Annotated in this window: 31 protein-coding genes (1 of these 31 running past the window's edge); 20 read left to right on the top strand and 11 right to left on the bottom strand. The window is 38.0% G+C overall.

All coding sequences use genetic code 11. The annotated features are described in order from the left end of the window. Both NU887_RS15840 and NU887_RS15835 read left to right on the top strand, forming a co-directional pair. Nucleotides 1–358, top strand: partial view of an efflux RND transporter permease subunit gene (locus NU887_RS15840; protein WP_258424357.1) — the end only. 2,744 nt of this gene lie to the left of the window's left edge; only the last 358 of its 3,102 coding nucleotides appear in the window; its start codon lies beyond the left edge, outside the window; the stop codon is at nucleotides 356–358. A 134-nt stretch (nucleotides 359–492) separates the two neighbouring features. After that, nucleotides 493–1,686 (top strand): DUF4221 family protein, encoded by a 1,194-nt coding sequence (locus NU887_RS15835; protein ID WP_258424356.1) that lies wholly within the window; start codon nucleotides 493–495, stop codon nucleotides 1,684–1,686. A gap of 92 nt (nucleotides 1,687–1,778) precedes the next feature. Here the strand turns inward: NU887_RS15835 and NU887_RS15830 are convergent, their stop codons facing one another. From NU887_RS15830 to NU887_RS15820, 3 genes are all read right to left on the bottom strand, one after another. Beyond that, on the bottom strand, nucleotides 1,779–2,471 hold the full coding sequence (locus tag NU887_RS15830) for a hypothetical protein (protein WP_258424355.1): 693 nt from the start codon (nucleotides 2,469–2,471) through the stop codon (nucleotides 1,779–1,781). A 56-nt stretch (nucleotides 2,472–2,527) separates the two neighbouring features. Next, nucleotides 2,528–3,142 (bottom strand): Uma2 family endonuclease, encoded by a 615-nt coding sequence (locus tag NU887_RS15825; RefSeq protein WP_258424354.1) that lies wholly within the window; start codon nucleotides 3,140–3,142, stop codon nucleotides 2,528–2,530. Between the two features lie 220 nt (nucleotides 3,143–3,362). Next, nucleotides 3,363–5,369 carry an alpha-ketoacid dehydrogenase subunit alpha/beta gene (locus NU887_RS15820; protein WP_258424353.1) on the bottom strand — a complete coding sequence of 669 codons (2,007 nt, stop codon included), beginning with the start codon at nucleotides 5,367–5,369 and terminating at the stop codon, nucleotides 3,363–3,365. Nucleotides 5,370–5,506: 137 nt separating this feature from the next. On the opposite strand from NU887_RS15820, the gene NU887_RS15815 reads away from it, so the two are divergent. Further along, on the top strand, nucleotides 5,507–6,052 hold the full coding sequence (locus NU887_RS15815; protein ID WP_258424352.1) for an AraC family transcriptional regulator: 546 nt from the start codon (nucleotides 5,507–5,509) through the stop codon (nucleotides 6,050–6,052). Nucleotides 6,053–6,444: 392 nt separating this feature from the next. On the opposite strand, the gene NU887_RS15810 is transcribed toward NU887_RS15815, so the two are convergent. Continuing rightward, nucleotides 6,445–6,729 (bottom strand): hypothetical protein, encoded by a 285-nt coding sequence (locus tag NU887_RS15810; RefSeq protein ID WP_258424351.1) that lies wholly within the window; start codon nucleotides 6,727–6,729, stop codon nucleotides 6,445–6,447. 322 nt (nucleotides 6,730–7,051) lie between these two features. Between NU887_RS15810 and rimO the strand changes: the two genes are divergently transcribed. The 7 genes from rimO to NU887_RS15775 all read left to right on the top strand — a co-directional run bounded on the left by rimO (nucleotide 7,052) and on the right by NU887_RS15775 (nucleotide 15,504). Further along, entirely contained in the window at nucleotides 7,052–8,362 is a 1,311-nt protein-coding gene (rimO, locus tag NU887_RS15805; protein WP_258424350.1) for a 30S ribosomal protein S12 methylthiotransferase RimO, read from the top strand. A gap of 165 nt (nucleotides 8,363–8,527) precedes the next feature. Then, complete coding sequence (locus NU887_RS15800; RefSeq protein WP_258424349.1) at nucleotides 8,528–9,400, top strand: glycerophosphodiester phosphodiesterase; 873 nt, start codon at nucleotides 8,528–8,530, stop codon at nucleotides 9,398–9,400. A 185-nt stretch (nucleotides 9,401–9,585) separates the two neighbouring features. Continuing rightward, complete coding sequence (locus tag NU887_RS15795; protein ID WP_258424348.1) at nucleotides 9,586–10,341, top strand: DUF547 domain-containing protein; 756 nt, start codon at nucleotides 9,586–9,588, stop codon at nucleotides 10,339–10,341. Beyond that, entirely contained in the window at nucleotides 10,295–11,719 is a 1,425-nt protein-coding gene (locus tag NU887_RS15790; protein WP_258424347.1) for an NAD(P)/FAD-dependent oxidoreductase, read from the top strand. The genes NU887_RS15795 and NU887_RS15790 overlap by 47 nt, the downstream gene beginning before the upstream one ends. Then, nucleotides 11,716–13,260: a 4Fe-4S binding protein gene (locus NU887_RS15785; RefSeq protein ID WP_258424346.1), complete on the top strand. Its 1,545-nt coding sequence runs from the start codon at nucleotides 11,716–11,718 to the stop codon at nucleotides 13,258–13,260. The genes NU887_RS15790 and NU887_RS15785 overlap by 4 nt, the downstream gene beginning before the upstream one ends. Beyond that, nucleotides 13,260–14,726: a cellulose synthase family protein gene (locus NU887_RS15780; RefSeq protein ID WP_258424345.1), complete on the top strand. Its 1,467-nt coding sequence runs from the start codon at nucleotides 13,260–13,262 to the stop codon at nucleotides 14,724–14,726. Before NU887_RS15785 ends, NU887_RS15780 begins: the two co-directional genes overlap by 1 nt. 55 nt (nucleotides 14,727–14,781) lie before the next feature. After that, nucleotides 14,782–15,504, top strand: a complete 723-nt coding sequence (locus NU887_RS15775; protein WP_258424344.1) for a glycosyltransferase family 2 protein — start codon at nucleotides 14,782–14,784, stop codon at nucleotides 15,502–15,504. Nucleotides 15,505–15,533: 29 nt separating this feature from the next. Here NU887_RS15775 and NU887_RS15770 read toward each other — a convergent pair whose 3' ends face one another. Further along, entirely contained in the window at nucleotides 15,534–16,853 is a 1,320-nt protein-coding gene (locus tag NU887_RS15770) for a glycoside hydrolase family 2 TIM barrel-domain containing protein (protein WP_258424343.1), read from the bottom strand. Between the two features lie 384 nt (nucleotides 16,854–17,237). On the opposite strand from NU887_RS15770, the gene NU887_RS15765 reads away from it, so the two are divergent. The 10 genes from NU887_RS15765 (at nucleotide 17,238) to NU887_RS15720 (ending at nucleotide 43,170) form a co-directional block, all read left to right on the top strand. Next, nucleotides 17,238–20,897, top strand: a complete 3,660-nt coding sequence (locus NU887_RS15765) for a glycosyltransferase (protein ID WP_258424342.1) — start codon at nucleotides 17,238–17,240, stop codon at nucleotides 20,895–20,897. A gap of 1,193 nt (nucleotides 20,898–22,090) precedes the next feature. Further along, entirely contained in the window at nucleotides 22,091–27,478 is a 5,388-nt protein-coding gene (locus NU887_RS15760) for a polyketide synthase (protein ID WP_258424341.1), read from the top strand. 162 nt (nucleotides 27,479–27,640) lie between these two features. Beyond that, nucleotides 27,641–31,642: a non-ribosomal peptide synthetase gene (locus NU887_RS15755; protein ID WP_258424340.1), complete on the top strand. Its 4,002-nt coding sequence runs from the start codon at nucleotides 27,641–27,643 to the stop codon at nucleotides 31,640–31,642. 939 nt (nucleotides 31,643–32,581) lie between these two features. Then, the gene (locus tag NU887_RS15750) at nucleotides 32,582–33,325 is read left to right on the top strand and encodes a polysaccharide biosynthesis/export family protein (RefSeq protein WP_258424339.1); all 744 of its coding nucleotides are present in this window, start codon (nucleotides 32,582–32,584) and stop codon (nucleotides 33,323–33,325) included. A gap of 29 nt (nucleotides 33,326–33,354) precedes the next feature. Continuing rightward, nucleotides 33,355–35,727 (top strand): GumC family protein, encoded by a 2,373-nt coding sequence (locus NU887_RS15745; RefSeq protein ID WP_258424338.1) that lies wholly within the window; start codon nucleotides 33,355–33,357, stop codon nucleotides 35,725–35,727. Between the two features lie 176 nt (nucleotides 35,728–35,903). Then, entirely contained in the window at nucleotides 35,904–37,184 is a 1,281-nt protein-coding gene (locus NU887_RS15740) for a hypothetical protein (protein ID WP_258424337.1), read from the top strand. A 196-nt stretch (nucleotides 37,185–37,380) separates the two neighbouring features. Next, nucleotides 37,381–39,201, top strand: coding sequence for an ABC transporter ATP-binding protein (locus NU887_RS15735; RefSeq protein WP_258424336.1), 1,821 nt, complete (start codon nucleotides 37,381–37,383; stop codon nucleotides 39,199–39,201). Nucleotides 39,202–39,431: 230 nt separating this feature from the next. Next, nucleotides 39,432–40,544 carry a glycosyltransferase family 4 protein gene (locus NU887_RS15730; protein WP_258424335.1) on the top strand — a complete coding sequence of 371 codons (1,113 nt, stop codon included), beginning with the start codon at nucleotides 39,432–39,434 and terminating at the stop codon, nucleotides 40,542–40,544. Nucleotides 40,545–40,872: 328 nt separating this feature from the next. Continuing rightward, nucleotides 40,873–41,988 carry a glycosyltransferase family 4 protein gene (locus NU887_RS15725; protein WP_258424334.1) on the top strand — a complete coding sequence of 372 codons (1,116 nt, stop codon included), beginning with the start codon at nucleotides 40,873–40,875 and terminating at the stop codon, nucleotides 41,986–41,988. Nucleotides 41,989–42,063: 75 nt separating this feature from the next. Continuing rightward, nucleotides 42,064–43,170, top strand: a complete 1,107-nt coding sequence (locus NU887_RS15720; RefSeq protein ID WP_258424333.1) for a glycosyltransferase — start codon at nucleotides 42,064–42,066, stop codon at nucleotides 43,168–43,170. 28 nt (nucleotides 43,171–43,198) lie between these two features. On the opposite strand, the gene NU887_RS15715 is transcribed toward NU887_RS15720, so the two are convergent. The 6 genes from NU887_RS15715 to NU887_RS15690 form a co-directional block, all read right to left on the bottom strand. Beyond that, nucleotides 43,199–44,308 carry a glycosyltransferase gene (locus tag NU887_RS15715; protein ID WP_258424332.1) on the bottom strand — a complete coding sequence of 370 codons (1,110 nt, stop codon included), beginning with the start codon at nucleotides 44,306–44,308 and terminating at the stop codon, nucleotides 43,199–43,201. 448 nt (nucleotides 44,309–44,756) lie between these two features. Beyond that, a complete protein-coding gene (locus NU887_RS15710) occupies nucleotides 44,757–45,656 on the bottom strand; it encodes a hypothetical protein (protein WP_258424331.1) in 900 nt (299 codons plus the stop codon). A 41-nt stretch (nucleotides 45,657–45,697) separates the two neighbouring features. Further along, nucleotides 45,698–46,624 carry an IS1595 family transposase gene (locus NU887_RS15705; RefSeq protein WP_258424330.1) on the bottom strand — a complete coding sequence of 309 codons (927 nt, stop codon included), beginning with the start codon at nucleotides 46,622–46,624 and terminating at the stop codon, nucleotides 45,698–45,700. 1,250 nt (nucleotides 46,625–47,874) lie between these two features. Then, nucleotides 47,875–54,630: a fibronectin type III domain-containing protein gene (locus NU887_RS15700; protein WP_258424329.1), complete on the bottom strand. Its 6,756-nt coding sequence runs from the start codon at nucleotides 54,628–54,630 to the stop codon at nucleotides 47,875–47,877. 624 nt (nucleotides 54,631–55,254) lie between these two features. After that, nucleotides 55,255–56,733 (bottom strand): pectate lyase family protein, encoded by a 1,479-nt coding sequence (locus NU887_RS15695; protein ID WP_258424328.1) that lies wholly within the window; start codon nucleotides 56,731–56,733, stop codon nucleotides 55,255–55,257. Nucleotides 56,734–57,061: 328 nt separating this feature from the next. Further along, on the bottom strand, nucleotides 57,062–57,671 hold a 610-nt coding region (locus NU887_RS15690; RefSeq protein ID WP_258424327.1), incomplete at its 5' end, for a LamG-like jellyroll fold domain-containing protein.

The following is a 57,671-nucleotide window of genomic DNA, read 5'->3' as shown; positions in this document are numbered from 1 at the left end:
TATTGGACTGTTTTTGATTTTCTCGCTTTTTGATTTTTACTTCGATCAGGGAGGTTATGCAGCTTTTGTGATGCTCGGTGGCTTGGCGGTCAATGCGGCGATATTTATCGTCAATGACCTGAACAACCGGAATACAGGGCTTTACAACAGGAATGTGCTTAAGGCTGTAGCTGGAAAAGCTGTTCCCATCATGCTGACCATTCTTTCCACCTGCTTTGGCTTGATCCCATTTATCATGGAGGGGCAAAATGAAGTTTTCTGGTTCTCCCTCGCCATCGGTACCATCGGAGGATTGGTGTTCAGTATAATAGGGGTATTTGTGGCTTTGCCGGTGTTTTTGTGGAGGAAGAAAGGTTAACATTTCTCGCAAAGACGCAGAGTCGCAAAGAGTTTTTTGTAAACTTTGAATAGGTTCTGTCATATAAATGTACCCTTCCGGCACTAAGAAATATTGATACTCATTTTGTACAAATCCATAATCCCTTCCTTTTTATGAATCTCAAACCCAATTCTATTTTATTCATTTTTTCACTTCTCGTCTTTTCTTATTGCTCCTCAAAGGATGAAACTGTGGCAGATAATCCTCTCGAGCAGCTGGAATTGGAAGTGGTGGATTCTCTGATGGTGGATGAACTTGTTCCGCTCCGTCTTCAGGATTATTCACCCGAGGCGGGAATGTATATCCTGTTTGATTCCAAATCCCAAAACCCGTTTTTGGTAAATGAAAAGGGTGAAATTCTGAATAAGTTTGACCTGAAAGGAGAAGGCCCAAACGGTACCGGTGGTAATGGTGCTTTTGGCTATAAATTCCTTGACAAAGACAGGTTTGTGGCGCAAGGGGCATTTACGGGTTATTTTATCTATGACCTACAAGGGAATCAGATCCAAAAAGTCGCTAACAATGCGACTGAACTTTGGCGTATCAGCATCTATTCCAACCGGACGACTTTTCATCCCTATGTCGAAAACGGTCAGGACATGATGATAGGGGAGGAACAGAATTTTTTCTCCAATGAAGAGTCTGATTACAAGACCTTGGGTATGGATTATTATTCAAAAATCAGCAGCATCTACCGCTACAACCTTGGGACTGAAGAAAATGAAATCCTGGAATCTTTCCCTGAGTCGTGGGAACCAAGACTGAACAAACGGTTTGTAGGACCTGACCTTCCCTTTGTGGCGCTGCATGATTCCAAAAAGAAATATGCTTTGCTGCCTTTGGTCGGCAATCAGGTGTTCATTTATGAATTTCAGGAGGGCAAACCTGTCTTGACGGCTGATATCAAACTTTCCCACCCTCTAAGACCAGAATCAGCACCACTCTTTGACGTAGAGGCAGAAAATCCCGACTCTGAATATCCAAAATTCACCAATGTCTTATTTGCCGGTGATTACCTGATTGTTTCTTTTAGTACCAAAGTCCCACTATCTGTTATGACCGAACTCCGTGCCAAGTCGGAAGAATATTACCAATTGCCGGAGTTCAAGGAAGCGATGAAAAAGTATATGAAATACTACCATATTGTGGTCAAAGACGGAAAGCAGATCGGGATCATTGATGAGTTACCTGTTCATGGGGGATTGGAATTTTTGGATGGAAAAGGAATCCTCTATGTCAACGACAACGCCAATCCGGAGGAAGAACGGGATTACAATATTTTCTACAAAGTAAAAATCAAGGAATAAAAAAACCGGCAGCTTCCTGTCGGTTTTTTAGGATATAGATAAAGTTGGTTTAGATTCTATTTTAACGAAACAAATCCTGTGCCATTGTATTTTCAATTGCCAATCGTAAAAATAAATCCGATACCGGGTTGGATCATGGTAATGGCTGACCGCTGCGGCGTATAGACAAACTCCCCCTCGCCCTGATCGGGAAGGTATTCTGTATCCTGTTTTCTGAGAAAATCCACCGGCCCACTGTCGTGGTACAGGACTTTGAATTCGAAATGCCCCATTTCCCTGTTTTTGAAGGGGACTTTGAGTCCACCTCCAAACCTGTAACCCAATACCCAATCACTGAAATCCATTCCTTCCTCTATCGGTTCTTCAAACTGAAACTCTCGGATTTTATATCGGGTATAGAAATAATTGGCGCCGACCTGGGCTTCCAAAAATGGGATGATCCGCTTTTCACTTTCAAAATTATACCTGAAGATCCCCATAAAAGTCATCAGGTTATTGTTTCGTCTCAGTCTCAGTTCGTCGGTAAATCCCGGATAGAGGTCGGTTCTTTTTTCGAGTTCTGTGCCATGTTTTCCGTATCCAAGTCCAAATCCCACCTCAATGGGCTTCATGGGAAACCGGTAATAAAAAGATATGGTATATTCAGGAAAAACAGATCCATCCATTATTTCCCTTAAATCACCCACAGGTACACCAAGATTAGCCTGAAAACCTGTTGAGAAATATTGGGCATGGGAAACAGATGCAGAAAAAAGGAAGATAGCAAGAAAGATTATCCGAGTCATACGAGTGTTTTTGGAATTAATACGGAAAGAACCTAATGCAGTTTTAGAATTTTGTTTCAATCCAAGTCTTGGAAAACCTCTTCCAAATCCAAACTGAATCCTTCAATACACGAAGAACTGACAATATCTCCGGGTGAAAAAAGTCTGGAGGGAACGTATTTTCCTGTAGTCAGCGTATAAATCAACAGCGTCTGTTCGGTGGGTTGGATCACCCAATATTCCTTCACTCCGCTTTCTTCATAGACTTCATATTTGTACTTGAGTTCTTTCCGATTGGAACCCGGAGAAAGAATCTCGATAATCAAGTCCGGCGCACCGATACAGCCTGCATCATCCAATTTGCTGCGGTCGCAGACCACGCAGATATCGGGCTGCACGACGGTAAAGATATCTTCGTTTCTTATGGACTTGACAGGAAGCCTTACATCAAAGGGAGCAGTATATACTTCACAGGGTTTGCCTTGAAGGAATTGATAAAGAGCACTTGAAATCTTAAGAGAGACTTTTTGGTGAATTCTTCTAGGAGCAGCTGCTGCGGCAGGTTTAAAAACTTTTCCTTTGATGATTTCCACCATTTCATCCTTTTGCCAAGTCAGGTAATCCGCATAGGAATACTTGCCATATTCTGTAGAGGGTTCGCTGACTTTGTTTTCGGTTTCTTCGGTTTTCATAATTCTAATTTAATAAATAAATCGCTGAAATTGATTTTGAAGAATTCCTTAACAACTACAAGAATGACGCAACGCCAATCGTAATTCCCTTATCCGAACATTGGAAAAATATTAAAGAAAAAGGATGACATCACGACACCACACCTTTAAACTTTATAACCCTTTAACCTTATAACCTTTCAATTTTCCAATCTTCCAATTTTGAAATTTTCCAATCCCCTCAATACTCCATCAGCTTCCTCAATTTCTCTTTAAACCTCCCCACCGGTAGAAAATTCTTTTCCAGACTTGGCGCAAAAGGAACAGGTGTATCCAAGCTTCCTTCCCGCATGACAGGGGCGTCAAGGAATTCAAAGCAGTTTTCTGAAATCCAAGCCACTATCTCCGAACCTATTCCTCCTGTGAGGCAATCTTCCTGTAGGAAAATTACTTTCCCTGTTTTCTTGACGGTTTTTTCCACTGCCTCTTTGTCCCAAGGGAGTAAAGTCCGCAAATCCAGGATATCTGCCGAAAAACCCAATTCTTTCACTGCTGTTTTTGCCCAATGAACGCCCATGCCGTAGGTGATGATACTGAGTGTTTCTCCTTCCTCTACCAAGTTGGCTTTGCCAACTTCGACGGTATAATAGTCATCGGGAATGGATTCAGAGATGGAGCGGTAAAGTGCCTTATGCTCAAAGTACATGTATGGATTTGGGTCTTCAAAAGCCGCATTCAATAATCCCTTGGCATCGTATGGATTGGAAGGATAGACGATTTTCAGTCCGGGAGTGTGGAAAAACCAAGCCTCGTTGGATTGGGAATGGAATGGTCCCGCAGCGACTCCAGCACCTGTCGGCATGCGGACGATAACATCGGCATTTTGTCCCCATCGGTAATGGATTTTAGCCAAGTTGTTGACGATTTGGTTGAATCCCACAGACACAAAATCCGCAAACTGCATTTCCACCATTGACTTATAACCTTTGATGGATAAACCCAAGGCAGCACCGATGATGGCACTTTCGCAGAGCGGGGTATTGCGTACACGGTCGGCGCCGAATCTGTCTTTGAAACCATCCGTAATCTTAAATGCCCCGCCATAAGTTCCGATGTCCTGACCCATGAGGATGAGGTTTGGGTACTTTTCCATGGATTGGCGGAGGCCGTCGGCGATGGCATCCAAGAAGCGTTTTTCGGTTTTCTGATCTGATTTTGGAGTGATTACTTCTTGCTGAAATGGGGCGTAGATATCCGCCAATTCCTCTGTAGTATCTGCGCTAACTGCTTCTTCGGCAAATGCAATATCCAATCCTTTATTGATCGCAGCTTTGATTTTTTTATTGATTTTTTCTTTGGCTTCAGGATTCAATACTCCTGATTCCTCCAAATACCTCTCGTAATTGTCCACCGGGTCTTTGAGCGCCCATGTTTCCATGAGTTCCTTGGGAACGTACTTAGTACCCGACGCTTCCTCATGTCCACGCATCCGGAAGGTAATTGCTTCCAAAAGGATCGGTCTTGGGTTTTGCCTGATATCTTCTGCCAATTTTTTGACAGTATCATAGACTGCCAAAACATTGTTTCCATCCACCCGAACAGCCTCCATACCGTATCCCGGGCCTTTTTCAGTAAAATATTTGAAAGCAAACTGCTCTTCACTTGGGGTGGAAAGTCCGTACCCGTTGTGCTCGACGACAAAGATTACCGGGAGTTTCCATACTGCAGCCACATTGAGCCCTTCGTGAAAATCACCTTCTGAACTTGCCCCATCTCCTGTAAAAACCAAGCTGACCTTGTTTTCCTTTGAAAGTTTATGTGCCAAACCGATGCCGTCAGCAATGGCCATCTGTGGACCGAGGTGGGAAATCATCCCGACGATATGGTGTTCGTTGGTACCAAAGTGAAAGGAACGGTCTCGGCCTTTGGTATAGCCCGATTTTTTACCCTGAAACTGTGCAAAAAGCTTTTCCAAAGGAAGATTTCTACCGGTAAATATCCCAAGATTTCGGTGCATCGGAAGGATATATTCATCTTCCTGCAGGGCATTGACTGCGCCGATGGAGATGGCTTCTTGTCCCCAACCGCTAAACCACTTGGAGATTTTTCCCTGACGGAGGAGGATGAGCATTTTTTCTTCAATCCTTCTCGGCATCAACAGGGATTCATATAGATCCAATAAAGTCTTGTCAGAATACTCTTTTCTATCAAAAATCATTGCTTGCGCTTCGGTGCTTGGATTGGGCATAGGGTTTATATTTTGATGCCAAATTAGTTGAATTTAGCTTTCTCCCCAAGGTTTGGTCAGAACTTATCTTGTACCAAAATGGGTTATGTTTACTTAAATCCAAATCTTTCATTCAATAAGCAAAGGAGGAAATATTTATGGTAGATATCATGATCAAAAATATGGTTTGTCCACGCTGTATCATGGCTGTTGAAAATGTCCTGAACCAACAAAAAATTGGGTTTGAAAAGGTAGAACTTGGGAAAGTAAGACTAAATGCTGAAATGGATAAAGCTACTTTTGAAGTCTTTGAAACCGAAATTGAAAAACTCGGCTTTGAAATCTTGAAAGACAGAGATGTGCAGCGCATCGAAAAGATCAAAAATCTGTTTACCCTATTGTTTCAAAAGGAGGAAATCCCCTCAGGCTTGAATATTTCAACCTATATCAATTCCCATATCCCGGAAGATTACAGCATGCTGAGTCACCTTTTTAGCAGCATGGAGGGAATTACGATTGAAAAATATTTCATCAGCCTCAAAATCGAAAAAGTGAAAGAATGGCTTTTTTATGAGGAACTGACCCTTAGTGAAATGGCATACAAACTGGATTACAGTTCGGTGCAGCACCTTTCTTCCCAATTCAAAAAAATCACTGGCATGACGCCGAGTGAGTATAGGAAATTGAGGAAAAGGGAGATTTAAGACACAAGACATAAGATCCAAGACATTGGAATTGAAAAGTGCTAAAAGAAATAATGTTAGAGTGAATTCGATTTTGAGAATTCTTCTAAAACGCAACTGGAATCAACTTTGTAACCTTAAAACTTTGTAACCTTTAAACCCTTCATTTTTCAAACTTCCAATTTTGAAATTTTGAAATTTTTCAATCCCCCTAAAAACAGCAAAGGCGTCGATTCACATCGACGCCTAAAAGTAATGCAAGGTTAATGAAAAAATTTTCGTTTGCTGTACGACTTCAAAAGTAGAAATAAACCTTTCCCCAAAAGGAAATCAGTCGTTAAGGATACTTTAATTTAAATCGTATTTTACCTTTGAAACTTAATAATTTCATAACCTTCTAATGGACTTTTTGATCAGGAACCTGCCCAAGGAGATCCGAAAATACCAACGGCAAGTTCAGCCCAAACTAGGAAGAAGATGAACAGTATTGCACCGCTGATGAGTATTCTTTCTTGAATCCGTCTGAACCTTCTCAAGACAAATTCGATAGACAATCCTGTGATGAGAAGTAAAATCCCCATAATGGTGAAATCAAAAAAGTCCCAATCTACCTCATCGGTAAATTGCATGGCGACCAAGGGGATGAGTAATAGGAAGATAATCGATGATAGGATCAATGTTAATCTGGTGTTTTTCATGGGTGCTTGAGTTATATGTGAAATTCATTGAATTAAAAGTACTTTGAAATACAAAGTAATCTGAAATTCAATAAATCACCAAATATTCTGACAATAATTTTATACCTATCGCTCCTCTAATTTTCTGATCACTGAATTTTTCAATCTTTGAATTTTCAAATTTTCCAATTTTCCCCCCAACCTTGCAACCTTAAAACCTTCTAACCTTTTAATTTTTCAATCTTCCAATTTTCCAATCTGTATCCTAACATTGAAACCTTCTAGCTTTAAAACCTTGAAATTTTTCAATTTCCCCTACCTTTGTGCCCAAAGAAGGAAAAGCGTGAAAGCGAGAACATTAAAAAAAGACAAAGTCAATATCATCACCATGGGATGCTCCAAGAATCTGGTTGATTCCGAGGTGCTTTTGACACAATTGAGAGGAAACGGGATCAATGCATTCCACGAATCCGAAAATCAGGACAACAACATCGTCATCATCAATACCTGTGGCTTTATAGACAATGCCAAGCAGGAATCCATTGATACGATTCTACAATATGTGGATGCCAAAGAAAAGGGATTGGTGGACAAAGTTTATGTGACCGGTTGCCTCTCTCAGCGGTACAAAGACGACCTCGAAAAGGAAATCCCGCAGGTGGATGCCTATTTTGGGACGAGAGATCTTCCTGCTTTGCTCAAAAAATTCAAAGCCGATTACAAACATGAACTTGTAGGGGAGAGGTTGCTGACCCACAATGCCCATTATGCTTACATGAAAATTTCCGAAGGCTGCGACAGGCCCTGTTCATTTTGTGCCATCCCGCTGATGCGTGGAGGCCATATTTCAAGACCTATCGAGGAATTGGTGAAGGAAGCCCAACACAAAGCTGCTAACGGAACCAAAGAGCTTTTGCTGATTGCACAGGATTCAACCTATTACGGTTTGGATTTATACAAAAAGAGAAACCTTGCAGACCTGCTCAGAAACCTTTCTGATGTGGAAGGAATCGAATGGATCAGGCTGCATTACGCCTATCCGACAGGTTTTCCGATGGATGTAATCGAAGTGATGAAGGAGCGATCCAATATCTGTAATTACCTTGACATCCCGCTTCAGCATGGTTCTACCTCGGTTTTGAAGACCATGAGACGGGGCACAACCAGGGAAAAGCAGGAGGAATTGATTCATTCTATCCGAGATATCATCCCGGAAATTGCGATCAGGACAACCCTGATAGCCGGGCATCCGGGAGAGGGCGAAGCCGAGTTTCAGGAGATGGTGGATTTTGTCGAAAGGATGAAATTTGAGCGTTTGGGCGTATTTACCTATTCCCATGAAGAAAATACCCACGCCCACACGATGGAGGATATCATTCCTCAGGAAGTGAAGCAGGCAAGGGCAAACCACCTGATGGAGATACAGGAGCAGATTTCCTTTGACCTCAATCAGGCCAAAATAGACAAAGAATATAAAGTGTTGGTGGACAAAAAAGAAAACGGATACTTTGTCGGGAGGACAGAATTTGACTCCATCGAGGTAGACAATGAAGTCCTGATCGATGCCTCCAAGCATTATTGCAGGGTTGGGGATTTTGTCAACGTCCGTGTCAGCGACGCCACTGAATTTGATTTGTATGGGGATGTGATCTAAAGTTTTGAGTAAACTGTTTTTACCACAAAAGGCACAGAAGAAATCAATCTTTTGTGCCTTTTGTGGTTATTTGGATTCATTTCAATCCGTTTATTAATGAAACATTAATCCCAAAATCCTCATCAAATTTAAAATCCGTAGTAAATTGGTTGAAAATTAAATCCAATGAAAACCATCTTTTCCACACTCTTTTTTTTCCTTTTGATAATGTCTGCCTCCGCCCAATTTACCTATGACCTCCAAGGCCACCGCGGCGCAAGGGGATTGATGCCAGAAAACACCATTCCGGCTATGATCAAAGCTTTGGATCTGGGAGCGACCACTTTGGAATTGGACTTGGCAGTAACCAAAGACGGGATTGTAATTGTCTCCCATGAACCTTATATGAACCCTGTGATCTGCCTGACGCCCGAGGGAAATGAAATTGCTGCAGGAGATAAATCTCACAATATCTATCAGATGGACTTTTCTGAGGTAGTGAAATACGACTGTGGTAGCAAATTCCATTCGGGATTCCCAAAGCAGGTTAAGTTTCATGTCAGCAAACCCAAACTCCTGGATCTGATTGATGTTGTCGAAAAATATGTGGCAGATATGGGATTACCCAAGCCAAATTACAATATCGAGATCAAAAGCAGTCCTGATGGTGACGGTACTTACCATCCTGCGCCAAAGGAATTCTCTGATATGGTACATAAAGTACTCGAAGGAAAACTTGATTGGAACAGAGTCAATATCCAATCCTTTGATTTCCGGGTTTTGCAATACATGCATCAGGCTTATCCCAAGGTGACTTTGGCCATGTTAGTCGAAACGGCAGCCAAACCCACCGAACAGCTTGCTGAGTTGGGATTTCAGCCTCAGATTTATTCTCCTTATTTTATTGCTTTGAACAAAGAGACGGTAGACCAACTCCATCAAAAAGGAATGAAAATCATTCCTTGGACCGTCAACACCACCGATCAGATGGAGCGGTTATTGGAAATGGGAGTGGATGGAATCATTACCGATTATCCAAATCTTGCCCCAAAAAGGTAAAAAAGAAAATTACCCTGAATTCAATTTTTTCTGTTGTCTTACTCCCGACAAATGTTGTTTGTAACCGGGTGTAAATTTGACTTTGTTCTCATTTAACTTTTTTTAAATGAGGAATGGCTAAGCTAAAATCATTTCTGTTCCGTATATCTCCGGGATTGGATAATTTGTAACCTGATTCAGATAAAATGAAAATTCTCTTTATAATCGGTCTTTTTCTCTTCGGCCTTTCCTGTGGTTCTTCAGAACTCGGTCAAGCCAATTCCAAAGCACCATCCCATCAGGCATTTGATGAGTTGCTCAAAAAGCATGTCAGCAAAGATGGGATTGTCAATTACAAGGGATTTATACAAGATAAAGCCAAGCTTGACAAATACCTTGATCTCCTGAGCAACAATGCCCCGGACAGGGGGAAATGGTCAAAGGAAGAACAATTGACCTATTGGATCAATGCTTACAATGCCTTTACGGTAAAGCTCATCGTCGATAATTATCCTGTTAAAAGCATTCAGGACTTACACCCCACAGTAAAAATTCCTTTGGTCAATACCGTTTGGCATATCAAATTTTTCAAAATAGGAGGGAAGGAAGCTTCTTTGGATGAGATAGAGCACAAAATCCTGAGGAAGGAATTCGAAGAGCCAAGGATCCATTTTGCAATCAACTGTGCATCTTTCTCGTGTCCTCCTTTGTTGAATGAAGCTTTTTTTCCTGAGAAAATTGACCAACAGCTAGATAAGGTGGCAAGAACATTTGTCAATGATACCAAAAGGAATAAAATTACAGCCGATAAGGTTGAGATTTCATCAATTTTTTCATGGTTCAAAGGTGACTTTACAAAAAAAGGAAGCCTAATTGATTACCTTAACCAATATTCCACCATCAAAATCAAACCAAATGCCAAGGTCTCACACCTTGACTACGATTGGTCCCTCAATGAGTAAAGCAAACAGAAATATTGTCATCATCGGAAACGGAATCTCCGGTGTCACCTGTGCCCGGCATATCCGAAAAAAAGATGACTCCGCCCAAATCACCATCATTTCAGGGGAAACGGATCATTTTTTTTCCCGAACCGCGCTCATGTACATCTACATGGGCCACATGAAATATGAGCATACAAAACCTTACGAAGATTGGTTTTGGGAAAAAAACAGGATCAACCTGAAAAGAGCTTGGGTAGAAAAAATCGATTTTGAGGAGAAGGCGCTGATTTTTTCAAATAAAGAATCCATGACTTTCGATGTGTTGGTTTTGGCTACAGGCTCCAAGCCAAATAAATTCGGTTGGCCGGGCCAAGACCTGAAAGGCGTGCAGGGGATGTATTCGTATCAGGACTTGGAACTCATGGAATCCAATTCCAAGGATATCAGCAAGGCGGTAATTGTGGGCGGAGGATTAATCGGGATTGAGATGGCCGAAATGCTCAACAGCAGAAAGATTCCGGTGACATTTCTGGTGAGGGAAAAGAATTTTTGGGACAATATCCTCCCCTTGGAAGAATCCAAAATGATCAACCGCCATATTTTGGAGCACCATATTGACCTGCGACTGGAAACGGAATTGGGGGAAATTATTGGAGATGAATCCGGGAAAGTGAAGGCAATCAAAACCAAAGCAGGAGAAAAAATTGATTGTCAGTTTGTAGGATTGACTGTTGGAGTCAGTCCCAATATTGAATTCCTTCGAACCAAACCATTGGAGAGTTCTGAAAATAATAAAACAATACAAACCAACAGAGGCATCATCGTGGACATGTTTTTCAAAACCAATATACCCGACGTCTATGCCATTGGTGACTGTGCTGAATTCCAGGAAGCACCCGCTACAGACAGGAAAAATATCGAACAGGTTTGGTACACAGGAAGAATGCACGGAGAAACACTTGCATTCAACCTGACTTCAGACAAGCCTGTTCCTTACCAACCGGGTGTTTGGTTCAATTCCGCCAAATTTTTTGACATTGAATACCAAACCTATGGTTTTGTACCTCCAGTTTGGCCTGAGGAATATGAAAGTCTGTATTGGGAAGATGCCGGTGGGAAAATTGCGATCAGGTTTTTGTATGGCAAATCAGATATGAAAATCAAAGGAGTCAATGCTTTTGGCTGGAGATTGCGGCATGATTATTTTGACAAGGCCATCTCCGAAGGTTGGATGTTCGAGAAGGTTTTAACCCACCTGAATAAAGCAAGCTTCAATCCGGAGTTCTTCAAATCTCATCACAAGGCCGTCTTGGACCATTATAACAAGCAAAAGGGGAATTCTTTGAAAGTCCACAAAATATCTTTTTTTCAAAAATTAATCGGTTCAAGAACATGAAAACCATTCAAAAAATAGGACTTGTAATTTTTGCCTTTGGACTGCTGTTATTCACTCTCCTACCTTTTTTCGGTTCTTATCAGTTGGAAAAAGAAACTGTTGAGGTCAACGTCAAAGAAATCCATACGGAAGAGATGGTGGAAGTGCTTTCACCGATGTTTGGAAAAACCTATTCTTCAAATTTTGCTTTTATCAGTGATTTTAAAAGTTATTTCAATGCGTATAATGACGGTTTAAAAGCAAATCAGGAATGGGATAAAGTGATTTGGGATAATTATGCTTTTGCATTGACCAAGGCTTCGTCAACAGGACCTGTTTCAGAAAATCCATTTTTGTTTTTGGGGATCACCGTTTTGATTGGTGTATTTGGGGCCTTGCTTTACATTCTTCCCCTTTACCGAGGTCAGACAGAAGGCATTAAAAATGATGGGATTTTCTTTTCTTCCATGAACTCAAGAGGACTTCTTGGAATGATTACAGGTGCATGGCTGATCCTTTTTTATATCGTCCTTTATTGGTTTCCTGAATACATCACCAACCTCGTCCTGATGGTCGATCCGATCAGCATGGCCCTTTCCGGCAATCCGGCAAGTCAGTGGTTTTTATATGGCTTCATCTATACTTTGGCCATCATCGTGATGGGCATCAGGATGTTTAGAAAATACCGGGGCAATGCCTATCAGACTATAAGAACAACATCAGTCATGTTTTTTCAATTGGCATTTGCTTTTTTACTGCCAGAAATTTTGGTGTTGATGAACATGCCTTGGCATGACTTTAAAAATATTTGGCCTTTGGATTATTCTTTTTTCTACGAATACAGAATAGATGGAATGATCAGTTCAGGCGCTTTGGGAATGTTCATGTTGATTTGGGGGATCATTCTGATTGTGGTTGGGGTTCCATTATTTACTTATTTTTATGGCAAAAGGTGGTATTGTTCTTGGGTTTGTGGCTGTGGGGGATTGGCTGAGACTTTGGGTGACCCTTACCGTCAGCTATCCGACAAAACTGTCAAGGCATGGAAAATTGAGCGCTATCTCATCCACGGGGTTTTGGGTTTTGCAGTGATTTCGACGGCACTGACAATCATTAATTATTTTACCGGATTTGCCCTTTTGGGACAGGCAACAGATCAACTGCACAGTATTTATGGCTTCGCAATTGGTTCTGCTTTTGCAGGAGTCATCGGAACTGGATTTTATCCCTTGATGGGTAACAGGGTTTGGTGTAGATTTGGGTGCCCATTGGCAGCATACCTTGGATTGGTGCAGCGCTTCAAATCAAGGTTTCGCATCACTACCAATGGCGGTCAGTGTATCTCCTGCGGCAATTGCTCCACTTATTGCGAAATGGGCATTGACGTCAGATGGTATGCGCAAAGGGGGCAGAACATTGTCCGTTCATCCTGCGTCGGTTGTGGCGTGTGTTCTGCAGTCTGTCCAAGGGGAGTTTTAAAACTTGAAAATGGCGATGAGGATGGCAGAATCAACGAAATGCCCATCATTATCGGCAACAAATCCATCACTGTAAAAGCTTAATGATTTTCATTTATTTCTTTTTGGGAATGTATATTCTGGCAATGCTGTTCATTCTATTTTACAGTTTTGCGCAGGCACATTTGCTGTATCATTTTTTTCAATTCAAAAAGAATCCCAATATATCATTGGAACCCGCAGCCAAAGATTTACCTAAAGTGACCGTGCAGCTTCCTATCTATAATGAAATGTATGTAGTAGAAAGGTTGATTGATTCAGTTTCCAAATTTCGTTATCCTTCCAACAAAATAGAGATCCAGATATTGGACGACAGTACCGACGAAACTTCCCAGATCATCAGGCGCAAGTTGAAAGAATTTCCTGATGTAAATTTCAAATATATCCATCGGATAGACCGAAAAGGATTTAAAGCAGGTGCTTTGAGAGAGGGAATGGAAGTGGCTGAGGGTGAATTTATAGCGATTTTTGATGCCGATTTTGTTCCGGATCCAGATTTTCTGATGAAGACCATCGGGCATTTTAAGGACGACAAAGTAGGCATGGTACAGACGAGATGGACGCATTTGAATGAAGAATATTCTGTTTTGACCCGCTTGCAGGCATTTGCTTTGGATGCACATTTTATGGTGGAACAGATGGGGAGAAACGGGCAGCATGCTTTTATCAATTTCAATGGAACAGGAGGGATCTGGAGGAAAAGATGTATCCTCGATGCCGGCAATTGGCACGATGATACACTGACAGAAGACCTTGACTTGAGTTACCGGGCTCAGCAAAAAGGATGGAAGTTTATCTACCGACCTGATATCAAATCCCCTTCAGAACTTCCGCCTGTGATGTCGGCGATCAAATCACAACAATTCAGATGGACAAAAGGTGGGGCCGAATGCGCCGTGAAGCACCTTGGGAATGTGCTTTCTAAAAAGCTTCCATTCAAAACCAAACTTCATGCAACTGCCCATTTGCTCAATGCAGTGATTTTCATCGCAGTTTTATTGGTAAGCCTTAGCAGCATTCCGATTTGGTGGGCTTTCAATCAGGGATATATTCCGGATAGTTATTTTCAGGGAGCAGCTGTGTTTTTTGTGGGATTTGTGATCATAGCCTTGGTTTATTTCTTTGCCAATTTGAGTTTGGTGGATTATTCATGGAAAGGAATCGGGAGATTTCTTTGGGAGTTGCCCCTGTTTCTAGCGGTATCGATGGGACTTGCTTTGCACAATGCACAGGCTGTTTGGGAAGGATTGACAGGAAAACGCTCTCCTTTCATCCGCACTCCAAAATACAATCTGGAGAAAAGTCAAAAATCCTGGACCAAGAATATTTACAATCAGATCAAAATTCCTTTCACAACCTACATCGAAGGGCTTTTAGCTGTAATTTTCTTGATAATGGTAATATTATCGATTCGCTTCCAAACCTACGAGATGTTGGTTTTTCACCTGATGCTGACTTTTGGCTATTCTGTGGTTTTCATTGAGTCACTGAAAAGTTATAGGCTAAAATAATCCCGAATTTCAAAATGCCGGTCAGAATTTCCCTTCCAATTTCACCCAAAAATCAATGTCTTTAAATTCAACCCTAAAAGCGCAACATAAACCATTCCCGATTATTGACGTGTTGATTCCGGCCTATAATGAAGAAAATTCGATCGGAAAAGTCATCCAAGACATTCCCAAGTCAGTAAGGAATATCTTAGTCGTAAACAACAATTCTAAGGACAATACCCGCCAAGTGGCAGAGGAAGCAGGGGCGATTGTTTTGAATGAGCCCGTAATGGGTTATGGAAAAGCATGTTTGACGGGGATGTCCTATTTGGCGAATTTGGATGTGGAGCCTGAAATCCTGGTTTTTTTGGATGGCGATTACAGTGATTATCCCGAACAGATGCTTGCTATCATTGATCCTATTTTAAAGCAAGATTATGATATGGTGATAGGTTCAAGGGCTAGGGGAAATAGAGAAAGTGGCTCGATGACTTTGCCGCAGGTATTCGGTAATTGGTTGGCCACTAGTTTGATGAGGGTTATTTACAAAACAGACTATTCCGATTTGGGTCCGTTCAGGGCCATAAAATGGGATAAGTTGAAGGATTTGGGGATGGTAGATCAGAACTACGGTTGGACCATCGAAATGCAGATCAAAGCTGCCAAAGCAGGATTGAAAACGACCGAAGTTCCAGTAGATTACCGCAAGAGAATCGGAGTGTCAAAAGTAAGCGGAACCATCAAAGGGGTATTTGGAGCTGCGTATAAGATTTTGTGGACGATATGGAGGTATTGGTAATGGATTCAAGTATACCTTTGATAAAGCGATCACTTTATCAGGACATAGAATGGGATATTATAAGATGCTACATTTCCTTGGCCATCATATGCAAATACAAAAATTCTATATGGGCCTTCTTCTTTAGGCGCTAGAAATTTTATTTTATTTCCTTCATATTTCTGAATCAAAAACTCCATGTTATAATGACTCAAATTGAAATCAGTTTTATTAATTCTATCAATAAAATAATTTTCCTGAGGTCTAATTTCCCATTTATACGTTAACGAGTCTCCTTCGAGATCATGCGTATGGGCAATTGCATTGTATTCCTGAAAGCTTTCCAAGTAGACGTTGTCATTGACCAAACCTTGTTTGGTTTCTAGAAATAAGTTTTCTACTCTTGGAGCTGAATTTTTAACCTTTTCCCCTGACCACGCATACTTCAGGAAATTAACGGATTCAGTTTCAGCACCATCTTCAGAAAACAAGCTAAACCATGTGTGTGTGGCTTCATGCTTTGATCCCCAATAAAAAGCATAGCTACCGATAAATAAGCTTGTATCCTTTTCCATTATATCCCAATATTTTTCCATTAATTCCCGCTTTTCAGAATTTCTCAATTCTTTTGGAGCTCCCCATTCCGTGTCTTTGACAGACCAGTGACCTATGGAGCCCCATTCTGACAGCATATAAGCCTTGTCCCAACCCCCTTTCCCGTAGATATTATGATGCATCCTATCTAAAGAATTGAATGCATTGTATCCCATAATATCTAAATGTGGCATAAGAAAATTGTTTGGTTTTAAAGAAACATTGGCAGCAGTCATCGTGGGGTGATTGGGATCTACCTCCTTGACCATTTTGGCAACCTTATTAATAATATATAAGACTATAATTTTTTTCCCTCCTCCATATTCCTTTACTTCATTTCCAACTCCCCACATCAATAATGCAGGATGATCCTTATATTTTTCAATAAAAGGCTTTAGTTCTTCTATTTTTTGATTCACTTCCCAAAATTTCCAGTAACTAAAATCATTCCCCCAAGCCGGTCGACCAATTTCTAAACCTAGGGTAACTGTCAATCCCAATTTATGGGCAGCATCCAAAATGCTATCGGCATTATTCAAACTCCAAGTTCTAATTGAATTTCCACCATATAAAGCTACTTTATCTAAGTGTTCTGTTCCTGCAGCTCCTTTGATAAAATAAGGTTGTCCATTCCGAAATAGTTGGGCTCTTCCATCTTGATACCTTACCTCAACTGTTGGCTGATGATTTTCTGGTTTATGGTAATTGCAAGAAAAAAGAAAATTCATATTTGCAAGAAAAAAAGCTATTTTTGCAATCTTTAAAAACAAATGCATATTTTAAACTTTAGGTTATACTCCAAATTTAAATAATTTTTCTTCCTTTTTTTCTATATATTAATTTTAAATAACAAAATTTGTATTTAAAAAATATAATAAAGTATTTTAAATAAAAAAACTCCTCTTTTTTAATATATGGATAAAAAATTATTGCTAGGTAAACTAATTCTAATACTTGGTATTTTATCGCTAATCATATTTTTATATGGATTTTTTATAGAAGTTGAAGTGGGCCATAAAGTTTTATATTACCTTCTTACTCTTTCTTTATTTTTCAAATTATTAAAAGTGGGATTTGAATGGTACCATTTTGCAGGATTGCCGCAACCTCGAAATACATCTGAAAAACCTAAATTACCTTCAAAGCAATATACTGTTGATATGCTCACCACTTTCTATCCAGGTGAGCCGTATGATATGTTGGAGAATACCTTAAGAGCTTTGGTGGCAGTAAAATATCCCCATACCACCTATCTTTGTGATGAAGGAAATGATGCTTTTGTAAAAAAACTCTGTAGCGAATTGGGGGTAATACACGTCACCCGTGAAACCCATGAAAATGCCAAGGCGGGGAACATCAACAATGCTCTGAAACAAGCTACTGGAGAAATTTGCGTAATTTTAGATCCGGACCATGCCCCTTATCCCGATTTTTTAGATTATGTCCTGCACCATTTCGATAACCCTGAAATAGGTTTTGTTCAGGTAGTTCAATCCTATGGTAACCAAAAAGAGTCTTTTATCGCCCAAGGCGCAGCTGAACAAACCTACATGTTTTATGGGCCTTATATGCAAGCCATGGGAGAATATGGGACCGCTCAAGCAATTGGGGCCAATTGTACTTTTAGAAGGAAAGCACTTGATTCTATCGGAGGACATGCGCCTGGGCTGACTGAAGACATGCACACCTCAATGTTGCTGCATGCAAAAGGTTGGAAGTCTGTATATGAACCTGTGATTTTGTCGCGAGGACAGGTTCCAAGCAGTATTTCAGCATATTACAAACAACAAATAAAGTGGAGTAGGGGAACATTCGATTTATGGTTCAACCTTTATCCAAAGCTTTTTTCGAAATTCACTTGGAGACAAAAGTTACATTATGGACTACTGCCTGTTTATTATTTGTTTGGACTAATTGGAATAATCGATTTTGTAGTTCCGGTATATTCCTTGTTTACAGGGGAATACCCTTGGTTAATGGACCCTAAGGTGTTCTTTGTTTTTTTCACACCTTTTTTTCTCATGAATTTAACCTACAGGTTTTATGCCCATGGTTGGCTCAATCACCAGGAGGAACAAGGGATACATTTAATGGGAGGGGTTTTAAGGGTTGGAACTTGGTGGATATTTATCATTGGCTTTGTTTATACCTTATTAAATATAAAAGTCCCTTACATTCCTACTCCAAAGGAACATACCACCAAAAGAGAGTTTTTACTGGGGTTACCTAACCTCGTCGTGGCGGCGGTTTCGATTTTGGCTGTTGCCTACGGATTGTCCACAGATTGGCAACCCTACAGCATATTGATGGCACTATTTGCGTCAATCAATGCAGGGGTTTTATTAATTGCCTTTGCTATAGGACAATCTACTTGGGTGTACCAGTCAAAAAGTTCTGTGAATAAGTTCAGAGAAGCATTTACAATTCAAAAAAAGAACCTATCATATTTAAAATTGAGCAGGGTGGCGTTTCATATCGTCTTGATAATCATGTTATTGGCTACTTCTTATTTTATTTTATCCACACTGAATTTTGGAAGTGATGATTTTCTCGAAAAGAAAATAAAATCACCAATAGAAAAAGAATTTGGGGGCTTCTATTCTGGAATTTACGATCCACATTTTGACACCCGGTCCGATATTTCTTTGATCAGTGATTTTGAAACCAATTCAGGTCAAAAATGGGCTATAATTTCTTCCTACCTAGCTTGGGGAGATGGCCCACTTCCAAAAGAAAAATGGCAGAAAATCATATCTCATGGTGCTATTCCTATGGTTACCTGGGAACCTTGGTCTAATCTATTTGAAGAATATGCAGAAATTGAGGACTTAAAAAACAACCGTAAGATCTTTAAGTATATCCTAGAAGGTTATTTTGATAAGTACATAGAAGAGATGGCAATGACCTTAAGAGACCTCAATTCGCCGGTTTTTTTAAGATTTGCACATGAAATGGAAAACCCCATGTATTCATGGTCAAGGTCAGGTGAAAATACTCATGAAGAATTTGTGGAAGCATGGAAGTATGTCCATTATCGGTTTGAAAGAGTGGGGGCTCATAACGTTTCATGGGTATGGAGTCCCTGGTCAGTGGAGGGTTTTGAGTTCTATTTTCCCTACGGGAATGACAGTTCCATCAATCAATATGTCGATTGGATAGGATTGACAGCTCTAAATTATGGAATGGCATCAAAGGAAAAATCTTCTAAATCTTTTGAAGAAATCTACCTGCCTTTCAAAAAAGAAATAAAAGAAAAAGGTTTGGAGCTTCCGGTAATGCTCGCGGAATTTGGCTCGACTTCCTACGGAGGAAATGGAAGAGAATGGGTGAACGAATCATTAAGAATAATCCAAGACAAACACAAGGAAGTCAAGTCCATTGTCCTTTTTTACAGTGATTTAGATAAAAATTGGATTACTTCTTGGCGTCCGGCAGATAAAGCGGAATATATCGAATGGACGTATGATTTAAGTGGATTTGGTGAATCCTTGGAATTCTTTGATTTATTTAAAGAAAGGAATTATTGGGTTGAGTCAAATAATGATTCAATTGCAGATTTTTCCTCAAAAATGTTAAAAATGGAGAATGGCAATCACAGGCTATTGGTCGATGGGAAGCCATTCTATATAAAAGGAATTGGCTACAATACAGGTCACGATTGGGAAGAAGGTTTTAATCCATTGTCAAGAAAACAATTGGAAACCGACTTCAAATTGATCAAAGCAATGGGGGCCAACACTATCAGAAGGTATGAACCTGGCATATATGACAGAAACATCCTGCATGCAGCCAAAAACCATGATTTGAAAGTCATGTTTGGATTTTGGTTTGACCCTAAGGTAGACTTCTCGAAAGATAAAAAAGTGATAAAAGCATATGAGAAAAAAGTATTATCACAGGTCCGAAAGCGAAAAAATGATAAAAGTATCATTGGTTGGAACATAGGAAACGAAACATGGGGTTTGTTAAAAAAACACTATGCTCAACCTTACCTGACCATCGTGAGAAGGAGCTATTTAGAGTTTTTAGATGATTTAGCAATTAAAATAAAACAAATTGACCCTGACAGACCTGTTTTCTCTTCTGAGGAACATGATAATGAAAGACTGATTGGGGCCATCTCCCAATACAGAGCCTACGCACCTCATATTGATGTGATAGGGGTCAACTCGTATTATGAGGAAAACATCAGTCAGCTTGATTCAATAATGGGGGTCTTTTATCCCGGAAAACCCTATACAATTACAGAATTTGGTCCTAAAGGATATTGGAACAAAGAATTGGGGGATTATTGGAATGATAGTTTGTTGGTCGAAAATTCTTCTTTGAGTAAAGCTGAATGGTATAGAAAACAATGGAATGAATATATTGACCGACACCAAGGAAAAAACCTAGGTGGTATTGCATTCAGTTGGCGTGACCGATACGAAGGAACTGCTACTTGGTATGGTCTGACTGATTATAAAGGAAGATTAAAGCCCTCTTATTATTATCTTCAGAGTGTTTGGCTTAACAATACCTCCAAAATCATGTCATTCCCGGACATTACCATAGTTGGACATTGGCGCTTCTTAAATCCCGGAGAAACTATTTGGCTTTCAGCTGCAATTACAAATGGATATGTGGGAGATTTAGAATATAATTGGGAAGTTTATGACGAGAATTGGAAAAAAAGCAGTCCAATTATTAATACCAAGTTGAATGGAAAGTTTGTAGAAATTAAAATACCTTCTAAAGATTCAAGGATATACCTCTATTCGATTGATTCAAACGGCAACGTTATCACCGCCTCAAGACCCCTTTTGATAAATAAAAGATAAAACCACCACTACCCTAACAATCAACTCCCTTACTTTGGAAGTGAAGTAAAATCAAGGCAATTTTCATTAGTGTTTATAAATTATATTTGGATAAGATTTTATTGCATGAGGCAAAACAAATAATGATTGGAAAACGATTAGCGGTTCTGTGGACAGTGAACTACCGTCTGGAAACAATTTGACTACGCCTGATTTTGGTTGACACTTTTCTGTCCAATGCCAGTTTAAATTTTGTGTTTTGATTTCATTCATTTCCCTTGCTTGTTCCGGTATTCTGGGTTTTAATTTTAAAGTGTACATCGGAGCATCTTTATTTTCCCTCATTACAAAGGTTCTGAACTGAACAGGTGAAACTTTCTTCAATACCTTCTTAATTTTTTATCCGATCTATCTCCGATAACCTATAAAACAGGATTCAGTTTTCAATTTACTAGCCTTACCCACATCCTCGGCGAACTATTGGCAACTCATAGAAAAAATCTTAAACTGTCTAACCTGAAATCAATTAAGGTTAACCATTTTAATTATTTTTCAAGTAATCCTTTGAATTCAAATAAGATATTAATTCTTACCTAAGTTAGCTTTGATTGGCTTTCCTGTTCAAAAACGACTGATCTAATTTTTTATTAGAAAATGTTTTAAGAGTTACGCTTAAAAGTGAAAACATTTAACTTATTGATGATATACAATGAAGATGTTTAATATATTTTCTTTAGAACTGCTCAATTTTCTGATCAAAAGCAGGGATTCTGAATGTTGCTTATTTTAAATTTCTTGCTGTTTATGATCTAAGGAATTTGGAAAGGAAAATTTAATTGATGACATGCTCCAGAATGTTTAAAAAATTTGTTTTTATATAGAAATAAATGAATAAAAAATACAAAAATATGCTTTTCATTTATTTTATTTATTAATTTCGACTTCTGTTTAATATAATTCCTTAAACTGACTTAATATTTAAAATTTCATGATTTATGTCATAAGATTCACCCTGAAATCTCATGAAATTAGAGGCCTGAAAAATACCAAACCCAAAAGTATTTGTTTAGGCCAGTACCTTCTCTGCTTACCAATGAATTAACCCGTTCTTGGAAATTTATAATACGCAAACAATTAAAAACTGAAAAACAGTCAAATAGAAATTCAATCTCTCTCGTATTCTTTCTTTTATTTTAACTACAATTGTTATGGAAATGAACAAACTGCACACGTTCTTCGAAAGCACAGCAAAACTTTTTCCTCATCTTAAGGCAGTCGTTTTCGGAGAAAATCATATCACCTATGCTGAATTGGATGCGAAGGCATCAGCTTTTGCGGGTATCATTGCTAAAGCAGCCCCCGAAGAAAAAATTATTGGACTAAGTACCACAAGGTCAATTGAAATGATCATCGGGATGCTTGCAATATTGAAAGCAGGGAAAGCCTATATGCCTGTAGATCCTGAATATCCTATAGAAAGGTTAAAAGACATGGTGGCAATTTCAGAGCTCCGTTTCGTTTTTGCTAAAATGGAGGAGGATTCCATTTGGTCAAACTTGGGTTTGAAACGGTTAGGACTTGACGATTTTTCTAAAAATACCGAGGATATTTCCGGATTTGTTGGAGATAATGCTGCAATTTTATTTACATCCGGCTCAACAGGAAATCCAAAAGGGGTAATTCTTGGGCACCTAGGGCTCTGCGAATATGTGAATTACCAATATAAATACCCATGGATCGGATCCGGGGTGAAAACTTTGCAGTTTGCTCATATTGGTTTTGATGTATCAATTTTGGAAATTTTTGGAACACTTTTTTCCGGTGGTGAATTGCATTTGATAGAAGGAATTCAAAGATTAAATCCTTCAAATGTATTACAGTATATTGTTGATAATAACATAAATAGGGTGTACTTACCATATGTGGCCCTTCAATATTTTGTAGAAGAAGCCCTTTTAATAAATAAGTTTCCGGATTCTTTAACAGAGGTATCAACCTCCGGGGAGTTGTTGAAAATAACGGATAACATTAGGGCATTTTTCAGTAAAGTTCCAAAATCAGTTCTTAAAAATGCCTATGGACCGACAGAAGCTTCAGTAAACGTGACTGAATTTGTCCTTAGTGGGGATCCCGGGAAATGGGATGATATTCCTTCCATAGGAAAGGAAGTTGCCAGCTGTAAGATTTTTGTATTGGATAAGGAATTGAGAATTCTTCCAATTGGGGAAATGGGAGAATTGCATATCGGAGGAAATTGCTTGGCAGAAGGCTATTTGAACAGGAAAGACCTGACTGAGCAAAAATTCATTCAATGGACTTCCCCGGAAGGCGAAGCTACCAAATTATATAAAACTGGTGATTTGGTGGTTCAGGATTCTGACGGCTTTTACCATTATAAAGGAAGAGAGGATGACCAGGTCAAGATCCGTGGGAATAGGGTTGAAATGGGAGAAGTTGAATTGGCAATGAATAGTGTTGAGGGGGTCAGAAAGGCGGTAGTAAAACTTGATGTAGATGCCGGTGGACAAAAATTTCTTTGTGGCTATGTCCAGTTTTTGGATAATTATAAAACCAATATCAATCAGGTTAAAAATACCCTTAAAAAGTCACTCCCCGACTACATGATTCCGGATATAATTGTCGAGTTAGCGGAATTCCCAAAAACCAGCTCTGGAAAAGTAGATAAAAAAGCGCTTCCAAAGCCCCAGAATGTAAGACCCGAATGGGCAGATTCCTATGTGGCGCCTTCAAGTAACCTGGAGAAAAAAATCACCCCTATAGTAACCAACATTCTTAATTATGACAAAGTAAGTGTTCATGATAATTTTTTTGAATTAGGTGGTAATTCGTTAAAAGCCCAAAAAGTGGTATCTGAATTGAGACAACAATTGGGTTTAGAACTCCCAATTATTAAGCTCTACCAGGTACCTACCATTTCTCAAATAGCAGCTTTTTTTGGACAGGAAAAGTCCTCAAAACAAAGAATGGTAAATGCCAAAGCAAAAATGACCAAAGAACGGGAGGTAGCTATTATTGGAATGTCACTTCGGTTCCCCGGAGCCAATTCACCTGAAGAATTTTTGGAAGTCCTGCAAGAAGGGAAAGAAACCATCCGATTTTTCAAACCTGAAGAATTGGATCCTTTTATTCCGGAGTCTATAAAGCAAAGCCCATTTTTTGTGGGGGCAAGAGGTATTATTGAAGGCTATGATACTTTTGATGCCAATTTCTTTGGGATAAATCCAAAAGTGGCTGCCATCGCAGACCCACAACTCCGTAAGTTTTTGGAAGTATGTTATGAATTGCTTGAAAAAACAGGCTTGCGTAAGTCAGATGAAGCGCTCCACATTGGGGTATATGCAGGCTGCAGTACCAATACTTACCTTTGGCATAACTTATCTTCCCACAAAGATTTATTGGATTCATATGGAGATTTTTTGGTCAATTCTCTCAATGAAAAAGATTACTTGGCTACCCGTACAGCCTTCCACCTAAACCTGACAGGCCCTGCCGTAAGTGTGCACTCAGCTTGCTCAACGGCATTATTGGCAGTGACAGAAGCGGTTGAGGCAATCCGTCAGGGAAAATGCCAGATTGCTATTGCCGGGGCTTCTAGTATCAAATCACCTGTAAATAGCGGACAATTGTATGATGATGGAGCTGTTAACAGCAAGGATGGCCACGTCTTATCTTTTGACGCAGCCGCCTCAGGTACCGTTTTCAGTGATGGAGTAGGTGCCGTTCTTCTGAAAGATTACGAGACTGCTTTGGCAGATGGAGACAATATCTATGCTCTTGTCAAAGGCTTAGGAGTCAATAATGATGGAGGGGAAAAAGGAAGCTTCTCTGCTCCTAGTGCTTCAGGACAGGCAGGTGCCATTGCTGCAGCCTTGGAAGATGCAGGAGTTGAATTGGAACAGATTGGGTATGTGGAAGCTCACGCCACTGCAACGCTTTTGGGAGATCCCATCGAAATTGAAGGCTTGAAGTTGGCCTTTGGATCAACCGACAAAACTCACTACTGTGCTTTAGGAACTGTCAAATCCAACATAGGGCACCTAAATGCAGCATCAGGGATGGCCGGGTTGTTCAGGGCAATTTTAACAATGAATGGGAAGAAATTTTTCCCTCAGGTCAATTTCAAACAACTCAATCCAAGAATACAGTTGGAAAATACCCCTTTTTTCATGCCTCAGCCTAACCAAGATTGGCAGCAGGAAGGAAAAAGATATGCAGGTATAAGCTCATTTGGTGTGGGGGGTACCAATGTTCACTTGATTTTGGAAGAGTTTTTGCCTACTGAAGAAAAAGTGGCTGATACTTCACGGCAAACAACATACTTGATCCCTTGGTCTGCCAAATCTCCCGAAAGTTTGTCGGGGTATGCCCATGAACTCAACGATTTCATTTCTAAAAATGACCAATTGAACCTCCATGCCCTCCAATCTACTTTGGTTCATTACCGTCAGCCTTATGCTTACCGTGGATTTATAATTGGAAAAAAGAGGGAAGATATGGTTCAGAAACTTTCTGAATTTCAGGTAAAGGATAAAGTCAGTCTTCAAAACCATGAAATGGCTTTCTTGTTTCCGGGACAAGGGGCTCAATACCTTCAAATGGGGCAGGGATTGTATGAGACTTTTCCGGAGTTTCGCAATGCCTTGGATGCATGCCATTTAATCTTAGAGGCCGAGTTAGGGATTTCTATTCTTGATATCCTGTTTCCTTCGGTTACAGATGAAGCCGCGGAAATTTTATTGAGAGATACTCAAAATACCCAACCTGCCATTTTCGCGATAGAATATGCGCTTGCAAAAACCTGGATGTCTTTGGGGATCAAACCTGCTATCCTTTGTGGTCACAGTATCGGTGAATTTGTTGCCGCCCATTTGGCAGGTATCATGGGATTGGAAGAGGCGCTCAGACTCGTTGCATTAAGGGGTCGGCTGATCTCAAACCTTCCTGCCGGAAAAATGCTCTCTGTCCGTGCAACGGAGGAAGAAATTCGGTTTTTACTACCAAAAGGCCTTGATATAGCAGGAATAAATGCAGCCAATCAATGCGTAATATCCGGGGAAGAAAGAGACATTCAGGCTTTTGCTGATCTCTTGGAAACAAAAGACATCGCTTCAAAAGTACTTAAAACCAGCCATGCTTTCCATTCTTACATGATGGATCCCATTTTGGAGGACTTTGAAAAAATTGTGGAATCTATCCGGCTTCAAAAGCCAAGAATACCAATAATATCTACTGTAACCGGAACATTTCTAACTGATGAAGAAGCAACCAGTCCTAATTATTGGATCAGACAATTACGAGAAGCCGTCCGGTTCCTGGACGCAACCAAAATGCTATTGGAATTGGACCTTCCCCTTGCATTTTTGGAAGTTGGACCCGGGAATGTCCTGACTTCCCTACTGAAACAAACACCCGCAGCAAAGGGAAGAGAGGTGTTTGTGAGTATTGTCCTCCAGTCAAAGGTGTCCGACTTGGAGTTCTTCCTCCATCAGGCAGGGACACTTTGGCAAAAAGGATTCAAAATTGATTTGGGTCCATTGGTACAGAACATTGGTAGCGACCATAGGGCGCCTACTTATACTTTCAAAAAAGAAAGGATTTGGATGGACCCAAAACACCATTCCTACCTACAAGTAGGTACCATTCAACATGCCGTACCCCCATTAAATATAGAAGAACACCCGCACATTCCGGAAAATAACACCAAATCACCAATTTCAAGATTGTCCTTGATCAAAGAAAAGCTTGTATCCATTATTAAGAATGCAACTGGTATAACTGTAGCTGACAATACGGCGACGTTTATTGAATTGGGATTTGATTCCCTCTTACTGACACAATTGGCATCAAAGATTAAACAGGAGTTTAAGCTGAACATCACTTTTAGACAACTGAATGAATCCCTGGCAAGTTTGGATAGTTTGGCTATACATTTGGACTCTCAGCTTCCAAAAGAAAATTTTCAGAACCTTGATGAAAAATCAACTGTGGCGTTTCCAAATACCGGAATTCTCAATCCTATCCAACAGAAAGGTGTCAAGGTCGGTCTCGAAATCCAAGAAAATACCGGTCCAAGCCAAACAGACTTCAATCAAAATCGGGTAGCATCTGATGGAATTTATGAATTGGTCCAAAAACAACTTGATTTGATGTCCCGTCAAGTACAGCTTCTTTCCCAATTGGGAACTGAGATGTATCCAAATTCCCAGGCCTCGGCATCAAGGCAAGATTCCATTAAAAACGAAGCAGCTGAACTTTCCGAAATTCATTTAAATCCTCTTTCTAATGAGTTTAGTAAAGTTTTAGGAGAAATAGTCGATAAGGAAAAAATGGCGGCGAAATTTGCTGAACCAGGCTTTGACCAGATCATAACAAGGTTCCGTGAGTTTATCGGCGGATTGCTTGATGAAGGAGCTGAATCCACAAAACCTGCTTCACCTTCACTCCCAAAATCAGCCGGATTTTCCCATCCTCCGGTTCCGGGAGCACGGTTAGGAAAAGATGAATTTGGTAACCCCGCTTGGTTTTTAAAAGATGATAAAGCTACTGACAAATATGTCAAAGTGGATGAAAAGGCTATATAAAAACCTTTAGAAATAAGGTGAAAAAAGAAAAAGATACAATTTAAATTAATCCGTATCAGTTCAATCCTTGTTCCCCTATTTAGGGTCATAAACTTTATGGTTTAAGTAGTATATTTCTGACATAAATGGAAGTATGAACAATTAATTTGTGTTTTTTAGACAATGGCTGTACCTGAAAATAAAATCCAATTAATCCCCATTGATTACAATCCCTTTGAAGAAACCCCATTTTCTAAGGCAGGGAAGCTTGTAGATGCGCAAAGAGAAATTTGGCTTTCTTGTGTATTGGGGGGAAAGGAAGCCAAACTTGCTTATAACCAGTCAGCAACCCTAAAGTTGGAAGGAAAACTTACGGAGGACTTCCTTCGAAAGGCTTGTGACATTCTTGTGTCCCGCCACGAGTCCCTACGTATGGAATTTACAGCCAATGGCCAATTTTTTATGGTCAGGGAACGGGCTGACATTGACATGGAATTCCTGGATTTAGCAGAGATGGATTCCAAAAGCCAAGACAAGGCTATTAAGGATTTTTTGGACAAAGAAGTATTATATGATTTTGACTTAGGGAAAGCTCCTTTGGTTAAATTCTCCCTTTTGAAACTTGCGGAGGAGCTAAATTTGTTTACAGTCACTACCCATCACCTAGTAGTAGATGGATGGTCCTTTGGAGTGATTTTTGAGGAAATCGGGAAGATTTATTCATCTTTTATGGATAAAACTACCCTGGACCTGCCTGAACCAAACCAATTCAGTGCCTATTCGGAACAAATGGAGGCTTTCACCAATAGTCTTGAATTTTCCAAATTGGAATATTATTGGCTGGAGAAATATAAACATTTGCCGCCCCAGCTTGAAATGCCTACAGATGGTCAAAGACCCTCCTTCAGAACTTTTGTTAGCCGAAGGGACGATTTTGTCCTGGACAGCAATCGCTTAGCCCGTCTCAAGAACCTTAGCAAGTCATCGAATACCAGCCTGGTAAATACGGTTATGGCTATATTCGAGATTTTTCTTTATAAAATAACAGGCCAGGATGATATAGTAGTTGGGATGCCAACAGCCGGACAGGCTGGCACTGACAATTTAGTCTTGGTCGGACATTGCGTCAACCTTTTACCGATAAGAACCCGTATCCATAATTCTTGGACTTTTCTGGAATACCTGTCCAACCGAAAAAAAGAACTTTTAGATGACTATGACCACCAGTTATACACCTTTGGTAACCTGATCCAGCATTTAAATATCCCCAGAGACCCCTCTAGGATTCCACTGGTACCTGTCATCTTTAATATTGATATGGGGATGGACAACGACATTAAATTTTCAGGATTATCATTTGAATTGATCAGCAACCCAAGGTATTACGAAAATTTTGAACTTTTCCTGAACCTGACCAATAGGAAAAATGACTTGGTGTTTGAATGGTCCTACAATACAGACCTATTTAAAAAAGATACGGTGGCCTATTGGATGGAAGGTTTTTTGGGATTATTAGAGGACTTGACCACCAACCCTCAACTTAAAATAGAAGATTTAGAATTCAACCGGAATTTCAACCAGTCTAAATTATTGGAATGGAATGCAACCGATTTGGAATTGCCGGTTCAAAATTCATTTTTAGAACTTTTTTTCCAACAGGTTGAAAAGAATCCCAAAAAAAAGGCCTTAATAACGCCACAAAAAGAATTCAATTACCTGGAATTAGCATTGGCTGCGCAAAATATTTCGCAACAGATCAAGGACTTGGGAATCAGAAAAGGAGAAGTGGTCGCTATCCTGCTCGATAGAAATGAAAAATTGCTGCCTGCAATGTTGGGAGTTCTCATGTCAGGCTGTGCCTATGTACCATTAGACCCCTCTTTTCCAAAAGACAGAATTCAATACATGCTTCAAAACTCAGGAGCTTCTTTACTGATCTTAGATAATGAGACCTTCTTGGAAAAATCATTCAATATCAAAAAATTGAAGTTGGATGTCATCAAGGTTTCAAATCCTGATGATTTTCCGGATTATCTGATTCCGGAAGCTGCCGACATCGCTTATATACTTTATACTTCAGGTTCCACAGGGCTTCCAAAAGGAGTCAAAGTAAGCCACTTGAATTTATTAAACTTCTTGGTCAGTATGCGGCACATGCCGGGAATGGTTTCAGAAGATGTCATTTTGGCGATTACCACAATATCTTTTGACATCGCAGGTTTGGAATTGTTTCTTCCATTGATCTCGGGTGCAGGTATCGTTTTAGCAGACAATGAAAGTGTAAAGGATGGAAGGTTGCTTCTAAAGTTGATGGAGAATCATGCTATTACATGCATGCAGGCAACCCCAGCAACATGGAAGATGATTATGATTTCTGGTTGGAATAAGCCTAGAAAATTAAAAGTTCTTTGTGGAGGAGAGTCTCTACCCATTGATTTGGCTTCAAATTTATTGGAATTGGTCGGTCCTTTTTGGAATGTCTATGGCCCTACCGAAACCACCATTTGGTCTACTATAAAAGAAATAAAGCAGCCTGAAGACATCAATATTGGAAGACCTATTGCCAATACCCAGATATATATATTGGATGAAAACCTGAATCCTTGCCCTGTTGGAAGGGTAGGAGAGATTTGTATTGGAGGTTTTGGGGTGACGTCGGGTTATCACTTGATGGATGAACTGACTAAAGAGAAGTTTGTTGAAGGCCCGTTTAAAAAAGGATATCCAATTTACCGTTCAGGAGATTTGGGGAAATTTCTCCCTAATGGGGAAATAGTTTGCTTAGGGAGAAAGGATTTTCAGGTAAAAATAAGGGGATATAGAATTGAACTGGGAGAAATTGAAGCAAGGCTAAATAAAATTCAAGGTATTCAGCAGGCTGCGGTGAATCCTTTTTCGGACTCATCAGGAAATAATTCTTTGGCTGCATATTTGGTTTTAAACCCAGAATCCTCCCAAAAACAACCTGAAAAGTTATTCTCCGAATTCAAAGGAGTCCTTAAAGAAAGTCTTCCTGATTATATGATTCCCTCAGAATGGATGATATTGGAAAAGCTTCCACTAACAAAAAATATTAAAGTAGATAGAAAAAACTTACCTTTACCTTTTAGAAATTTTTGTGAGGAAAATATAAATTCTTCCATAAATACTCAAATGGAAAACCTTGTGTTAGAGGTTTGGGGATTTTTCCTCAAGCATAAAAAAATTAGCAAGAATGATAATTTTTTTGAATTAGGGGGGCATTCATTGCTTGCAGTTGAAGTGGTAGCAGCCCTTGAGAAGAAGTTGAAAAGAGAAATTTCTCTCAATATTTTATTTAAATACCCTATATTGTCCCATTTAGCCAAATTTCTAGACAAATCGGAGAAGGATGAAAACAATTGGAGTTGCTTGGTACCAATTAAGCCTAGAGGTACTAAGCCACCTATTTACATGATTCATGGTATAGGATGCACTGTTACGAGCTTTTTTGCATTAGCAGAAAAATTTCAGCCGGACCAGCCTGTTTTTGGTTTTCAAGTTAAAGGCTTAAATGGATTAGAGGAACCACATGGTACAATAGAGGAAATGGCTAGCCATTACCTCAAACTGATGTTGGAACACAATCCATTCGGACCTTATTATATTTCGGGGTATTCTTTTGGAGGCTATGTTGCTTATGAAATAATTAAACAATTGCTGAAGTTGGGGATAAATAACTCAAAATTGATAATTTTCGACACACCAAGTTGGGAACGGGACGAAAAGGTATATTCTTTCACAAAGGTGAAAAGAGCGATCTGGAAAAGAATGATTGAAATGAGGTTGTTTATTAAATATCCGTCATACTTTATCCAAAACAAAAAAGAAGCTTTACAACGAAAATTAGAAAGGAACTTCAATATAAAAGTTGAAAACGAGGATCAAATTTCCGAGTTAAAGAAAATCATAAAAAGACTCAGCTATAACAATGAGATAATGATGAACTCATATCTTTTAACGCCAATTGACCAAAAGATATTCTTATTTAAAGTTGAAGTCCCCAACTTCTATGTTGACGACATGGCATTTTATGGGTGGAAGAATTTAGTTTCTATTATTGAGGTAATTAATCTCCCCGGTCACCACAACAATATTTTTAAAAATGAAAAGACCCTAGAGATTTTTGCTACAAAGCTTCAAACTGTTTTAGATAGTGACATTTAATAGCTTTTGAAATATATGACTTACTGACAATTAAAGATAATACAAGTAAAGCTATTTTTGGGAAAGCGTTTTGGACCGGAATACCTTTTTGTAGGGTTTAGAATTGTAGCCTGACATCATTTTTTTTGAATGGAAAAGACAGTGAATATCCCGAACCACCGCTTACTGTCAATGATCCAATTTTAAAACAAGATTATGTATTTTTATAAGTTAAAAGGTCAGGGCGAAAAGAGAAAGTGGTTTCGATGACTATGCCGCTGCTACTGAGTAATTGATTAGGCACTAGTTTGATCGAAGTCAGTTAGATTACCCACTATTCTGATTTGGGTCCATTCTGGGTAATTAAGTTGGGCCCGTTGAAATAATTTGAGATGTTTGACAGAAATAAGGTTGGACTACCATGAGGCGGATCAAAGCCGCCAAAACAAGATTGAAAAGGATTTGAATTAGGGTAGATTATCACAAAATAATTGGAGTGCAAAAGTAAGTGGAACCATTAAGGGAGTAAATAGAACAGGGTATAAAATTTATGGACGATTTGGAGGTATAGGTGAAAAGTATATTTTAGTGTTTATTTCGAAATTAGGATTTTTCTTTTTAAAATGATTTATGGTATATTGACACTTTATTGCTTCAAATTTTATTTGTTAATCAATATTGTTTTATTTTTATTTGCATGAAATTATTTAAATAATCTTATATTCGGAAATAATTCAAAAAAATCTATCTCAATTAATATTTGAAATTCAAAAAAAATTATTTAAAATACATTTTTTTTATTACAAAAAGATTTTAATTTTGCCCAAATTAATTTTCTTTATGTTTATCCTATCCGCAATTAAATTTTAAACAATTATGACGCTTAAATTCAATCATTTCGTAATCTTTTTGTTTTTAATCTTTTTCGTAAGTTGTATCTCAAACAAAAGGGTTGTGTACATGCAGAATTTACCCAAAGAAGAATCTTTGGTCAAATTGGGAGAGATGGTTCCTTCCAAGTTTGAGGAATATCTTTTACAATACAATGATGTAGTTGAAATAAATATCAAAACTTCTGATCCACTTTTAAACCAAATGTTGGATATCAATGTACTTGCTGCAAATAACAACCGAATGATGATGCAGGGGGGGCTTATGTCTGGCGGTGATATTTTCTATTTAAGTGGTTATACACTGGATGACAATGGATTTGTTGACATGCCTGTCCTTGGTAGGTTGAAACTTGTCGGAATGAATATTGAAACAGCAAAAATTACTGTTGAGAATGAACTAAAGAAGTATGTCAGGGATGATGATTATTTTGTAAGGGTTAGGTTAGGTGGGATTAGGTTCAGCGCATTGGGTGAATTTGCACGTCCAGGTAAATACACTGTTTTACAAAATAGGGTTACAATTTTTGAGGCTATTGCAACCGCCGGTGACCTTACAATTGTAGCAAAAAGAGATAATATTATGTTAGTCAGGCAATATCCTGAAGGTTCTAAAGCGCATAGATTGAATTTGAACAACAAAGAAATTATGAATTCTGAATTTTACTTTGTGAGACCCAATGACATGATTTATGCAGAACCTATGAAAGTGAGGGAATTAGGAACGGGTACTACACTTTTGCAAACGATACAAGTACTTGCAAGTTTAGCAACTTTAGCATTACTGGTTTATACGACTACTAATTCAAATTAATTTTTTTTATTAAACTAAAAAACTTGCAGATGAACGGAATTGAAAAAAAAGAACAAGCATTTGATCCCTTTAAGTTTTTGATCAAATATTTTAAATATTGGCCATTTATTTTTGGTTCTGTGTTACTCTTTTCAGCCATGGCATTTTTTCATAACATGACCACACCACCTATTTACCAAGTAGAAGGAAAGTTCTTCATTAAAGATGAAAGTAATGCAAATGGTATACTGAACCTTACAGGACTTAATAGGCAAAATGCTCTGAATTTGGAACAATGGGTTGTAAATCAAGCTATTTTTCTAAAATCCAAACCTGTTTCCGAAAGGGCCTTGGCTCGTTTGGATTTTAATGTCGATTATTTTGAACCAGGGATGTTTACTGATACGGAAATTTACAAAGCCTCCCCAATCCACGTTGAAGTAGACTGGAATCACGCACAAATTTTGGCAGATAAAATCAAAATTTCATGGACTGATTCAAAAACTTTTAAAGTGTCTTTCCCTGGTAGTTCATACTATCATTATATCCCCGGTTCTGCTGGAATTGAAATAGATATTTCCGATAGCGAAGAATTTTCTACCAAATTTCAAGAATTTACGGATAATCCACTTTTAAGGATAAAGGTAACAATGACAAAAAACTTACCTGAAGGCGAGGTTTTAATCGAGTTAAGGTCTAAAGGCTCTTTACTTTCTCAATATACTGGCGACAATTTCCAGGTTTTTGCTGCAGAACAAATGTCATCTGTATTAAGTCTATCTCTGATCGCATCACATCCAGAGAAAGGTTCGGATTATCTAAATTCATTGATGGAAGTTTTTCTTGACATGGAGCTTGAGGAAAAAAACCGAATAGCAAGAAATACTGTTGATTTTATTGATTCACAAATAGAAGGGGTTCAGGATACGCTGAGCCGTTTTGAAGATAATTTACAGTCATTCAGAAGTAGTAATCGGACTTACGACGTGGCATCTGAAAGCAATACTGTATTTCAAAAAATGACAATTCTCGATACTGAGCTTTCTAGAGAGCGTGTAAGTAAAGTATATTTTGATGAACTCATATCTTACCTTCAAAAGGGAAGTTTCGAACAAATTATTGCACCTTCTGGATTAGGTATTTCAGATCCCACGCTCAACTCGTTAATTTCAAACCTAATTACCTTACAAAGTGAAAGATCAAATCTGCTGTTCTCTCAAACCGAAGCCTCACCTCGAGTACGGGAAATTAGTAGAAAAATCCAAGACGTATCTTCTTCGATTTTAGAATTAGTAAGGAACCTTTCAAATTCTTCTCAAATGAAAATCAACGAACTGGAAAATAGGATCAATTCTATTAATCAACAGTTTAGCAGATTGCCTTCTACTGAACAAAATTTGGTAAGGATCCAAAGAGGGAGGAACCTGAATGAATCGATTTATAACTTTTTACAACAGCGCAGGGCTGAGGCCGCTATTTCTATGGCATCTACATTCGCTGCAAACAAGATTGTTGAATATGCTCGGCCAAGTAGTGAACCTATACAAACAAAGAGAACAGCTTGGTACCTTCTTCTTGGAATATTTGGTTTTATCTTTCCAATAGTCCTACTTTTCATAAGGGATTTGGTAGATAAAAAGGTCAATGACGCAAAGGATCTAGAGGATTCAATAAATGTTCCACTTGTAGCCAAGATTCCTCTGAATAAACATTTGGATTCATTGGCGGTATTAAACGAGCCACGTTCAGCTATTGCTGAATCTTTTCGAGCCTTGAAAACAAATCTCTCATTTGTAGTTCCTCTAAATAGACAATTGACTTTAGCGGTATCTTCAACCCTAGCAGGAGAGGGAAAAACTTTTGTTGCTATCAATCTAGCTTCAATTTATGCCATGAATCAGAAGAAGACAATTTTGATTAGTTGTGACATGTTCAAACCTAATGCCATGCGTGGGTTTGAATTGGAAAGGAAGATTGGACTTTCCAATTACCTTAGTGAACAAGTTGATTCGATATTTGAAATTATTCAATCTTCCAAATATCCGAATTTGGATATTATTTATGCGGGTGTAATTCCACCGAATCCCTCCGATTTGTTAGGTTCAGAAAGATTTGGGTTTTTAATTGAACAATTGAAGCCTATTTATGATGTGATAGTATTAGATACTCCACCAGTGGGTTTGATTTCACAATCACTTGAGGTAACAAAGCATGTAGATTTGATCACATTTGTACTCCGTTACAATTTTAGTGAAAAGTCTTTCGTGGATGATTTGAACGACCTTAAAAGCAAGAAAGGTCTTCAGAATGTATATGCAATTCTCAACGCAATTCCTGAAAAAGAATTGACATACAAGGGTTACGACTATGGATACTATGAAACAAGAAAAACAAAAAAAACAGAAAGTCCTGTAAAAGCTTAGCCTTTAAAATGGTTAGCATTTGTATCTTTTTAAGAATAAAAAATATATTGAATATTTTTTATTCTGTACGGGTTGTTTCGTTTTATAAATTCAATCGCCGTTGATCTGAAATGAAATTTAACCATGAAACCAATTCAATAAACAATGCTTCAATAGAGGTATAAAATTTTTAAATGATGGAAAAGTTTTTTCTGCTTTTAGAGGTGATGATTCCGATTGTTGCAGGAGTTTTGATCTTAAAAAAAGGGTCTTTGGCAATAGTATATATGCCTACTATCTATTATGCAAGTGGATTGTATGAAGGTAAATATGTTCCTGATAAGTTGTACTATTATTTCTTTATTGCTTTACTATTGTTTTTTGCATTTTTTAATCTGCCCTATCTGAAGCGTAATATTTATTCTAACCTAATTATTCTTTATTATTTGGTACTTGCACTATTTGTTGATGATTTCATTTTGATTTGGGAAAAGTATATGGGGCTGATGTGGTTGTTTGCATGTGTACCTATAATTCCTCAGATTTTTTCAAATTTTGAAAGGGAAAAATTAGAAGCTGAAATTTCATTTTCAGCATTTGCGATGATGGCTCTGTTTGTGGTAAATGTAGTTTTATCTACTTATTTTGGATACAATCCCTACGAAATTTACCGTTTCAAAGGTGGGGTCTTATTCGGTAAAATGGATTCAGATATCTATAATATTTTTCCTTACGCTATTTTTGTCATTTTTAGAAAGGGAATCAAAGACAATAATCCATTGTATTTGGGGTTGTATTTTGTATGTATTTTCTTGATTTTATTGACCTTGAGGCGATCTGTAATGGCGTTGTGTTTGTTTGGAACTTTGCTGGCTATGATCGAATTAGTTAAGTTTGAAGAAATAAAAAAGTTTATCCTTTACGGTTTAATAATAGCCGGTGTTGCTACTGTTGTGTTAAGCCAAACGTCTTTCAAGGACCAATTTATTGAGCGTTTTGAAGCTCGTGGTTTGGATAAAGCAAGATCTTTAAACGAAGAAAATAGAATGATAGAATTTGGTCTGCTTTATCGAGATTTATTTGTTTATTTCGACTATGATCCTTGGTTTGGGTATGGATTGTTAAATTCAAGTGGAAACTACGGAAAACAGATTTTTGGAAAAAGGTCTTTGCATACCGATCCTACCAATTTGATTCATTCAAGTGGTTTTCTTGGTCTTGGACTTTATCTTTTAATGTTTGGGACACTATTTCTGTCAGTATGGAAAAAGTCTAAAAATAGAGCTGATTTAATTAGGTATATATTTATTTCTACCTGTTTTTTAGTGTTCTTTATCAATGGTCGTTACACTACTACCCCTGCAATGTTATTGATGTTAGTAATATTCAGTTTACCTTATGCCAAGAATAATGTAGTTCTTAAGGAGCAAATTCAATCCAATTTGAACCTAGATAAAAGCAACTATTCGACTGCTTAATAGTATTTCATCCAAAAATTATTGGTCATCCATTTTGAAAATAAATATTAAGTAAATATTGGAAATTACTTAAACAGTTCCGTTGAGATCGCATTAAAAAAGGCAATTTCTTTCCCAAAGGTCTTTTCGACTTTGTAAATTTAAAAATTGATATAAGTAGGATGGCCTTAAAAATAAACCTTTAAAGTAATATTTAATGAAATTTTCAAAATTAACCGGGTTTCTAGATGATTTTCGTTTTTTCTTCTTCTACCTGAAAAGCAAGATTTTTATCGCTTTGTTGCTTAGTTTTTCTGTTGGATTATTAGATGGACTTGGATTGGCGATGTTTTTGCCACTTCTACAGTTGGTGGAGAGTGGTGGCCAATATCAGCCGGCTGAAGGAGAAAATAACCTAGACTTTTACGTTACAATGTTTGAGTTTCTGGGGATTTCACTCAACCTAACGAATGTATTGTTGATGATTCTGTTCTTTTTTTCCCTGAAAGGCGCCTTCCGGTTTTTGGAGTCTTATTACACAGTAGTATTGAATATGACTTTCACCGAAAATGTGCGCATTGAGGCGATAGAATATATATCTACAATCAATTATAAGTACTTCAATCAAATTGATGCAGGAAAAATTCAGAATACCTTAAGTTCTGAAATAGATCGGGTTAGGTTGGCCTTTCAAAGCTATGCATCAGCCTCGCAAACTCTCTTAACAGTGATGGTTTATGCAGGATTGGCTTTTTTGACAAATCCGCAATTTGCTCTTTTGGTAGTCATTGGAGGTTTGTTTTCAAACCTAGTTTACAATTCTCTTTACAAGCGGACAAAAGAAATTTCTAAAGGAATTACATCCATCAATCATTCTTTTCATAGCGTGATGATGCAACAAATTCATAACTTCAAATATTTAAGAGCAACAGGAAAAGTAGCGCCTTACAGTAAAAAATTAAAGTATATTGTACATGAGGTTTCAGATGGTTTTAAAAAAATTGGCTTTTTAAATTCCATTTTGACAGCCACAAGGGAACCTTTGTCAATAGCTGTGGTGGTTGTGGTAATTTTGGTACAAACAACATACTTTCTTGCAGATCTTGGTTCGATTATTTTGAGTTTGCTTTTTTTTTATCGCTCCTTAAACCAATTGATTATTTTTCAGAACCATTGGAATACATTTTACGGTTATTCCGGTTCTTTGATCGGTTACAAGGAGTTTATTGCCGAAATTAAGGCAAATGGTATTGACTACAATAAAGGTAAGGATGTTCAAAGTATCGATACTGTTGAGTTAAAGAATGCAAGTTTTGGGTATGACCAAACCCTATTATTGAACGATATCAATCTGAAGATTGAGAAGAATTCTACGATCGCATTGGTGGGCCAAAGCGGTAGTGGGAAAACCACACTTACCAATATCATTACTGGCTTGTTACCATTACAAAAGGGAAGCATCCTTGTAAACGGACATCCATTAAATGAAACCAACATACAACAATTTCAATCCCATATTGGATACATTACCCAAGAACCAGTAATCTTTAATGATACTTTGTTCAACAACATAACATTTTGGGACGAGAAAAATTCTGAGAACCTTAATAATTTCATGAATTGTATTAAAAAGGCTTCTTTGGGAGACTTTTTTGATAGCCTAGAATTGAGTGAAGATGCGCCATTAGGTAATAATGGAGTTATGGTATCAGGGGGGCAAAAACAAAGGATCGCTATTGCAAGAGAATTGTACAAGAAAGTGGATTTGATGATTTTGGACGAAGCGACATCCGCTTTGGATTCGGCCACTGAAAGAGATATCCAATCGTATTTTGAAGAAAACAAAGGGAACTTAACTTTCGTCATCATTGCCCACAGACTCTCTACGATAAAAAATGCAGACAAGATATACCTCTTAAAAAAAGGTAGAATTGAGGCTTCAGGATCTTTTTCAGAGCTTCAACAATTATCTGAGGAGTTTAGGAAAATGGTTGAACTCCAAGATTTCGGTAAGGTTGATACAGAAGAAGTAAGGTGATAAGCCGAAAAAGATTTTTTTGTCTTTTTTGAGTGACCTGTTAAAAAAGAACGAAGGTTTATAGATACTATCATCAGTTGAATCCAAAAAAATATAAGAGGTGAAGATATTATAACTTTTCGAAAAATAAATAAGGGATTTAATTGTGGGAATAAAAATCGTTTTTTCAATGTTATTTCTTTTAAAAAGCCAGGGATGTTAATGCTTGTTTGTAAGAATATGTAATAAATATGACAAAAAAACGAAAAATTTTATTTTATCAAGACCAAACACTTGATTTTTTTGTGGAAGGGGGCATACCTTTGGGAGGATCTGCGATAGAGTCCTTTGTGTGGATGAAGTCACTACACGAACTTGGATTTAAGGTTTACCAGTTTCAAAAATCAAGCGACAATCGAATACTTAAAAATGATATGTTATGGATCAACATTGTGAAAACTTATGATGATCGCATTAGAAGAAAGTGGTACTGGTATTGGTATCGACTTCCCATTGTTTTTTTCGTGCTTCTGAGGTATCGCTTTGACTATCTGTATACAGCAATTCCAACGTGGGAAACATATTATTATGGAAGATTATGTAAGATTCTTGGTATAAAGCATATTGTTAGAATAGCGAGCGATAATATCACAAGTAGGAGGGATGGAATCAACCAAGCTGAAATTGATTTGATTTTTAAAGGTATATCTTCAGCCGATGTTATTTCAGTTCAAAATGTTTTCCAGCAAAAATCAATTAAGAAACGAATTCCGTCTTCTAATGTCGTTTTAATTTATAACCCAATTGTAATTGATAAATTTTTTTTCAAGCCTAAGGATAAAATGGGCGGCTATATCGCATGGGTTGCAAATTTTCGGGATGTTAAAAATATGGCCCTTTTGTATGAAATTGCGTCCAAACTTCCTTCCGATCGGTTCAAGATTGCAGGTCAGCCTTTAATTCCTTTGGAACCTGAGACTGAGGATAGTTTAAAAAAGTTAAAAACTCTATGCAACGTCGATTTTTTAGGAAGAATAGAACAATCTGAAATTTTATCTTTTTACCGAGGAGCAAAGTTTCTACTCAACACTTCTAAGTTTGAAGGCTTCAGTAACACATTTCTTGAGGCAATGATAACGGGAACTCCTATTTTAACAACCCCCAAAGTGAACCCGGATGAGATTATTAGTAAGTTTGATCTAGGGGTAATATATTCAAATGCGGAAGATTTAACCGCTTATTTGGCGAATTTAAGTGAATCTGCCTACCTACAAAAATCGGTTAATTGTGTGAAATATGTTGGTACTAAACATGATCATATTGCTTTGGGTAAAAAGCTAATTGACATAATTTCAGAGAAATAATTTTGTAATAATTTATTTTGAAGGCGATTTCTTGAAGTTTTTATGGATCAGCAGATTTAGAACACAACAAAGTTTTGTTCCTTTAATAGCTATTAGCTTCATTCATTTCAACTTAAGTGCTGTGTTACATTTCTTCTTTAGGGAATTTTTGGATATGATTCAGGATATATATACTTAATAGCTTGCTTTTTTTAAAAAAACTCATAAAATTTGAAATTCTTAAAAGACATGTCACCCTTCATTGGCACAAAATAAGGTTTTTTTGCTTTTACCAAATTATCGAACTAACAATGTCCTTTTCTTTAAAGGTTAAGAATAATTACTGTTTATGAAAAGTATACTTTTTACCCAGACCGACAATGTAGAATTAATGGTAGTGGGGGGGAATCCCTTGGGAGGGGCTGTTGTTGAAACCTTTGTTTGGATGAAGGCTTTGCATGAGTTGGGGTATAGTGTCATTCAATCTCGCAATTTAGGGGATGAGCGTGCTCTGAAACCTGGTTTTGATTGGATTACATTCCAACCAAGCTATGACCCTAACAAAGGCATCAAATGGTTAAGGTGGGTTTCTTATCGTTTTCCGCGATACTTTCAGCACCTGAAAAATGCCAATCCTGACTTCGTATATGAATCCATTCCCACTTGGTCATCTTTTTTTACAGCGATTATGTGTAAAATGCTTGGTGTAAAGTTAATTTTGCGCATTGCAAATGATAACATGTTGGATAAACGGATACTAATTACCCATACACCTGGAAGAAGATTCTTGATTTACAGGGCATTTGGTTTGGCTGAATTTATATTTCCCCAAAATAAATATCAATTTAGTAGGTTGACTGAGATGTTTCCGGGAAAAAGAATTCACCTACTTTACAATCCCTTCGTTATTGATGCGCAATATTTGGTACCAAAGAAGGCCATGAATGGATATGTGGCGTGGGTGGCTAATTTTAGGTTCCAAAAAAACCTAAAGCTCCTGCATGAATTGGCTGAAGAATTCAAGGAGTATCGGTTCAAGATAGCTGGCGCTCCACTCCTTCCGTTGGATGATGAAACATCAACATACCTGAATAAACTTAGGGAGATGGAGAATGTGGAGTTCGTTGGTACGATTGGGAGAGAATCAATTCTTGATTTTTTCTCCAAATCGATATTCCTTCTCAACACCTCAAGATATGAAGGATTTAGCAATACATTTCTAGAGGCTATGGCGACAGGTACTCCAATACTGACTTCGAATTCGGTGAATCCTGATGGAATAATTGATACATACGAGTTGGGACTTGTATATTCAACCGCAGAGGACCTCAGGAAACAGATTAAATCCGTCGATGAAAATGTTTACGGTAGAATGTCCAACAATTGTTGCGAATATATAAATATGCACCATGGGCATATTCAAATAGGTAAGGACTTTATTTCTATTTTAGAAAATAATAATTAAGTTTTTGTCAATTTTAATGTCAGATTTGATCTAAAAAATAATTTAATTTTTTTTCTAACAAAATACGGATAATCAATGGCAAGAATTTTTTTTACACAGACACAAAACGTCGAATTAGTAGTGGAGGGAGGAGAACCAAGAGGAGGTTCAGTAGTCGAAACTATGGTTTGGATGAAGTCTTTAAACGAATTGGGTCAGGAAATACTTTTGGCGAAGTTTTCTGATGATCTTCGAAAACAGTTAGTGGAATACTCTTGGGTCAAATTGACTCCAATTTATGATTCTCTGGCATACAAAAAAAAACTTGTTTGGTTTACATATAGGTTCCCAAAAATTTTTCAGGTTTTTAGGGATCAGAAACCTGATATTATATATTCTTCAATTCCAACATGGCACGTTTTTTTTATTGCGATTATTTGTAAGTTGCTTGGAATAAAGCATATTATTAGGGTTGCAAATGACCCTGATGTAGATTCTACTTTAATGCCTCAGGTTCCGAGACATCAAAACTGGATGCGCGATTTGTCCTACAAGCTTGCAGATTTGGTTATTGCTCAAAATAAATTTCAATTTGAAACTTTGAAAAGGAATTTCCCAAATACCCGCGTCGAGAAACTATTCAATCCGATTGAATTGGATCAACGTTTTTTGAAACCGAAGAAGAGAATGGAGGGATATATCGCTTGGTTAGCCAATTTTCGCCATCAGAAAAATCTCAGGCTGCTATTCGAAGTAGCAACAGCCTTTCCCTCAGAAACTTTCAAAGTTGCAGGTCAACCGTTAAACCCTTTAGATGCAGAGACTGAAGAATTTTTGGATAAATTATCTGCCCTTAGTAATGTTCAGTTTGTGGGGGTAGTCAAGCGAGATGAGGTTTTGGAGTTTCTAAATCATGCAAAGTTCCTACTTAGTACTTCGAGGTATGAGGGATTTAGTAATACTTTCTTGGAAAGTATGGTAGTAGGTACTCCTATAATTTCTACAAGCAGTGTGAATCCGGATGGTATCATTACAGATTATGAATTAGGGATTATATATCAAAGTGCTGAAGATCTTAAAAGGGTTTTTGGAGATTTTGACCTGGCATCTTACCTTAGAAAGTCCCATAACTGTATTGATTTTGTAAAAAAGAATCATGACCATCTCGCTTTGGGAAGAATGTTGCTATCATATTTAAATTAAAAAGGATCACAGTAATCTAATTCATTTTTCATAGTTGTTCCAACTTATTTTTGAGTATTCTTCCAAGGTATATATGGTCATGGTTCAAATTCACATATTTGATACAATTCGCTGACCATTTTAGGTAGTCCAGTTCTGATATTTCCTTGATTTTATTTGCCAGCTGACTTGCATTCTTATAAACAAATCCAAGTTCCTGGTCAAGAATCAGGTTGTCTGGATTAGCAGTGTCCGTGGTCAAAACAGGTGTACCTGTACACATTGACTCGAGAAAAGTATTGCTAAATCCTTCGTAGCGGGAAGTATTCAAAAGGTATTTTGCTTTGGACAAAAATGGTAGAATTTCTTCACGGGCAATCCCACCCATGAACTCGACATTGTTAAGTTTCTTGAGTGCAACGATGCTGGTAGCGGTTTCTTCATCCAAAGGACTGAGGGGCACTCCCGCGATCTTGAATTGCTCCATTGGAAGTGTCTGAGCAATTTCAAATAGCAAAGCCAAATTTTTTCTATGGCGGAAGTTTGCCATCCAAGCAAAGTATCCTTGCCTGGCTTTCTTTTTTCTTAGAAATTCTTGCTTGACAACAATTGGGTTGTAGACCTTTAAAATTTGTTTTTTCGGAAAAACTTTTTTGATTTGCTGGTACTGGTATTCGTTCTGCGCTAGAATAAGATCTGCAGTATAATAGCTAAGTTTTATGAAGAAGGCATCGATTTTACTCTCTGTTAGGTAAATTCGATTGTCCACCATTTCATCACTTGGCAATCTAATTATATGTTTTATTTTAAATATTTTGCAAAAAATATTGATATAAAAAAAATACCATTTTGGAATGGATGAGTAAACATATTGGGGTCTTTCTTTCTTCAATACCTCAAAATACCTAGGCAACTTATATGTATACCATGACCGGATTCTTTTTTTAGCCGGATTATACACGGGAACCAAATTTACCCAATCAAATTTTTCTTTGACGGGGCGATTGTCATTTTCAAATTTCATTTGGCTGACTTCGTAGCCGAGTTCATGGAAAGCTTGCATCCAAACAAGACTCTGAACTGCAGCACCACCAAGAGGGTTTCCCTTTTCAACAATCAATTCAACATTATGAAATTGAGAAAATAATATTTTTGACATAAGTAGATTATTGACAATTATAAATTTGATCTAAAATTTAACTTAAAACTCCAATATTTTCTGATGAATTATGAGAAGGAAGCAATCTTGAATAATAGCTTAATTTTAAACTACATAAATAATATTTATTTGTAGCGTAAAAGTACATTTTTTCATTTGTTTAAAGCCTTAAATTTTGGTTTTATTAATCCAAAATGGAGTAAGACTTGAAAGGCATAAAAAGGGAATAGATAAGAAGAAATTTGTGTAGATTTAATGTCGTTAAAATTAAAAATCTTTCACCGAAGTCCTACTTTCGATGATAAATTTTTCCTAGCTTATATTAAACTTGAATTCATTACCAATTAAGGTTTTTAGGATTTCGATACTCCCTTCTTATTGAAGCTTTATTTGATCATTAACACAATAATTATCAGCTATTTACATACTAGTTTAGCGGTATTATACTTTAATCTATTATTTTTTCAATTATAGGACTTAAAATATCGGCAATCATTTTTTGCCCATCTTTGTTTAAATGAATGCCATCGGAGAAGTACTCCTCTTTTAAAACGTCGATATCTTTGACCAATTTAATGTTGTTTTCTTTACAAAAATTAATAATTTTTTCTCCTTCTGCATTGTATTTTCTTTTTTTCCATTCATTTCTCTCCGCATGCAGATAAACAATTAATGGAATTCTTTTTGCTACACAGTATTCTAAAAAAAACTTCCATCCGGGATTCAATTCTGAAGTTTCCTTCAAAATATATTCTTTTTCTTCATAATTGTTGTTTAATCCTGTTTTTATTTTGGGGAGTAAGAATCTCCTGCTAAAAGCCATCAAAGCAAATTTGTCATTTTTCCCAGGTTTAACTGGATTTATGTTAACCGTAGGTTTAAAATCCATGACATCTCCTGCATCATGGCTATTAAATACAAGACATATTAACTGAGCATCAAAACCACCATGTTTTTTTATGAATTGCATGCCATTATCTGGCCCCCAACTTCCTGAAGAAACATTAAGTACCTGGATTGAATCTCCTAAATTAGATTGAATGATTGTCGAAGCTAATTGCTCATTTGAATTTCTGTTCCCTCCATTTATAACACTATCTCCTATAAGTAGTATTTTTCTTTTTGAATTGTCAATATCACCGCTTCTCATTCCAAACGAATTGGTAAAGAAATAATTCCTGTAAACCATCCTTTTTTGATTGGGATGATGTATGTATTCATAGTCAACATCCTCCCTGTAAGTAGGTAAATCATGTAGTCCATACCACCGTAAAATTAATTCAACTGAAATTATACTTACGATTAGAAGAAGAAAAAAGTATTTGAAAATTTTCATGTTCTTTTTCATATAATAATGGAATTTATTAACTAAATTTTTATAAAAACTGACTATTCGGAATGTTGCACATACGGGTAAATAGAAGTTACAATTAATCTGTTGAACAATTTTTCTCCAAAGTATCTTCTGTTCAGTTTATAGACAAACTCATTTAGGTAATTCTGTAAATACTTTTCACTGACCATATGATATATTCCTAATAGGTTCTTTTTTAGGTTACTTATTGCTACATGTACCCAGTTTAAATCTCCTGATGTGGAATCCGGAGATGATTTAACCTTAACATGTTCTTCTACAAGTCTTTCAAGGTTGTAATATGCACTGTTTTTATCGGTAAAAAGGACCGATTTTGGAGTCACTGTCTCTGCAACAAACTGTTCTACAGATTCTTTGGTCACATCCTGAAGTACTCTCATTTTAAAGAATCCACAATGTCGGCTTTTAATGCCCGAATCAGGGTCCTCAAGCGGAGTGGATTCCGATGCCACTGCTACAATCGCATGATTTTGGCTTCCCTTGCCACGTTTGAGACGTTTTTGGACTTCATGCTGGGTTGCTTTTCTAACATAGGCTTCATCATATTCTACTATACCTTTAAGAAAATACAAATCATCTCTTTTTCCCATTACTGATCTTATCTTGTGCATGAGATTAAAAGCCGTCTCATATCTTTTCAAACCTAATTGCCTTTGAAATTCAAGACAAGAAAACCCTTTTTTGGTAGCTGACATCAACAGAAAAGCGGTAAACCAGGTGTGTAAAGAAAGATTACTCGACTCCATTACTGTACCGGATTTAAGAGAAGATCTTCTTCTGCATTTGCTGCACTCAAAAAACTTCCTTCCACTGAACCAATAGTGTTTTGAGATACATTTACACGTCTTACAATAGATGCCGGTATTATCCCGATAGGTTTTTAAGAAAATCTCACAACTTTCCTCGTTTGGAAAATGATTAATAAATTCAAAGATGTTCATGGCTTTGCGTATTTTTAACCAAGAAACATCAATAAAATAAACTCAGAAAGTCATTGACACTAAATGACAAAGATTATTTTTCTAAATGCAAGGTTTCAAAGAGTGATGAAACAAGAATATAATTTACAATTTTGTTTTTTGAAAAAAGGATAATCTTTTTTTCAAATTCAGATTTATCCTTTTTTTTTGTCTATCCTCATCGTTTGACAAAAGGATTAACATCCGAAATATCCATTATATCAATTACCTTTCAACGGAATATTCTTTTTAAAGAATATACACGAATTAGTTGAGTTAATTTTGGAAATACTTATTCGTAGTCATATAGTTGGATTCCTTCAAGCTACTTTTTAAGGTTATTAATTCCTTTATGAACCCATTTAAGGGATTCGTTACAAATTCCCTAATCAGATATCACCACATATTGTCTGTCCACTACATCCGAAATATCCAAGTATGCTGTGTTTTTGTTTGTGAACATTACTATTTTTCCCTTAAATTCTTTTTATGAATTTGTTAACATGTTCTGGATAGATTTTTCCAAGAACCTTCATTTTAAAATATCCGCATGCCTCGATTTTCTCAAACAAATCAGGGTTTCCCTTTGGAATGGATTCAAGGGCTACCGAAATATTTATTTACCTCCGGCTTCTAATTCCCCTTTTGAGATTATCTTTAACCTGTTTTTTTGTCGTCTTTTCCACAAAAAAAGTCATCAAAATCAACTATGCCTATCTATTGGTATTGAAAATCTGTTTCGCTCTTCATGGCCTTGACTTTATTCATAAGCCTGAAAGCGGTTTCAACTCTCTAAAGTCCAATCTGCCTTTTGAATTCGAGAAAAGAAAGTCTTTTTTGAGTAGCTGTCATAAATCTAAACGCCGAAAGGCTTGTATGGAGAGAAATTTTTTTTTACCCCACAGTTCCGCTTTTAAGTGATCTTCTCATTTTGCATTTTCTGCATTTAAAGAGTTTTTGTTATTAAAACAATATAGTTTAGTTTTATGAATCTAAAGTTTTACACATCATAACTTAATTTTCACTGTTTTCTTTGATTTAGATCCCATATTTAGACTCAGCAAAGGATACAGCATGAATTCAAATATAGTCATATCATTTCTTATTTTACTACAAGAAACGCTTTTTAAAACACAACAACAAATCTATGAAACTAATTATTAAAATTTTTTAAGGGCATTTATTAGGAATCATATATTTTTTTTTATTATGTCAGATTCAATTTATTTATATTATTTTTTTAATACCTTTTTACTCTCGAGTACTCCAAATCCTTGAATTTTGATGACATACATTCCTGAAGGTAATCCCGGAGGAATAATGATGATTAGGTTTTCGTCGATTCCATCCACTTTTTCCTCGAATACAGATAATCCCTTGTTATCGAAAATATGGATGAATACCTCTCCCTCAATAGGCCTTGAAAATTCAAGGGTAATTTTATCTTTGAATGGATTCGGATAAGTTTTTATGGTAACAGGGGAAATATTCGCTTTGATTAAATCCCCATCTTCATTAATTGTAAATTTCCATATTTCCGATTCACTTGAAGGTCGTTTACCATTTGCAATTACTTTCCAATAATACGATTTGCCTATTTCAAGGCTGTCTACCCTGAACTTTGTTTCTAAAATTTGTGAGAAGCGTATTACTTGGTTGGTAAAAGTGCTGTCTAAAGCTAACTGCAACTCATAGAATTCAGCATCCGTCACGGTTTCCCATTCAAACTCAACAGAGGCCGTATCAACCTCCGCGCCCTTTGTCGGACTTACCAGGAGAGGTGAGTCCAAATCAGGAAGAGGCAAGGTAATGAAGTTCCAAACTGAAGAATATGGACTTGTACCTACAATATTGATCGCCCTTACCCTCCAGAAATAAACCTCATTGGGTTCAAGACCATCAACTGGGACTTGGTCAGTACTGACGGTATTGTTATCAAAAACAATAGCCTGACTAAAATTGGAATATTTGGAAACTTGTACCTGATACCTTTCGGCATCAATGACTGTTTTCCATCCAAGGACAACTTCCTCGAAGTTCATAAGTGTGCCTGAACTTGGGCTCAGCAAAATAGGTGCAGTTGGCGCTTTCAGTGGCTTTTCAGTGGTAAACTCCCATGTGGAGGAAAAGGCACTGTTGCCTGCGGCGTTGCTCGCCCTGACCCTCCAATAATAAATGATGCCTTCCTCAAGATTCTCGAGAGTAAATGAGGTTTCGGAAATATTGCTTTGATCAATCAAATTTTGGGAAAAATCCTTTGTTTTGGAAACTTGTAATCTATAGGTAACTGCACCCAAAGTACTTTCCCAAAGCAAAGTGGAATTTAACCCCAGATCCTTCTTCCCATTTGATGGGCTAAACAGTACAGGGACATCAGGAAGGGCAAGGGTTTCAAATTTCCATATCTCTGAAAATCCGCTGTTTCCTCCTTCATTGGAAGCGTAAACCCTCCAATAATAGGTGACTCCATTCTCCAAGTCGCTGATATCAATTGATTCAGTTTGGATTCCTGTTATGTCTACCTGCTTCATTGTAAAATCCTGACTTTTTGAAATTTGAATGCCATAGGACATTGAGCCTTCAGATTTGGTCCAGGTGAATGTAATCTTTCCGGTCAAACTTACAGATTCATGGTTTGGTCCAAGTAATGTAGGGGAAGCGGGAGGATTGATTTTTTCTTTAGTGGTAAAAGACCAAACCTGAGAGTATGGACTGCTTCCTGCTGAATTGGAAGCCTTGACTCTCCAATAATATTGACTGCCTTCTTCTAATCCTGATAGGACAAACTCATTGGCGGTAAGACCGCTGTTAGAATTGATCAATGAACTGAAGTCTGCATTTTTGGAAAGTTCTAAGGTGTAGCCTTCTGCACCTGTGACAGTAGACCAAGATAATTTCAAGGTAGTGGCCAAGCCTGTACTCTTATCAGAAGGATTGATCAAAGTCGGTGCTACCGGAGCTATTATTGAAATTTTTGTCTGGAAACTCCATGCTGAAGAGAAGTTGCTGATTCCTGCTTCATTTGCTGCATTGACCCTCCAATAGTAGGTAACCCCCTCCTCGAGGCTATTGACTTGAAAAGTATTTCCTGTCAAAGTTGCATTGTCGATTAGTATGGTACCAAAACTGCTTTCTTTCGAAATTTGGATGCGATAAGTCTTTGCATCGGTTACTGCATTCCATTGCAAGCTTGTGTTAGTAGAAACATCTTTTGCTCCATCAAGAGGGCTCAATAGAGTTGGTACCTCCGGAGTCAAAAGAGGCTTGATGGTCTTGAAAGTCCAAACGGTCGAGTAGGGGCTGCTTCCTGCGGAATTTGTTGCCCTTACCCTCCAATAATAGGAGGTATCTTCCTGAAGTCCTGAAACAGTAAACTCGTTTGTTTTCAGACTGTTGTTGTTGGCTACCAATGAACTGAAATCTGGGTTTTTAGAAAGCTCTATCGTGTAGGTTTCTGCATTTGCGACAGCAGACCAAGATAATTTCAAGGTGGTTGCCAAATCGGTGCTTTTATCAGAAGGATTGATCAAAGTCGGTGCTACCGGAGCTTTTAATGAAATTTTTGTCTGGAAACTCCATGCTGATGAGAAAATGCTGTTTCCTGCTTCATTTGCTGCATTGACCCTCCAATAGTAGGTAACTCCCTCCTCGAGGTTATTGGCTTGAAAAGTATTTCCGGTCAAAGTTGCATTGTCGATCAGGATGGTACCAAAACTGCTTTCTTTCGAAATTTGGATGCGATAAGTCTTTGCACCAGTCACGGAATTCCACAGTAAACTTGGTGAAAGGCTTAGGTCTTTTGCTCCATTGGAAGGACTGAGGAGTGTAGGGACCGCAGGCACCACAATCGGTTTGACAGTCCTGAAAGTCCAAACAGTAGAGTAGGGGCTGCTTCCTGCGGAATTTGTCGCTTTTACCCTCCAATAATAGGAGGTGTCTTCCTGAAGTCCTGAAACAGTGAACTCGTTTGTTTTCAGGCTGTTGTTGTTGACTACCAATGAACTGAAATCCGGGTTTTTAGAAAGTTCAATGGCATAAGTTTCTGCATTGGCCACAGGGTTCCAAGTCAGTATTATGCTAGTTGCCAGGCCGGTAGTGTTGTCAGCTGGACTGCTGAGTGTAGGGATGGCAGGTGCCAAAATCTTTTCAGCAATCGAGAATTGGATTGAAAGGGGAGTGCCTTTGATTCCTCCAAAATTAGGTTCTGAATAGGGTACAGCCTCCAACGAATATGATCCTTCTGGTAAAATTCTCCCATTATAATTGCCATTGCTGTCTCCAAACAAGGCATAAGGAGCCACATTTTCTGTGATAGTGGCGCTGACAGGGCCTGAAATACTGATGGCTACACTACCAACGGTTTCTGGGTTGGTGTTGACACGGATATTTAAATTCAACCCCAAAACCTGATTGATATCCAAAATACTGCCGTTTGTAAGTTCGAGGATATCGGTATCCGAGTCCGCATTGACCAATGTAAATTGGGCAATACCCAATGCCGCAGGGGAGGAAACGGTAATTTCAGAAATAGCCGTAAAATTTCCATCCTCCGATGTGGCGGTAATCAGGGCGGCACCGCTTTTTATTCCAGTTACCAAGCCAGTAGGGCTTACACTTGCAATACTTGAATTGGAAGAAGTAAATGAAACTGTTTTATTGTTTGCATTGATAGGTAAAACCGTAGCTGACAATTGCAATGTTTTGGAAACTTCCAAGTCGGCTTTTGTCGGATCAATAGAAATTCCGGTCACAGGTATGACTTCGTTTGTAGGTGGCTTCGTTGTGAAATTCCATGCTGAAGAAAAGCTGCTGTTTCCGGCTTCATTGGTCGAACTGACTCTCCAATAGTAAGTCAAGCCTTCCTCAAGGTTATTGACCTGGAGAGAATTTGTAGTTACCGAAGTATTGTCGAGAAATAGAGTAGCAAAGTTGCTTTCCTTTGAAACCTGGACGCGATAAGTCTTGGCACCTGTCACGGCATTCCACTGCAAACTTAGGGAAAGGCTTAGGTCTTTTGCTCCATCGGAAGGACTGAGGAGTGTCGGGACAGCAGGCACCACAATCGGTTTGATTGTCCTAAAAGTCCAAACAGTAGAGTAGGGGCTGCTTCCAGAGGAATTTGTTGCCCTTACCCTCCAAAAATAGGTGGTATCTTCCTGCAGTCCAGAAACAGTAAATTCGTTTGTTTTCAGGCTGTTGTTGTTGATCACCAAAGAACTGAAATCCGGATTTTTAGAAACCTCAATACCATAAGAATCTGCATTGGCAACTGCGTTCCAAGCAAGTTTCAAGGTAGTGGACAATCCCGTACTATTGTCAAGTGGACTTGAAAGTTTAGGACTTGCAGGTGCGGAAATTTTTTCTCCGATAGTAAATTTGACAGTCATTGGATTCCCCTTAGTTCCGCCTAAATTGGGTTCTGGGTAAGGTACAGCTTCCAAAGTATATTCACCCGCCTGCAATAATTTTCCATTATAATTCCCCCTGTTGTCACCGAACAATGCATATGGAGCAACATTCTCTGTAATGTTTGCATTGACAGGACCTGTTAAACTCAAAGCAACGCTACCCACTAATCCTGGATTGGTGTTTACCCGGATATTCAGGTTCAATCCCTCAATTTCATTGATATCCAGATGATTTCCGTCGGATATACTCCCGATATCAGAATCGGAATCGGCATTTACCAAGGTAAATCCGGAAATACCCATTGGCACATTGGTAGCCACGGTGATTTCGGAAGTGGAGGTAAAATTCCCGTCCTGCGATGAGGCAGTAATCAAGGCTGTCCCGCTTTTTATTCCTGTTACCAACCCTGAAGGGCTTACACTTGCAATGCTTGGGTTAGAAGAAATCCAGGAAACAGTTTTATTGCTTGCATTCGAGGGTAAAACTGTGGCGTTGATTTGTAATGATTTAGAAATTTCTATACTTGCTTTTGTAGGATTAAGGGTAACACCTGTTACAGAAATCACTTCGGTTGTAGTATTTACTTGAGTGGAAAAAGTCCATGCCTCTGAAAAGTTGCTACTTCCGGCCTCATTTGTTGCCCTGACCCTCCAAGCAAAGGAGGAACCTGGCTCAAGGTTTTTAACCTCAATGTTTTGTCCAGTCAAATTGTAAATATCATAAACCATCGAGGAAAATGTGGCGTCTTTAGCAACTTGTACACGATAAGTTTGCGCACCTGTCACTTTGCTCCATTCCAGTAGCAGAGTATTTGGAAGGTCCTTACTTCCGTTGCTAGGATTAATAGGTTTTGGGATTTCCGGTACCGATAAAGGCTGTAGAGTTTTGAAATTCCAAACCGAAGACCATGAACTTGTTCCTGTATTGTTTTTTGCCCTGACCCGCCAGTAATATTGGGTATTATCTTCCAGATTTGGAACAGCATATTGAAGGGAAGTCAAATTTTCTACATTGGTAACCAAGGTGCCAAAATCTTGGGTTTTGGAGACTTGTATTTGATAACTTTGTGCATTAGAGGCACTTTTCCATTTCAGTGGAGTGGTTTTAGCAATCCCAACGGCATTATTCAAGGGACTTTCCAATTGGGGGGTAGAAGGGGCAACCACAGCGTCTGGTTCAGAAATATGCTTGACAAGACCATTGATATATACTTCAATATTGGTATAGCTACTACTTAGCTTATAGCCATTGTGATCAGCCAAATTCGGATTCAATCCATTTTCAGCTTCCCATACATCCGGCATCCCATCCCGGTCAGTATCCTTTGGAGCCGGTAATGATTTTAAAACAGGCCATCCACCCACGTCTTTTTGGGAGTCGATGATGCCGCCTGTGCTTCCATTGGATCCTTTGTATGTAAAAGTTCCGGTTCTGGTTTCATTAATAATCCTTAGATCTACTGGGTCTCTGTATAAACTTGCTCCTGCAAAATCGAGCACCTTTTGATAAGATTCCTGTGCTGATTCTTCAAATTTATAGATATCACTAGATATTGTGAAGGGTGTCGTTACTTTTACCTGATTGATAAATTCATTGTGAAGTTCAGCGTTTTCCAACCTCACGCCATTCCAATTGTCGAAGTTAATCGCAGGATTGCCCTCTAATAAATTACCCTTAACAAAAAACTTACCGTATGAATAGGAGCTTCCATTTCCGGTTCTCTGAGGGTTCAAAATAAAATCGACTCTATTCCCTTCGGCAGCGGGTCCTTTTTTATAGTAGTTGTTGATCAGATTAAAACTACCTTCAGCCCCATTGGAAGAAGCCCTGCTATGCCAGTTGTAGATAACGTTGTTCCGAAAATCCACAATGCCCCTCCAATCCTGAATTTCCTGTAGGCTATTATAAAGCCCAGTGTGGTCAAACATGGTCATTCTTTCAGTTGCGTGAGCTATCAAGTTATGATGCCAAGATACATCTTTGCCACCGGTTATCGATCCATATCCATGAAGGCCTTTGGAATGCACACTATTGTTCAAAGCTTCTGAAATTATCGACCACTGCATTGTGAAGTTCTTAACCTTATAGAATGTTGCAACCTCGTCGGTTGACCATGAAAAGGTACAGTGGTCAAAAATGGCATTGTCCATATAAATGCCATAGGCGGCTTGATTCTCTTTTCCGGACATATCTCCTGGTCTGAATCGAATGAATCGGACAATAATGTTGTGCATATTGGCAAAATTCAGCCAATAATTGGCTACGGTAATGCCTTCACCAGGAGCGGATTGGCCTGCAATGGTAACATTAGGGTTCCTTACATTAATTGAACTTTCCAAATAGATTGTGCCCGAAACCTCAAAAACAATTATCCTTGGTCCTATTGCTTCCAATGCCCACCTTAAACTCCCAGGTCCACTGTCATTAAGGTTGGTCACAATATATACTTTGCCACTGCGTCCACCCGAAGTATATTTTCCAAACCCTTCCGCACCCGGAAATGCAGGGATAGTGGTGTTTTGGGCAAAGGCTATTTGGGCAAATAACCAAAGGGTAATCCAAATAAAACTAAATTTCATATATTACTAGGTTGTTTATTGTAAAAACCAAATGGGTACAACCATTCCTTCCATTTTTTAAGAAAGGAAAAGAAATTATTTTTCTGAAGGCTTTTAGATGGGTGATTAAGCTTTCAGGTTTGATTAATTTGAAATAAATTTTATAAAATAAACACTTGAATCAAAAATTGATATTTATATAACAGTTTTTGAGTGAATGATGGCAAAAAAATGAGGATCAAAATATAACCAATTATGTAGGTACAAATATTCCCTCTTGGCTGGCTGAGTTGAGTGTAGAGACTTAAATTGACTAAAAAGTTCACTTTTCATCCTCCATAGGAACATTGGATATTAACCAAACTGTGCTAGATTTCCAGAAGAAACACTTAACCAAAAAGAAAAAAACATCCTCCTATATTTAAATCAAGTTAGATTGATATTTTTCAAAACCTATATTGTTAATCTATAATAACGGGCAATATCACTTTTATCGGGACTAATGGTCTAGCACAAAATCCAACATTGTCAAATATTTCATTATTTAATCTTTCATCCAAGCCTATGAACTTCATCTTATGTTTAACAAGTTTTTAAATTGATATGCTATTTTTTAATTTATAAAGAATCACTTAGCAGCCTTTCTCAATTATCCATTAAGTGATTTACCAAGCTGTTTAAATAAACTTCAATGTTTGTATAGTTAGGATCCAAATCAAAAAATCGTGCATCCCCTTTTTCTGGATTTAACCCCATTTTTACTTCCCAAATATTGGGCATACCATCTCTATCAGAATCTTGAAGAGGAGGAAGGGACTTTAATTCAGGCCATCCACCGACATCGATTTGGCTATCAATTATTCCGCCCTCACTACCTTTGGAGCCAAGAAAAGTATGAGTTCCTGACTTTGTTTCATGGATAATTCTTTTATCAACTTGATCCCGATGAAGGCTAGCTCCTGCAAAACTGAGTACTTTTTCATATGATTCCCTAGCTGTTTCCTTAAAAGAATAAATTCCATTTGGAATATAGAAAGGCTCCGAAACCTTTACTTTTCTAAAAAACTCATTATGTAAAGGAGTATTTTCAAGCCTAACGCCGGACCAGTTGTCTTGAGTGATTTTTTCGTTTCCTTCAAGGATATTTCCATCTACGTAAAACTTGCCATAAGAATAGGTGCTTCCATTTCCGGTTCTCTGAGGGTTCAAAATAAAATCGACTCTATTCCCTTCTGAAGCGGGTCCTTTTTTATAATAGTTGTTGATCAGATTAAAACTACCTTCTGCCCCATTGGAAGAAGCCCTACTTTGCCAGTTGTAGATAACGTTGTTCCGAAAATCTGATATGCCCCTCCAATCCTGAATTTCCTGAACGCTTTTATAAAGCCCGGTGTGGTCGAACATGGTCATTCTTTCAGTTGCGTGAGCAATCAAATTATGGTGCCAAGAGACGTTTTTGCCACCAGTTATTGATCCATATCCATGTTTTCCTTTGGAATGCACACTGTTGTTCAAGGCTTCTGAAATTATCGACCACTGCATGGTGAAGTTCTTGACTTTGTAGAATGTTGCAATCTCGTCGGTTGACCATGAAAAAGTACAGTGATCAAAAATGGCATTTTCCATATAAATGCCATAGGCGGCTTGATTCTCTTCTCCGGATACATCTCCAGGTCTGAATCGAATGAATCGGACAATAATGTTGTGCATATTGGCAAAATTTAGCCAATAATTGGCAACGGTAATACCTTCACCAGGAGCGGATTGACCTGCAATGGTAACATTAGGGTTCCTTACATTAATCGAGCTTTCCAAATAAATTGTGCCTGAAACCTCAAAAACAATTATCCTTGGTCCTTTTGCTTCCAATGCCCACCTTAAACTGCCTGGTCCACTATCATTAAGGTTGGTCACAATAAAAACTAATCCCCCACGTCCACCTTTCGTGAATTTCCCGAATCCTTCGGCACCAGGGAATGAAAGGGTTTTGGTAGAATCCATATTGTAAGATATTTGCGAAAATGCTGTTGAGCTTGCAAAGAAAATCATAACAATCAGTTTATTCAAAGCTATGCTATACTTAAGCTGCAAATTGAGGTTGAACAAAGTGATAAGTTTATACATATTTGAGGAATTGTATGTCGAAGTTATTGGACAAACTATCTTTGAAATAGTTGAGATACAGGAAAATTATCTTTATTTTAAACTTCATGAATAAATGTAAAATAATATTTAAACTATTTTGTTGATTATTGCTCCTTTAATAAGTATATGGGACTAACATTGGTTTTCTAATTTAACCCGAAAATATTCACGTTGATTGCACTTTATCCTCCTTTTTGGATTAATTATTAATTTTATAAGAGTTGATTGAACTGATCAAAACAAGGAATATAAAGCAAAAAAACAAGGGTATTTCTTCCTTGTTTTTTTAATCTATGGCTTATTTTTTTTATTTCTTCAGAAACTTAAATACCTGTTGGTTACCGTTGGTATTGACCAGTAGGACATGGGTACCGGGTTTTAAGCTCAGTTTAGAAATATCCAACACCAAGGTTCCGTTTTCATTTTCAAATTCTTGGTCCAAAAGCAGAATGCCCTTCATGTCAAATATACTTACCTGTACCCGGTCTTCCTGAAAATTAGAAAGTTTAAGGTTGATCAGATCGAATACAGGATTTGGGAACATCCTTGTAACCCCTGGTCTATCTATTTCTTGGGTATTTTTTTCGAGAGCTGAATTATTTTCTTGAGAGTTTTCTGATCCACCTTTTATGACCGGATTGTCATTTGTTCTAAAAGCTCCTCCTGAATTTGCCAAATTTAATATTTCGGCACTGCTGAGTGCTCTTCCGTACAGCCTGACTTCATCAAGGTCACCGGTCCACCTATTAATACCGTCCCAAGCGCCAATTTGCAAATTAGTGGTATTAGGTCTGATGGTCACAGGAGCGTATGTTGCTGAATTGTCTTCCACACCGTTGATATACATGGTAGTTTTTGTTCCGTCGAAGGTAACGGCGACATGCATCCAAGTTCCGTTGGTAGGGTAGTTTTGGTTG

It is taken from the genome of Aquiflexum gelatinilyticum, assembly GCF_024741135.1.
GTDB classification, from domain to species: Bacteria; Bacteroidota; Bacteroidia; order Cytophagales; family Cyclobacteriaceae; genus Cognataquiflexum; species Cognataquiflexum gelatinilyticum.
Note: the sequence above shows the minus strand (reverse complement) of the source record. Positions and strands in the feature narration are given on the sequence as shown.

What these genes read in the sequence shown, in the direction of transcription:
- NU887_RS15700 (WP_258424329.1), bottom strand. Translation starts at nt 54,630, where the DNA reads ATGAAATTTAGTTTTATTTGGATTACCCTTTGGTTATTTGCCCAAATA.
- NU887_RS15745 (WP_258424338.1), top strand. Translation starts at nt 33,355, where the DNA reads ATGAACGGAATTGAAAAAAAAGAACAAGCATTTGATCCCTTTAAGTTT.
- NU887_RS15810 (WP_258424351.1), bottom strand. Translation starts at nt 6,729, where the DNA reads ATGAAAAACACCAGATTAACATTGATCCTATCATCGATTATCTTCCTA.
- NU887_RS15725 (WP_258424334.1), top strand. Translation starts at nt 40,873, where the DNA reads ATGAAAAGTATACTTTTTACCCAGACCGACAATGTAGAATTAATGGTA.
- NU887_RS15785 (WP_258424346.1), top strand. Translation starts at nt 11,716, where the DNA reads ATGAAAACCATTCAAAAAATAGGACTTGTAATTTTTGCCTTTGGACTG.
- NU887_RS15775 (WP_258424344.1), top strand. Translation starts at nt 14,782, where the DNA reads ATGTCTTTAAATTCAACCCTAAAAGCGCAACATAAACCATTCCCGATT.
- NU887_RS15735 (WP_258424336.1), top strand. Translation starts at nt 37,381, where the DNA reads ATGAAATTTTCAAAATTAACCGGGTTTCTAGATGATTTTCGTTTTTTC.
- NU887_RS15825 (WP_258424354.1), bottom strand. Translation starts at nt 3,142, where the DNA reads ATGAAAACCGAAGAAACCGAAAACAAAGTCAGCGAACCCTCTACAGAA.
- NU887_RS15800 (WP_258424349.1), top strand. Translation starts at nt 8,528, where the DNA reads ATGAAAACCATCTTTTCCACACTCTTTTTTTTCCTTTTGATAATGTCT.
- NU887_RS15715 (WP_258424332.1), bottom strand. Translation starts at nt 44,308, where the DNA reads ATGTCAAAAATATTATTTTCTCAATTTCATAATGTTGAATTGATTGTT.
- NU887_RS15765 (WP_258424342.1), top strand. Translation starts at nt 17,238, where the DNA reads ATGCTCACCACTTTCTATCCAGGTGAGCCGTATGATATGTTGGAGAAT.
- NU887_RS15730 (WP_258424335.1), top strand. Translation starts at nt 39,432, where the DNA reads ATGACAAAAAAACGAAAAATTTTATTTTATCAAGACCAAACACTTGAT.
- NU887_RS15755 (WP_258424340.1), top strand. Translation starts at nt 27,641, where the DNA reads ATGGCTGTACCTGAAAATAAAATCCAATTAATCCCCATTGATTACAAT.
- NU887_RS15760 (WP_258424341.1), top strand. Translation starts at nt 22,091, where the DNA reads ATGAACAAACTGCACACGTTCTTCGAAAGCACAGCAAAACTTTTTCCT.
- NU887_RS15695 (WP_258424328.1), bottom strand. Translation starts at nt 56,733, where the DNA reads ATGTATAAACTTATCACTTTGTTCAACCTCAATTTGCAGCTTAAGTAT.
- NU887_RS15780 (WP_258424345.1), top strand. Translation starts at nt 13,260, where the DNA reads ATGATTTTCATTTATTTCTTTTTGGGAATGTATATTCTGGCAATGCTG.
- NU887_RS15705 (WP_258424330.1), bottom strand. Translation starts at nt 46,624, where the DNA reads ATGAACATCTTTGAATTTATTAATCATTTTCCAAACGAGGAAAGTTGT.
- NU887_RS15835 (WP_258424356.1), top strand. Translation starts at nt 493, where the DNA reads ATGAATCTCAAACCCAATTCTATTTTATTCATTTTTTCACTTCTCGTC.
- NU887_RS15790 (WP_258424347.1), top strand. Translation starts at nt 10,295, where the DNA reads ATGCCAAGGTCTCACACCTTGACTACGATTGGTCCCTCAATGAGTAAA.
- NU887_RS15740 (WP_258424337.1), top strand. Translation starts at nt 35,904, where the DNA reads ATGGAAAAGTTTTTTCTGCTTTTAGAGGTGATGATTCCGATTGTTGCA.
- NU887_RS15820 (WP_258424353.1), bottom strand. Translation starts at nt 5,369, where the DNA reads ATGCCCAATCCAAGCACCGAAGCGCAAGCAATGATTTTTGATAGAAAA.
- NU887_RS15770 (WP_258424343.1), bottom strand. Translation starts at nt 16,853, where the DNA reads ATGCATTTGTTTTTAAAGATTGCAAAAATAGCTTTTTTTCTTGCAAAT.
- NU887_RS15815 (WP_258424352.1), top strand. Translation starts at nt 5,507, where the DNA reads ATGGTAGATATCATGATCAAAAATATGGTTTGTCCACGCTGTATCATG.
- NU887_RS15830 (WP_258424355.1), bottom strand. Translation starts at nt 2,471, where the DNA reads ATGACTCGGATAATCTTTCTTGCTATCTTCCTTTTTTCTGCATCTGTT.
- NU887_RS15795 (WP_258424348.1), top strand. Translation starts at nt 9,586, where the DNA reads ATGAAAATTCTCTTTATAATCGGTCTTTTTCTCTTCGGCCTTTCCTGT.
- NU887_RS15720 (WP_258424333.1), top strand. Translation starts at nt 42,064, where the DNA reads ATGGCAAGAATTTTTTTTACACAGACACAAAACGTCGAATTAGTAGTG.
- NU887_RS15710 (WP_258424331.1), bottom strand. Translation starts at nt 45,656, where the DNA reads ATGAAAAAGAACATGAAAATTTTCAAATACTTTTTTCTTCTTCTAATC.
- NU887_RS15750 (WP_258424339.1), top strand. Translation starts at nt 32,582, where the DNA reads ATGCAGAATTTACCCAAAGAAGAATCTTTGGTCAAATTGGGAGAGATG.